Here is a 49481-nt window from a genome sequence, read left to right as displayed (position 1 = left end):
ACGACAAGGACGACGACGACAACGACAACGACTGACCGCGGTCGCCGCTCACCCCGGGTGCTTCCCTTGGGGTGAGCGGCGGCGCGCTGCGACGCGGTGGTCGGGCTGTCCCTCGTGAGCGGACCGACCACCGCGGGCGTCAGATGGCGACGCGTTGCTCCTGGACCGTCGGCTGGTCCTGGGCGAACTGGGTGCTGTACAACTCGTGATAGCGGCCACCAGCCGCGAGCAGGTCACTGTGTCGCCCGCGTTCGACGATGCGTCCTGCCTCCACGACGAGGATCTGGTCGGCCGCCCGGATGGTGGAGAGCCGGTGCGCGATGACCACGCTCGTCCGGCCGGTCAGCGCCTCGGCGAGGGCGTCCTGAACCGCCGCCTCCGAGGTGGAGTCGAGATGCGCTGTGGCTTCGTCGAGAATGACCACGCGCGGACGAGCCAGCAGCAGGCGCGCGATGGTGAGCCGTTGCCGTTCACCGCCGGACAGGCGGTATCCGCGCTCGCCCACGACGGTGTCGAGCCCATCGGGAAGTGAGCGGATCAGGTCGTCGAGGCGGGCCCGACTGAGCACCTCCCACATCTCGTCCTCGGTCGCGTCCGGCTGGGCGAACGCCAAGTTGGCGCGGATGCTCTCGTGGAAGAGGTGCCCGTCCTGGGTCACCACGCCCAACGCCGTTCGGATCGACTCGGCCGACAGTTCACGTACGTCGACGTCGGCCAGCTTCACCGCGCCGTCCTCGACGTCGTACAGGCGAGGCACGAGCTGCGCGATAGTCGACTTGCCCGCCCCGGAGGAGCCGACGAGCGCCACCATCTGCCCCGCTTCGGCGCGGAACGACACCCCGTGCAGCACTTCCTCACCGCCACGCGTGTCGAGCTTCGCCACGTCCTCAAGGGATGCGAGCGACACCTTGTCCGCTGAGGGGTAACCGAACCGGACCCCGTCGAACTCGACCGCGACCGGGCCTTCCGGAAGTGGCCGGGCGTCGGACCTGTCGAGGATCAGCGGCTTGAGGTCGAGGACCTCGAACACCCGCTCGAAGCTCACCAGCGCGCTCATCACCTCGACCCGGGCACTGGCCAGTGAGGTCAACGGTGCGTAGAGCCGCGACAGGAGCAGCGCGAGGGCGACCACCGTCCCGGCGTCGAGGCTGCCCCGTAGGGCGTAGAGACCACCCAGCCCGTAGACCAGGGCCAGTGCCAGCGAGCCGACGACGGTGAGCGCGGTGATGAAGACCCACTGGAGCATCGCGGCGCGGATGCCGATGTCCCGGACCCGACGGGCCCGCGCCGCGAACTCGGCGGACTCCTCGGCCGGCCGCCCGTACAGCTTGACCAGCGTGGCACCGGGTGCGGAAAAGCGTTCCGTCATCCGGGTGCTCATGGCCGCGTTGTGCTCGGCCGCTTCACGCTGCAACTGAGCGAGCCTCGAACCCATTCGGCGGGCCGGGAGAACGAAAATGGGCAGCAGGACGAGCGCCAACAGCGTGATCTGCCAGGAGAAGGTGAGCATCACGGCCAACGTCAGCATCAGCGTGACCCCGTTGCCGACCACACTCGACAGGGTGTCGCTGAAGGCCCGCTGCGCGCCGATCACGTCGTTGTTCAGGCGGCTGACCAGCGCACCCGTGCGGGTCCGCGTGAAGAACGCCACCGGCATGCGCTGAACGTGATCGAAGACAGCCGTCCGCAGTTGGACGATCAGCCCCTCACCGATGCTGGCGGAGAGAAATCGCGTCACCAGACCCAGCCCGGCCTCGGCGAGGGCGATCACGGCGATCAGTACGGCCAACCGGATCACCACGCCGCTGTCGGCGCCGTCGACGATCGCGTCGACCACCCGACCGGCGAGAACGGGTGCCGCCACCGTGAGGACCGCCGTCACCACACTCAACAGCAGGAACCTGACGATCAGGGCCCGGTGCGGCCGCGCGAACTGCGCGATCCGCTTCAAGGTGGCGCGGGACAGCGGTCGTTCTTCCTGCGCGTTCATCGCGTGGTGCAAAGACGTCCACGCCGTGAATTCCATGCTCATGCGTAACCTCCGATACCGGGAGGCTAGGACCTCACCCGAGCTTGAGGTCAAGTCGCCACGCAAGTTTGTGGCTACGGGTTGTTCACGGTGCTCGTAGCCAAGGACCGCGTCGATGCCGTCGACGGCATGCGGTACCGCGCTCAACGACGACGAGCTGGCGTCCGTGAAGCGTTGGCGCGTGGATGTTGGCCCACGAACCGTCGCTGCGGGTCGGTGCGGGTCGTCGTGGGCCGTCGCCGGCGGCGTAGGCAGTTGCATGCGTTGCGGGGTCGTGGTGGGCCGTCGCGGGCGGTCGTGAGCTGTTGCGGGTCGTCGGGCGCCTGCTGGCCTGCGACGGCGTCACCTGGCCCGCAGGCCGACGCGGCGTTGCGGCCCGTCGCAGGTGGTCGTGAGCTGCTGCGGGTCAGCGCGAGCCGTTGTGAGCAGCTCTCTTCTCGACCCAGCCGGCATGCGCCCGAGACGCGCCGCTCGACGCTTCGGCCTGCACAGTGGGTACCTGGCCAACCAGCCTCCTAGGATGCCTAAGGCGGTGTGCGGTGGGCGACGGTGTCGACCCGACATGGACGATCGTTCTCGGCTGCCTACCCCTACGTTCGTCGGTGGTAGTGGTTGCGGCGGGGGAGTTGTTCGGGGTCGAGTCAGGCGGGTGGAATGAACTCCGGATGTCCGTCGTCGCCGAGCCGGACGACCCAGTCGGCCTGGTGGACGTGCCGATGGTGGTGGCCGCAGAGCAGGACGGCATTGCCGAGGCTGGTTGGGCCGCCGTTGGCCCAGTGGTGGATGTGGTGGGCGTCGCACCAGCGGGGTGGGCGGTCGCAGCCGGGGAACGCGCAGCCGCGGTCGCGGAGCACCAGGGCGCGGCGCAGTGGCCCGGTGATGAGACGGCGTTGTCGGCCGACGTCGAGGACCTGGCCGGCGCCGCCGAGGACGGCGGGCAGGATGGTGGCGTCGCAGGCGAGTCGGCGCGCGGCCTCGGGTGTGAGGCTGAGGCCGGTGTCGAGGGTGCCACTGCTCAGCTGCCGGGTCAGCGCGTCGTAGCTGGTGGTGACGACGATCTGGGCGGGGTCGCCGCCGTGTTCGGGCAGTTCGGTGGTGCGCAGGGCGAGTCGGCAGATGTCGGCGAGGGCGTCGTGGCGGCGTTGCCCAGGGGGGCGGGTGTCGTCTGGTCCCGACGGGGCGGTCAGTGGGTCGATGGCGGCGCGGAACAGGGTGGCGGTTTCGGCGTCGAGGGTGCCGGTGAGTCGCAGTCGACCGTCGGTCTGTTCGGACAACGTGAGGTGCCGGTCGCGGGCGGCGCGGCGGGCTTCGGCGTCCAAGGCGGCTTGGGCGGCGGCGTCGGCGATGTCGGGGGCGACGTGGTCGAGGATGCGGGTGCCGAGTTTGCGCAGGTGGGTGGGGTCGAACTGGCTGGCCCAGTCGGTGAGCAGGCTGACGGCCTTGTCGGCGGCCTGCGTGCCGGCGGTGGCCTGGACGGTGGTGGCGGTGTCGGTGATGACCCGGGCCTGGTCGAGGCTGAGGTGCCCGTCGGCTAGGGCTTGCCGGATGCCGGGGTTGCCGGTGTCGAGGGCGGTGGCGAGGTCGACGAGGCGGCGGGCGGCGGGGATGGTGAGTCGCAAGCGTTCGCGCAGCCACACGGCGGTGGTGGAGGCGCCGTGGATGCGGGCGGTGCCGCGGCCGTCGACCTCACGGATCAGGGTGAGGGTGACGGCGGCGAGGCGTTGCTGGAGGCGGTGCGCGGCGTCGAGCGCGGCGATCAGGTCGTGCTCCGGCAGGGCCCAGGCGGCGGCATCGGCGCAGGCAGCGATCGCATCGTCTGCCTGCGCCAACTCCTCGACCATGGCCCGACACTAGAACAGGTGTACGACATTTTCAGTCACCAAGATCGATGTGCCGGCTGGTCATCAGGGACTCGTCGGTGCCGGACTCCTCCCAGGCGGCGGTTGGGGACTGTGGTACGGGTCGAGGACACCGTCGCAGCAGCAGGGGTCAGCTCACCCGCAGATCACGACGCCGATGTCGGCGCCATCGACAATCGTCTCCACCACCCGCCCGGCGGGGACCCGTGCCGCCACCGTGAGGACCACCGTCGCCACGCTCAACAGCAGGAGGCGGCACTCGACCGGCGGTGGCAGGTCACAGGCCGGCGTGCATGGTCAGGCTCTGCCGCAGATGGAGTTTCGGCCTGGACCCGACGACCGAGCCGACGACCTCGCCCCCACGGAACACCAGTAGCGTCGGAAGGGACATGACCGCGTAGCGCCGCGTGGCCTGCGGGTTGTCGTCGGAGTTGAGTTTGGCGATGGCCATCCGGTCGCCGAACTCCCCTGCCAGCTCGACGAGGCTCTTCTCGATCATCTTGCACGGCGGGCACCACTCCGCCCAGAAGTCGACGACCACGGGCCGGTTGCTGGCTAGCACCAGCTCGGCGAACGTGTCGTCGGTGACGGTGATCAGGGAGCTGACGCTCGTCTCCTGGGACATGGTTCCTCCCGGTGCGCAATTGCGTGGGTGAGCTGGCTGTGCAACTGCTGACGGACCGCTCCGAGCCGATCGAGGTAGTCGTCGACCTCGGCGAGCTTGCGTCGCAGCACCAGCACGGAATCCGGACAGACGTCGCCGGACGTGTTGCCCGCTCGCAAACAAGCGACGAACGGACGGACGTCGTCGAGGCCGAAGCCGACGTCGAGCAGCGCCCGGATCTCCCGGACGACCCGCAGCTCCGCCTCGTCGTAGACGCGGTAGCCGTTCGCCGAACGCTGCGGGTGTACCAACCCGTGGGCCTCGTAGTAGCGCAGCGTTCGAGTGCTCGTGCCTGCTCGTTCCGCCAGCTCGCCGATCAGCATCAGACCTCCTCGACCAGCCTGTCGCAACCAGGCTAAACCTTGTCGTCAGCGTCAAGGCAAGGCTGCTCCCGGTCCCGAGAACCGCTCAGGGCGCCGCCTCGCGGCGCCCTGAGCGTCTGCGGGCTCCGAACTAGCCGATGCGGAACTGGTCGCCGTAGACGGCGAACACCAGTGGCGTGTTCAGGTTGAAGTTGCCGTTGTTGAGGAACACCCGCTGGGCGGTGTCGACGCGGGAGGTGTCCGAGTGGGCCACCTCCTTCTTCATCTCGACGACCCGCTCGTCGAGGAACGCGTCGAGCCAGGTCCGCTCGTCGCCGCCCTGGGCTGGCGGCTTGGCCCGGTTCAGGGCGCGGTTGCGGATCTGGCGCATGCCCTCGTACCCGTGCATGACCGCCGCGTCGTAGTAGGCGAACTGGCCGAGTGCCCGGACCTGGTCGTTCTTGCCGTCGCGTACCGATGGGTTGAAGTAGACCCGGTCGCGTTCGGCCTCCTGGGCGGCCTGGAACACCGAGTCGGTGGCCGCGGTCCGCCAGTCGCGGGGGAAGTTGGGGTCGAGACCGGCGTGTGACGGGGTGCCGTTGACGTTGCGCAGCGCCGGCAGGTAGCCGGCGAGCACGTTGCCCGGCTTGGTGCGGGTGTACGCCTCGACCAGTTCGAGCATGTCGCCGGTGCCGGAGCAGAAGCCGATGATGCCGGCGGTGTAGCCGCGTCCGTCGCCGATGTCCTCGATGTAGGAGAACTGTGCGCGCCAGTCGAGCGAGGAGTTCTCCGCTGCCGAGACGAGTTGCATGGCGACGTTCTTCTTCGCCGGGTCGTCGAGGTTGGTCCCGCTCGGGGTGGTGGGCGTCGGGGTGCTGCCGCCGCCCGGCAGGGTCCACCGCTGGTTCGTGGTGCCGCCGCAGGTCCAGATCTGCAACCGGGCGCCGTTCGCGGTGCTGCGGTCGGTGACGTCGAGGCACTTGCCGGAGCCGGAGTTGACGAGCGTGCCGTTGCTGGCGGTCCACTTCTGCGCGCCGGTGTTGTTGCAGTCGTACAGCTGCACCTTGGCGCCGTTGGCGGTCGACGCGGCGGTGACGTCGAGGCACTTGCCGAGTGCCCGGATCGAGGTGTCGGTGTTGCCGACGGTCCACGTCTGGGCCGCGCTGCCGTTGCAGTCGTAGAGCTGGACGGGCGTGCCGTTGGCCGAGCTGGCGCCGGCCACGTCGATGCACTTACCGCCGAGGCCGGTGATCGGCCCGGCGGTCGCGGCGCTCGCCGCCGGCAGGCCGTAGCCGACGGCGGCGACGCCGATCAGCAGGGTGCCCACGACGTAGGCGGCTGTTCTCTTGTGAACCATGGGGTGTTCCTCGGGGAAGGGGCGGCGTGCCGCCAGCCGGTCGGTGGCCCGGCGCGACGGTTCGGCCTCGGCGGGCACCCGCGAGCATCTGGAAACTGTATTAACAGATACCAGTACGTCGATTCCTCGTCAATCGACGACCGCAAGGCGTGACGGGACGGCGACCGACGTCGCGCCCTCGCCGATCAAGGGCAAGCTGCGCGGGTACGCCACCATGCATGGCGCACATGTCGAAGCTCGAGGCCGGCCAGGTCGTGGTGCTCTACCTCGCCCGGGACCCGGCTGCCCCGACGTTCCGGACGCTCAGCGGCGACTTCGGCGTGTTCGACCTGAACGGGTCCGACGCGGAGGCCGTCGCCACGACCCGCTCGCAGACCATTGCCGTCAACGGCCTGAACGCCGAGGACCCGGCCGCGTCCGGCCACGGTTTCCGCACCACTCTCGGCCGGCTGCGGGCGGTCGCCGCCCCGGCCAGGTAGGACGAGTGGGCACGCGGACGGCACCCGCCGAGTGCCGTCCGCGTGGTCACTGTTCCCGGTAGGTGGCCAGGTCGAAGTCGGCGTGCACGCCGTCGCCGCCCAGGTCCTGCACCCACAGGCCGAGAAACGCACCGGTGAAGCCCCACGCCGCCGGCTCACCGTCGATGATCAGCGCGGCGTGCTCGTCGGACAGGATGGTCGCGTCCAGCTCGGCCGGTAGTCGCTGCCAACCGGCGCCGAGGTCGTAGTCGAAGCGCACCGCCGGCCCGTCGAAGACGGCCCGCAGGCCGACTCGGGTGACGCCGTCGACATCGACTGTCAGCTCCGGGTACGCGGTGCGCCGCCCGTTGTCGGAGCTGAGCAGCTCCAGCACCGTCCGGCCGTCGTCTGCCCGGGTCAGGTAGAGGTGGTGCCAGTTGAGCGTGTTGTAGTAGGCGGTGATCCCGGCGAGCTGACGGTGGTCGGCCGGTTCGAACTCCACAACGGTCTCCAGCGAGCACTCCCGTGCGCCGACGCGTCGCCCGACCAGGCTGGGTGCCCGTCGACCGACCGGCGACTGCCCGCCGTGGACCCGCAGGTACGACGGGCGGGTGTGCAGGTCGACCCAGTCCGGGGCTGCCGGCCGACGCAGCGTCGACCAGCACCGGCCCAGCTCGGGGGCGTCGAAGTGGTCCGTCTCGGGCTCCGCCGGCCAGGGGTGCGCGGGCAGGTCGGGTGCGACGACGTCGTCCGCGGGCACCCCTCCGGCGATTCGCGGCCAGCCGCCCGACGGCCACTCGACCCGCTGGATCGCTGTCTCCCGACCCAGCACGCAGTTGCCCAGCGGGGAGTACGGGCGGCCGACCAGATGGGCCAGGTACCACTCGCCGCTCTGCGTGTGGACCAGGCTGCCGTGACCCGCCTTCTGCAACCGCAGGTCGGGCCGCCCGAAGGAGGTGAGCAGTGGTCCGTCCGGGTCCACCTCGTACGGTCCGAACAGCTCCCGGGACCGCGCCACTGTGACCTGGTGCTCCCAGCTGGTGCCGCCCTCGGCGGTGATCAGCCAGTACCAGCCGTCGTGGCGGTACAGGTGCGGGCCCTCGGTGACCCCGACCGGGGAGCCGGTGAACAGGATGCGGGGGCTGCCGACCAGACGGCGTGCGGCCCGGTCGTACTGCTGGATCTCGATGCCACCGAAGCGGTCGCGGCCGGGCCGCCAGTCCGCGCTCATGCCCAGCAGCCAGGTCGTGCCGTCGTCGTCGTGGAACAGCGACGCGTCGAACCCGCGCCCGTGCAGCTTCACCGGATCGGACCAGGGGCCGGTGATGTCCTCGGCGGTGACCAGGAAGTTCTGCGGATCCCAGTAGCCGCTGGCGAAGCTGGCCACGTCGCTGTAGACGAGGTGGAACTGACCGTCGTGGTACGTCAGGTCTGGCGCCCACACCCCGTTGGAGTCACCGCAGCCGCGCAGATCGAGCAGGCGCCGGTCGGTGATGATCCCACCCAGGCTGCGCCAGTTCACCAGGTCACGCGAGTGGTGCACCAGCACTCCCGGATACCACTCGAAGGTCGAGGTGGCCAGGTAGTAGTCGTCGCCGACGCGCAGGATCGACGGGTCCGGGTGGAACCCGGCGAGGACGGGATTGCGGATCGACCGGGTAGCGGTCGCCACGTTAGCGATGTCGGTCGACACGAGCACTCCTCTGGACGGACTGTCTGGAACTTCCGGAAAATCGTGGTCCCGGATCACTGGAAGCCCTGCTTACGCTAGCTGGTCTCTTCGCAATAGGACAGAGGTCTTGACCGCTGGGACAACAGCTCGTAGCGTGCCGGCCATCGATCGACATTACCGGCGAAGCATTGAAAGTTTCGGAGATCCATAGCTCCGCAGGGGGGACCGTGGGCACGGAGAACGGCCGAAACGTCACCATCGCCATGATCGCGCGGTTGGCCGGAGTCTCCGTGCCCACCGTCTCCCGGGTCATCAACGGCCGCTCCGACGTCGCCCCCGACACCCGGGAACGCGTCGAGGCGCTACTGAACCGACACGGCTACCGCCGCCGCTCACCGTCACGGCGTACCGACGCCGCCCTCATCGACCTGGTCTTCAACGACCTGGACAGCCCGTGGGCCGTGGAGATCATCCGTGGGGTGGAGGACGTCGGCCAGACCAGCGGCGTCGGCACCGTCGTGTCGGCCATCCACTGGCGCATCTCCTCGGCCAAGCAGTGGCTCGACAACATGCGTACGCGCTCCACCGAGGGAATCATCTTCGTGACCTCGATGGTGAACCCACCGTTGCAGGCCGAGCTGCGCCGGCTCCACCTGCCGGTCGTCATCATCGACCCGGCCGGGGTCGACCCGCAGGAGTCACCCACCATCGGCGCCACCAACTGGGCGGGCAGTCTCAGCGCCAACCAGTACCTGATCAGCCTCGGCCACCGCCGCATCGGCTTCATCGCCGGCCCACCGCACCTGATGTGCAGCCGGGCCCGGATGGACGGCTATCGGGCCGCCCTCGGCGCCGCCGGGATCCCCATCGACGACGCCCTGATCCGCCCCGGCAACTTCTACCACGAGGCCGGCTTCACCGCGGGTACGCAACTGCTGACCCTGCCCGACCCTCCCACCGCCATCTGCGCCTCCAGCGATCAGATGGCGCTCGGCGTCTACGAGGCGGTCCGCAAACGGGGTCTGCGGGTGCCCGACGACGTCAGCGTGGTCGGCTTCGACGACCTGCCGGAGGTGCGCTGGTGCTCGCCACCGCTGACCACCGTCCGGCAACCCCTGGCCGAGATGGGCATGCTGGCCGCGCGGACCGTGCTACGCCTCGCCGGCGGCGAGAGGACCGAGAGCCCTCGGGTCGAACTCGCCACGGAACTCATCGTCCGCGACAGCGCCGCACCACCACGCTCGTGACCTCCCTCAGTCGACGCGCAACGCGTCGTCGACGCCCGTCTCCCGGCGGCCGAGGTGCGCCGGGTCCCGACCGGAGAGCAGCTCCAGCGCGGCCTTCAGGCACGCGCCGTTCTCCCGGGACGAACTGAACCACCACGTCTGGGCGTACCGCTTCGCGCTGTCGTCGCCCACACCGTTGGCGTCGATGCCGAGGCGCCGGCACAGCGCCACGGCGCGCGGCAGGTGGAAGGACTGGGTCACCACAGTGGCTCGCCGCACCCCGAAGATCCGCTCAGCGCGCGCACACGAGTCGTACGTGTCGAAGCCGGCGTAGTCCGGCACCACCTTGTGCGCTGGCACACCCCGCTGCACCAGCCAGTTCCGCATCGCGGCGGGCTCGTTGTAGTCGGCGTTCATGTTGTCGCCCGACACGAGGATCGCCCGCACCTTGCCGGCGTCGAACAGCCGCCGCGCGATCTCCAGCCGGGCGGTGAGGACGGGTGAGGGCGTGCCGTCGGCGTCCACCTTGGTGCCCAGGACCAGGGCGACCGGGGCGTCCGGCACCTCGGCCTCGCCGTAGAGGTGGCCCTCCGCGGTGTCGCGGATCCACGTCACGCTGGCCACCGTGCCGCCGGTCAGCACCACGACCCCCACCGTGAGTGCGAGGACCGTACGGCGGACCAACCCCCGGTGCTCCCCGTACCACCGTCTGGCCCCGCTGAATCGCCCCCGCATGCCGCAAGGCTATTCCGCCAGTGCACACGACTGTCGTCGGCGTAGCCGCGACCGTCCCGACCAGCGGACAAAGAACGTTGTCTATGGACAATCGCTCACTGTTAGCGCTAACGTGACGGACAGTCGTCGATCCTCGACCGACTTCGGGCCGCTGCGACGGGGCTGTCGCCATCGGCCCGATGCGTGACGGACGACGATCGTGGCGTGGGGCGGGTGGCACGTGGCCGGCGCGAGACGGCCCGAGACCACCACTGGGCGACCCGCGCGCCACGCGGCCGAGGCATGAACGGCCACCGCGATTCCAGGGCACCGCAGCAGCCGGAACAGTCGTGCGACGACAACCCGGTCCGCTCACCCTGCCCAGCGGACGCCGCTGGGCAGGAGCCCGCGCCTGGGCCGCCCTGATGGCGACCGTCGGCCCCAGCCCTGGCCGCCGGGTCGCGTCCCGCTGCTCGGAGTCCGGGCCCGAGCAGCGGGACGCACACCCGCCCGAGCAACCGACGGGGTACGCCGCCGTCGATCACCGCGTCAGCTTCGGGTCCACCGCTGGCTGTTCGAGCCGTTGCAGCTCGACAGGACCACAGGGGTGCCGTTGGCGGTTCCGGCGGCGTTGGGCGTCAGGCACAGGCCGGACTGCACACCGGCCACCGTGCCGTCGGTGTTGACGTTCCACTGCTGGTTGGTGCCGCCATTGCAGTCCCAGATGATCACCCGGGTGCCCGGCGAGGTTCCGGCGCCCTCGGCGTCCAGGCACTTCGTGCCGTACACCTGGAGTTGTTTCGCGGCGGTCGACGTCCACTGCTGGTTGGCGCCGCCGTTGCAGTCCCACAACGTCAGCTGCGTGCCGTTGGTCTGCGACCGCGACGGGACGTCGAGGCAGCGGTTGGCGCCGGTGTTGCGCAGCGGTGCCGACGTGCCGCCGGGTGGTGGGGTGGTGGGGCTCGTGGCGTCGAAGCCGAGGAACCGGATGGCCTGCGCGGCGTCGAACGGGATCGAGTGGCCGTACCCCTGGAAGCTGATCGCTTCGACGGGCGCCGTGCCGCCGGTGCCCCCGTACCGGGTACGGGTGGCGCTGGCCTGCGGGGAGTCGGTGAAGCTGGGGGTCTGCGACACGCCCTGCACGTTGGTCCACTGCTTGATCTGCTCGCCGAAGTTGACGTAGCTCAGCGTGGTGTCCGTGGTGCCGTGCCAGATCTGGAACCGGGGACGCTTGCCGGAGTAACCGGGGTAGGCGTTGCGGACCAGGTCACCCCACTGCTGCCCGGTCCTGACGATGCGTCCGCCGGAGCACTCGCTGTTCCACTCCGCGCCGTTGGTGGTGGCGAAGCACCCGAACGGGGCCCCGGAGGAGCTGAACCCGGCGTGGAACAGGTCCGGGTAGAGGCCGACCATGACGTTGGCCATCATGGCGCCGGAGGAGAACCCACCCACACCGATCCGGTTGGCGTCGACCGGGTAGCGGCTCCGAACGTGGTCGACCATGGACTTGAGGCCGACCGGGTCGCTGCCGCCGTCGCGCCGCAGGGCCTGCGGTGACGAGACGTCCCAACACTTGCTGCTCCGGGTCACCGACGGGTAGATCACGATGAAGCCGTAGTGGTCGGCGAGGGTACTCAGCCCGAAGCCGCTGTGCACCGCCGGACCGCTGCCGGTGCAGTAGTGCAGGGCGAGGAGCAGGGCCGGCTGGGCCGCGACCCGATCCGGCACGTACAGGTGCATCTGGAGGTTCGTCGGGTTGGTGCCGAAGCTGGTCACCTGGGTGAGCGCCGCGGCCGACGCCGGGGTGGCGACCGTGACCACGGCCGGCGGCAGCGCGGCGGTCCGGCGCAGGCGGTCGACGTTCGGCAAGCTGTAACGTATGACGTCTGTCGATCTCTTGTCGAGCGTCCGCTGACGCGACTTGAGATTGTCGAGCCGGCAGTGCCATTGTGATACGTCGATGAACAGCCGCGCGCGGGGCCGACCACCGTCCACTGGGCAACCGGGATCCAGATGTGATCTCCGGGGGACGGTGACACGAGCGATGGACCAACCAGAGTCCGCCGTCCACGAGATCGCCCGTCCCCGCGTCGCACCCTGACCGGTCGGGCGGCTCATCTGCGCGAAGGAACCCCGCCCATGCCTAAACCGAAGACCCGAACAGCACTCCTGACGGGCCTGCTGCTCGCCGCGAGCGCGCTCGCGGGCGTCAACCCACCAACCGCCAGCGCGGCTGTCGACCCGGTCACCGTGACCGTCAACACCCGCGCGGGACTGGCGACCGTGCCGGACACCGCTCTCGGCGTCAACCACGCCATCTGGGACTCGAACCTCGGCACCGCCGAGACATCGGACCTGCTCAGAGATGCCGGCGTGCAGATGATGCGCTACCCCGGCGGCTCGTACGCCGACATCTACCACTGGAAGGACCACACCGCGCCCGGCGGTTACGTCGCGCCGGGGACCGACTTCGACACCTTCATGGCGGCGGTCCGGCGCGTCGGCGCGCAGCCGATGATCATCGCGAACTACGGCACCGGCACGCCCGCCGAGGCCGCCGACTGGGTGCGGTACGCCAACGTGACGAAGGGCTACGACGCGCGGTACTGGACCGTCGGCAACGAGAACTACGGCAACGGCCACTACGGGTCCGCGTGGGAGGCCGACGACCACCCCGACAAGAGCGCGACACAGTACGCGAGGCTGGTCGTCGAGTACGCCGACGCGATGAAGGCGGTCGACCCGAGCATCAAGGTCGGAGCGGTGCTGACCATGCCGGGCAACTGGCCGGACGGGATCACCGCCGGCAGCGATCTGGGCCCGTGGAACCAGACAGTGCTCTCCATCGCCGGCCCGAAGATCGACTTCGTGGACGTGCACTGGTACCCGGGCGGCACCGCCGCCGAGTCGCTGACCCGCGTCAACCACCTCCCCGACGCCATCTACCTGCTGCGGCGGCAGCTCGCCCGGTACGCCGGCCCGAACGCCGACCGGATCGGCATCAGCTTCACCGAGCTGAACGTCGACGCCGGCCGGAACACCCAACCGGGCGCGCTGTTCCTGGCCGACGTCTACAGCGCTCTGCTGGAGAACGGCGTCTTCACCGCCCACTGGTGGAACGTGCACAACGGCATGGGCACCGTGACGCAGGTGGCCGGCCAGACCGACTACGGCGACTTCGGGATGCTCTCCAGCGGGGCCTGCGCCGAGGACGGCTCGGTCTGCCAACCACCGCTGAACACACCGTTCGCGCCGTACCACGGGCTGAGCATGATGAAGCTCTTCGCGAAGACCGGCGACCAGTTCGTTCGCGCCGGCACCGACGAGCCCCTGGTCACCGCCCACGCCGTTCGCCGGAGCAACGGTGACCTTGCCGTGCTGCTGGTGAACAAGGACCCGGACAACGACCACCCGGTCACCATCGACTACGCCGGGTTCACCCCGTCGGCCGTCGCGCCGACGGTGTCCACCCTCACCAACGGCGCCACCGGCATCGCCACCAGCCAGTCCGGCTCGGCGACCAGCCGGACGCTGCCGGCGTACTCGTTGACCACGCTGGTGCTGCGCGCGGCTGACGCGTCCGCCGGTCGGCCGGCCGCACCCGGCCAGCCGACCGCGAGCGGTGTCACCGACCGCGCCGCGACGATCACCTGGCCGACGGCCACCCCGGGCGCCAGCCCGATCGCCAAGTACGAGGTGCACCGGCAGCACGGCGCGGTCAGCGAGCAACTCGGTGAGACGGCTACCACCTCGTTCACTGTCGACAACCTCGTGCCGGGCAGCCGGTACACAGTCAACGTGCTGGCCCGCGACACCGCCGGGCGGGTCTCCTGGGCCTCACCGCCGCTCACCTTCGCCACCGGCAGCCCCGCCGCCAGTACGTGCACAGTCCGCTTCACCGCCAACAACGACTGGGGCAACGGTTACATCGGCGGCGTCGACATCACCAACAACGGGTCCAGCCCGATCGACGGCTGGACGCTCACCTGGGCGTGGCCCACCGGCTGGCAGCAGGTGAGCAGCGGGTGGAGCGCCACCTGGGAGCAGGTCGGCACCACGGTGCGGGTCACGCCCACCGCCGACAACCGGCAGATCGCCGCCGGCGGCACCGTGAGCGCCGGCTTCGTCGGCGCGTACGGAGGGCCGAACGTGCTGCCCACGGCGTTCAGCCTCAACGGCACCATCTGCGCCACCGGCTGACCGATCGGCCAGGGCGTCGATGGTCACGGCGGCTCGGGTTGGCCCCTGACGCACTCCCCGAAGTGTGTGATGCCTGTGAGTCATCAAGATGACTCACAGGCATCGCGCTCGTCCGGGAAAGGCCGGCCCCACAACAGCCGCCGCAGTCAGCGACCCTGACGCATGATGACCGTGCCTGAGCCGGTGTCGTCCGCCCACGGGTCCAGCACGAGGGTGTACGTGCCGCCCTTCGGCAGCGGGCCCGACTCGAACCGCCCCGTGCCGCCGATGACGCAGCCACTTCCACCGTGTCGCCGGCCGGGCCATTCAGGAGCAGAATTCCGCACCGGTCGGGCAGGCTGGCGGCGTCACCTCGACGGTGACGCGACGACCGGCGTCGGCGGGAAACCTCAGCCGGCTCACGGCACCGGGTCGGCTGACCGTCAGAGTGGCGGCCCGGCCGTCCGCGAAGGTGTCGGCCTCTTCGTCGTGCGCGTCGCGCAGCCGCACGTCCCGGTCGGTCGATCCGGCTTCGACGAAACCACATCGTGACCGTGAAGATCGTGTGGAAACATGCGCGACGTGGCTCACGAACACCTCTGGTACGCGCTGCCAGTCCTCACCGGTCGAAGAATCCGGCTGGAGCCATTGACGCTCGAACATGTCCCCGGCTACCTGGCGGCGGCAGGCACCGAACCCGACGACGCCGAAGTCTTCCGCTGGCAAAGTCCACCCGGCGGCGCGCTGCTCCAACCCGTCACCATCGAGGACGCGACCCGGCACATAACCACCGCGCTCGCCGCCAGAGCCACCGGCACCAGACTCCCCTACGCCCAGATCGACACGTGTAACGGTGAGTTCGTCGGAACCACATCGTTCGCCGACCCGCAGCCCAGCCTGTTGGCGCTGTCCATCGGCTACACCTGGCTCGGCCGGGCCTGGTGGCGATCAGGCCTGAACACGGATTCGAAGCTCACGATGATGACGTTCGCGTTCGAAACCCTCGGCGCGGTCCGGGTCGCGCTGCAGACCGACATCAACAATATTCGGTCTCAGCAGGCGATCGAGCGATTGGGAGCGTCCCGCGAAGGCGTACTGCGCAAGCACCGGCGCCGGGCGGACGGCACCTGGCGTGACACGGTGCTGTACGCAATCGTCGACGACGCCTGGCCAGCGGCAAAGGAGAAGTTGCTGGCACGGCAGGCGGCGCACGAGCAGAACTAGCGATCTATACCGCCGACAACTCATGACCTCGTTGTCCCCCCACCACCAGCCGCGTCGCTACTGACGCTCTGCTGTGGAGACAACTACGCTGAGGCAACGCTCGCCGGATCGGATCGAGCTGGCGAAGCGTTCCACGCCGGGATAGCGGTGTGAGTAGTTGTGGGGGAGTACCGAATGGCCGACTTGCCGCACCCGCTCGCCGCGTTCATCGTGGCCGAAATTCGCCGCGCCCGAGGGGCCTCCGGGATGACCCAGGACGCCTTCGGCCGGGGCGCCGGCTTCAGCGCCTCCCACGTCAGCGCGGTGGAGAGCGAGACGCGGGCGCTGACGTTGGACTTCATCAAGGGCGCCGACCGGGCGTTCAAGAACGGCGGGCTGTTCGAGCGCATGGTGGGCAAGCTCGGCGCCCCGTCCTGGTTTCTGCCGTGGCTGGACGCGGAGCGCACGGCGACGCAGCTCAGGTGTTTCCAGCCGAGCCTCGTTCCGGGCCTGCTCCAGACGGAGAGCTACGGCCGCGCCGTCATCCGCTGCAACGACACGCTGAGCGACGACGAGGTCGAGAAGCGGCTCGCCCACCGGATGGGCCGGCAGGAGACCCTCACGAAGGCGACTGCCCCGCACTTCGTCGCCGTCATCGCCGAGGCGGTGCTCCGCCGCGCCCGCACGGACTTTTGCGACATCATGGCGGGGCAGATCAAGCAGTTGACCACCCTCGCGGAGCGCCCGAACATCAGCATTCACCTGTTGCCGGACGAGGTCAGCATGCACGTCGGCCTGACCGGGCCGTTCAGCCTGGCCCGGCTGCCCGACCACAAGTGGGTGGCCGAGATGGAGAACCAACTCGGCGGCGTCGTCATCGACCGCGACGACGATGTGGATACCCTCATGTCGAGGTGGGAGATGGTTCGCAGCGAGGCGCTACCCCGCCAGCAGTCGCTGGATCTGATGAAGGAAGTGGTGACGTCATGGACCTGATCGACGCTACGTGGCGCAAGTCCACCCGCAGCGGCTCCGGCGGCGGCAACTGCGTCGAGGTCGCGGACAACCTGCCCGGCGTTGTGGGCGTGCGGGACTCAAAGGACCCCGATGGGCCGGCGCTGGTCTTCGGGCCGGTGGCCTGGCGGGCGTTCGTCACCGAAGTCCCCCGGCGGTCATAGCCCTAGCACGAACGGAAGCGCCCGCCCCAGCCGAGGGGACGGGCGCTTCGCTGTGCGGGCTCCGTCAGCCCACCACCGACCGCAGCGGCACCTTGGCGGCGTTCAGCGCGCGTACCAGATCTCTTGCGAACGGGTGTTCGTCCACCTGGAGCCCCTGCGGGTTTGGGATCACGACGTACGCCGAGCCGTTCTTCTCGGACGCCTGCGCGTCGGCGGTGAAGCGTTCGACGATCGCCCGGGTGCGGGCCAGGTCGCCGGCCGCCACCTGGATGGTGATCGGCCGCCAGCCGCCGCCCAGGTCCGGCGGCACCGGCGCTGCGGCGGCGCTGGCGCGTGCCGCGTCGACGCCGGCCGGGCGTCGCGCGTCGGGCGCGGCGGTCGCCGGGTAGAGCAGCGCGTTGGCGACCAGGTGCAGGCCATTTTCGTTGTACGCGCGAAAGAGCGGATTGAACGCGAACAGCACCGCCCGACCGGCGCCGGTCGGCTCGTCGACGACGGCCGCCGTGCCCTTCAACGTGTCCGCCCCGACTGTGTAGCCGTTGGCCCAGAAGGTGTCACCCGTCGGGTACGTGAGCACGTTCGTCCCGGTGGCGCTCGGGGTGAGGACCGGGTCGCTGTTGTTGAACTCGAAGTCCTCCGCCGGGCGACCCAGCGCCACCGGGCTGTCCTGGTCGACGTCGACACGCAGGTGCGAGCCGATCACCAGGTAGTCCGCCGGCTTGGTCTTCTCCGTGGTCGAGGTGAGCCCGGCGGCGCGGGCCACCCGGGTGCCCTCGTTGCGCAGCCCGAGGTAGGTGTGGCCCTGGCCGATCCAGTCACGTAGGTTGGCCTGCCCGGCTGCGGTCAGACCGCCGGTGGCGCTGCTGCCGTCCGGCACCAGCAGCACGGTACGCCCGGTGAACGCCTCGGTGTTGTCGTTGATGTCGGCGGTGGTGACCGGTGTGAGGTCGAGCCCCCACCGCTTGCCGAGCACGTAGCGGGCTTCGCCGTGCGAGCCGGAGGTGGTGGAGATGCCGGCGCCCTGGAACAACCCCACGTCGGGCAGGTCGAGGCGGGTGCCGGCGGGCCGACCGCCCGGGGTGAGGGTGACCCCGAGGGATTGGGCCAGCCCGTCCACGGTCCGGTTCACAGTGGCCGCCGGGATGGCGACCCGGCTGGTCGTGAGGTCACGGACCAGGGGTACGCCACGGCCGAGCAGGTTGAAGGTGAACTCCGCGGCGGCGGCCGAGTCGAGCGGGTACGTGTACGAGCCCCAGGGCCACGCCGCGCCGGTGCGACCGCCGGAGACCTTGCGCACCAGTTCGGCCCTCGGCCGGACGGTGTCTCCGGTGTAGATGGTGTTGACGCCCATCAGCAGCGGGTTGCTCCAGGACGACACGTCGTAGAAGTACGGGAACGGGACGTACGGGTCCTCGCCCATGACGGCCTGGATCCAGTGTTTCTGCGGCTGGTCCATCGGAATCCAGTACGCGCCCTTGGGCACCGTCACGTTGGTGGCGCTGCGCCCGCCGAAGACCCGCACGGTGGGCACCCGGGTCGCCTTCTGCACCTCGTACACCTCGACGTCCATCCGGCGCAGTCGCTCGACGAGTTGGCGGACGTCGGCGAGCTGCCGGTCGGGCAGCAGGAAGTACGAGCGGATGGTGAGGTCCGGCACCGGGAACTGCACCTCGTTTGTGGGCTGCACCACCTCGTTCGGTTCGAGGGTGCCCGCCCTGCCCTGGGCGAGCGCGTCGGTCCAGATGTCGAAGTAGCCGTCCAGCACCTCGCGCTTGTTCGCGGCGGCCCAGCCGAGCGTCGACCACTGGGTGTGGAACTGCTGCTGGACCCGGTCGGCCACCGCCGACGCGCTGCCCTTCTCGTACGTCATGCCGGCCGCGCCGAAGCCGGTGGTGGGCACCGTGTCGCCGTAGCCCATGAAGAACATGTCGTACGTGTCGTAGTTGAAGTAGCACTCGGTGAAGGCGGTGTCGTCGCAGGCGCCGTTGAAGCCGAAGCCGACCTTGTTGGCCTCGCCGATGCGGTTGATCCAGTCCACCGCCTCACCGGCGATCTCGTGGTGGATCGGGTCGGCGTTGGGCGGGAAGAAGTACTGCCGACCGCCCATCTCGTGTGCGTCGATGAACACCTGCGGCGGGTAGCGGCGCAGCAGTTCGAGCTTGCCGTCGGTCTCCTGCTGGGTGCGGGCGAACCAGTCCCGGTTCAAATCGAAGCCGAACTCGTTCTGCCGGCGGGTCGCGTCGCGGCCGTCCGGGTTCTGGGTGGGGACGACGATGGTGACCAGGTTGTCGTTGCGCTGGGCGACAGCGCAGGACAGGCCCGCTGCCAGCTCGTACAGCGTCTTGAGTGCCGCGTCGGCGCCGCTCTTCTCGCCGCCGTGCACGTTCGCGGTGACCCAGACGATGGCCGGGCTGTCCTTCGCCGTCCGGGCGGCCGTTCGCGCGCTGGTCCGGCGCGGGTCGCGCAGGTCCCGGACGTCGTCGGCGATCTCGCGTAGCGCGGCGGGCCGCACGTGGCGTTCGTTGGACACCACCGCGTACGGCAACGGCTGGCCGAGCACACTGGTGGTCATCACGCCGGTGACGACCCGGTTGGAGGCGCGATCGACGGCCCCGAGGTAGGTCCGGACCTCGTCGTTGGTGACGACCCGCTCCTGCCCGGCGCCGAGCGGGAAGCCGAGCACGGTCTCCGGGGCAGGCACCGTGCTCAACCGCGCCGTCGGGTCGTCACTGCACCGGGAGGGCTGGGCGGCGCTCGCGGCCGTTGTGCCGCCCAGCAGGGGAACCATGCCGAGCAGGAGCGCGATCGTGGCGGCACTCGCCAGCCGCCTGGCAGGCACGATCCGGAACTGACGCATCGATGGGGCCATGAGCCGTGTTTCCCTTCTCGGGAACAACCTCGCAGTGGCCGGAGCCTATGAACCGCCGATACGACGGTCAAGGGTAGATCGATATTGCTGACTACTCGGCGTGCCGGTCCCGACGCGGAATGGCAGGATGGTGGCGTGGGCTTGTCGTCGTCTGGGAGGAGGAGACGTGCCGGAGATGATCATGCTCTCGGTCCATCCGGATCTTCCGTCCGCCGATGCTCGGCGCTCGCTGGCGTCCTGGCTGCGCGCTGAGGATCGGCTGCGGGAGGGGGTGACCACGACGCCCCCCGACGGGATGTCGGCGGACACCACTGACGTCCTGCGGGTGGCGGTCAGCGACGCGGGCACCGCCATGGTGCTGGTGCAGGCGATCGCCAGCTGGCTGACCCACCGCCGCGACGATGTGACTGTGAAACTCACCCGGCCCGACGGATGGTCGGCCGAGGTGGACGTGCACCGGGCTCGGGACATGGACCAGGTGACAGCGCTCATCGAGGCCGCGGTGCGCGCGGTGACACCCGTGCAGCGGTAAACGGCCCGCCGCCGGCCGAGAGGTCGGCCGGCGACGGGCCGGGTGGATCGGGTACGGCTACCAGGTCGTCAGGCCGAGGCCGATCGTCTTGGTCAGCGTGGCGTTGTCGTCGTCGCCGTCGAGCGACCAGATCATGGCGCCGGCCAGGCCGGCCCGTCGGATGTAGAGCGTCTTCTGCAACACGACCGCCGGGTCGTCGTACGTCCACAACGTCGTACCGTCGAACAACCAGGCATGTCCGGCGCGCAGGTCGCGGTGCACTGTGTAGCCGTTACCGGCCAGGGTCTTCAGCTTCTTGTAGTCCTCGTACCCGGCCTCGAACGTCGCCGGAGCGGGTCCGGTGGCCGGCTGGAACAGGCCGTTGCCGCCGCCGGTGATGCCGGTCCAGCCGCGACCGTAGTAGGGGATGCCGAGCACCAGCTTGTCGCGCGGCGCGCCACGGGCGATCCATCCGTCGATGGCCACCTCGACGGAGAAGTCCGGGTTGTCCGGGGCGCCCGCCGGGACGCGAAGCGCCGACTGCTGGTTGGCCCGCGCGTCCCAGCCGCCGTGGAAGTCGTACCCCTGCACGGTGGCGAAGTCCAGGTACTTGAATATCTTGCGGCCCTCGTAGCCGGCGTCCATGGTGGCCGGGCTGGCCGGCAGGAACGCGGTCAGCGGGTGGTGCGCGCGGGTCGTGCGCCCGTACGCGTCGAGCTGCCGGCGGAACTCGGCGAGCAGCTTCGTGAAGTTCTCCCGGTCCTCCGGGCGGATGACGTTGCCAGGCTCACCCTCCGAGCCGGGCCACTCCCAGTCGAGGTCGATGCCGTCGAAGACGCCGGCCCCGGCACCCGGGGTGCTGCCCGGCAGGTTCCCCTTGAGGTAGAGGTCGATGCAGGACGTGACGAACGCCTTGCGGGAGGCGTCGGTGCGGGCCGCGTTCGAGAAGTACGTCGACCAGCTCCAGCCGCCCAACGAGATCAGCACCTTCAGTTTGGGGTGCTTGGCCTTGAGCTTGGCGAGCTGGCCGAAGTTGCCGCTGAGTGCCTGGCCCGGTGCGTCCGCGACGCCGTCGACGCTCTCCTCGGCCGGGACGGGACGCTGGTAGTCGGCCCAGGCGTCGCCCTCGCCCGGCCCACCGTCCACATAGCACCTGCCGTCCTCGCTGACGTTGCCGAAGGCGTAGTTGAGGTGGGTGAGGCGGCTCGCCGCCCCGGAGGTTTCGAGCTTCTTGACCGGGAAGGCCCGGCCGTAGATGCCCCACTGGGTGAAGTAGCCGACCCGGTGGTAGCCGGTCCGGCGCTGGTGGTTGTCACCGGCGCTGGCGGCGGTGGGCGGAGCGGCGGTGACCAGCACTGTCGCCAGGGCGACGACGGCGGTGAGACGGCGGTGGCGGAATGGTCGCATCGGCACACTCCCACGAGACATCAAGCAGAATTAGTAAAGACACTTATCTGATTGATGAAGTTAAGCCGATCACCCTCCGGGGTCAAGAGCCGTCCAGCCACATGGGGGATTGTGACGGCGTTACCGGGTGGTAACGATGTTGTGCCATGGACTCCGCCGTGACTCTGATCGGACTACCCGTCGCCCTCGGCATCATCATGCTCGGTCTGGGTCTCGGACTGACAATGGCGGACTTCCGCCGGGTGGCCGACCATCCACGAGCCGCCGTCATCGCCCTGGTCTGCCAGGTGCTGGTGCTGCCGGCGCTCTGCTTCTGCCTCGTCCTCGCGTTCGACCTGGCACCCGAGCTGGCCGTCGGCATGATGCTGCTGGCCGCGTCACCGGGCGGCACCACCGCCAACCTCTACAGCCACCTGTTCGGCGGGCACGTGGCCCTGAACATCACCCTGACCGCCATCAACTCGGTGCTCGCCGTGTTCACCCTGCCGATCCTGGTCAACCTGTCGGCGGCGTACTTCCTGCCCGACGGCAGGAGCATCGGCCTCCAGTTCGACAAGGTGCTCCAGGTCTTCGCCATCGTGCTCGTCCCGGTCGCGATCGGCATGCTCATCCGGGCGCGGATGCCGCACCTGGCCGAGCGGCTGAACCGTCCGGTCCGGATCCTCTCCATCGTCGTGCTCGTCGCGGTGATCGCCGGCGCGGTGCTCGGTGAGCGGGAGAACATCGCCGACTACTTCGTCTCGGTCGGCCTGGCCGTGCTCGCCTTCAACCTGCTCAGCCTCGCCATCGGGTACGGGGTGCCGCGCCTCGCCGGTGTCGACCGGAGCGCCGCGACTGCCGCCGGGTTCGAGATCGGCATCCACAACAGCGCCCTGGCCATCACCATCGCGCTCAGCCCGGCGCTGCTCAACAGCACCCAGATGGCGATCCCGGGTGCCGTCTACGGCATCGTCATGTTCTTCACCGCGGCGGCCTTCGGCTACCTGGTGACCCGCGTCGGCGCCCGGTCCGCCACCGCCCTGACGCCCTGACGGCCGGTGCCCTGTCGCCCCGACGGCAGCCGTCGAGGCGACAGGGCGGACGGCAAACGGTCAGCCGACCTGGTTGTTGTCCTTCTGCGCGCCCCAACCGTGCCAGCGGTCGATCTCGATCAGGGCACTGACCCGGGCACGTTCGCGACGTGGGTACGCGTTGCCCGTGTAGTGCTTCGACAACCGGTCGATGTCCGCCAGGCCCTCGTCGGGGCGCAGCTCGGCGACGTGCCCGATGATGCTGACGTGGGTGTACCAGCCAGCCTCGTCGAGCACCGTGAGGGACACCCGTGGGTCGTTGCGGACGTGCTCCAGTCGGCGGCGGCTCTCGTCCATGTTCACCAGGATCCGGCCGTCCTCCCACAGGTACCAGGTGGCGGCGGACACCGGCTGGCCACCGTTGCGAAGGGTGGTCATGACGGCGGGGTTCGGCTTCTGGAGCATGGCGACCGCGGCCTCGGGAAGCGGTGGCTTGGACATGAAGTCTCCTCGTCGCGACAACGTTTACCCCTGCACGTTACGCACCCGCAGGCCCCGATCATGGTGGTACGCGCGGGTCGGCGATGTCCACCGGCTCGGCGATGCCCTCGACGATGCTTCCTCCGGTCACATCGCGGTCGCCAGCGATGCGGCTTCCCAGGCGAACCCGTCCGGGTCGGTGAAATGCCCGGCGTCGCCGCCGATCGTGAGTCGGTGCGATCCGGTGCCGTCGGGGGCGACGCCGACGTCCCGGGCGAGGGCACGACGTCGGTACAGCGCCAGCTTCACGGGGCTGGACCCGGCTACGAACTCGACGTACATGCGGCCGAAGCTCTTCGCCACGGCGAGGCCGCGCTCGACGTAGAACCGTTTGCTCGCCGCCACGTCCGCGACTCCGAGCAGGAGCACGAAATGGTCGATCCGCCGGGTAGCGGGGCCGCTGTTCTTTTTCGCCGAGGTCGCGATCTTCCAGATCGTCCCGTCCGGGGCTTGCACGACACCGCCGTAGCCCCAGAGCGACTTCGCGGCGGGCTTCAGGGACGTGGCACCGGCGTCCAGTGCGGTGCCGATGAGGCCGTCGACGGTGACCGGCTGGGACACCGTGAGCGCCAGCGTGAACCCCCGGAAGCCGCTCGTCGGTGCGTCCGAGGCCCGCAGGCGAATCTGCTCGTCCAGACCGAAGGCGGCGCTGTAGAAGCGCTGGGCGGCCGCGGGGTCGGTCACGTCGAGGGTGACGGATGCGATGGATGTCATGGTGGTCACGCTAGGTGCGGCCCGACGACCGGTGCTTCTTGATTCCTGACCGGTCTCGTCAGCTGTCCCGAACGGCGCCCTCGAGGATCGGACGGCTCAGCGAAGCTCTTGGATGCGGACCAGGTTGCCGGCGGGATCGCGGAAGGCGCAGTCGCGGATGCCGTACGGCTGCTCGGTCGGCTCCTGGACGACCTCGGCGTCGCCGGCCTGCACCTTCTCGAAGGTGGTGTCGAGGTCCCGCGTGGCCAGCAGGATCCAGCCGTAGGTGCCCTTGGCCATCATCTCGGTGATGGTGCGGCGCTCGTCCTCGGTGGCCCCGGGATCCGCGGCCGGCGGCGCCAGGAGGATGGACGTGCCGGGCTGGTCGGCGGGGCCGACCGTGATCCAACGCATCGTGCCCTGACCGACGTCGCTACGGACCTCGAAGCCGAGGGCGTCGCGGTAGAAGGCCAGGGAGGCATCCGGGTCGGTGTGCGGCAGGGAGCACGTGTGAATCGTGATGTCCATGTCGATCATGTTAGGGGTAACGCCGCACCCCCGTGTGGGTCCTCGTTTGCCCCCGGCGAGGATGTGGTCATGACCAACCCCGCACTGCCCAGGCGTGTCGTCGTCACCGGCGCCACCGGCAAGCTCGGCCGAGCCGTGGTCGCCCACCTGCGCGCCGTCGGCGTCGACGTGCTGGCAGTGGACCGCGCCGGTGGCCGCGACCCGCGCGACGTGAACGGCGAGTTCCTGCTGGTCGACCTGACCGACTACGGGCAGGTGGTGGAGGCGTTCACCGGGGGCGCCGACGAGCACGCGGGCGGCGTCGACGCGATCGTGCACCTCGCGGCGGTGCCGGCCCCCGGGCTGATGTCGAACGCGACCACCTTCGCGAACAACTCCGCCGCGACGTACAACGTGTTCGCCGCGGCCCGGACGGCCGGCATCAAACGGGTCGTCTGGGCGTCGAGCGAGACGGTGCTCGGGCTGCCGTTCGACACCCCACCGCCGTACGCGCCGGTCGACGAGGAGTACGCGCCCCGGCCCGAGTCGACGTACTCGCTCAACAAGGCCCTCGAGGAGGAGATGGCCCGGCACTTCTGCCGGTGGGACCCGGAGCTGGTCATGGTGGGGCTGCGCTTCTCCAACGTGATGGACGTCGAGGACTACGCCCCGTTCCCGTCGTTCGACGCCGACCCGCGGCTGCGCCGGTGGAACCTGTGGGGCTACATCGACGCCCGCGACGGGGCCCAGGCGGTCGAGCGCGCGCTCGCGCACGACCAGCCCGGTGCCGACGTCTTCGTCATCGCCAACGCCGACACCGTCATGAGCAGGTCCAGCGCCAGCCTGATGGCCGAGGTCTACCCGGGTGTCGAGATCCGTAAGGAGCTGGGTGAGCACGAGACGCTGCTCAGCATCGACAAGGCCCGCCGGGTGCTGGGGTACGAGCCGCAGCACTCCTGGCGGGACCACGTCGACGTGCTGTAGGTCAGCGCGCCGCCTGGTAGGCGCGGCCGACGGCGGTCGCGGCGCTGCCGGTACGGAACAGGCCGGTCTGGTCCTTGTCGGTGGCGGGCAGGCCGAACCACGCGTACCGCTGTAGCCAGGACAGGCCACCCAGCATCCGGGTCGCCGCGGTGAGGAACGCGGCCTGCTGTGCCTGGGTGGGGAAGCGGACGCCGTTGGAGAAGTCGATCAGGGCGAACTCGGTGAGCCAGACCGGCAGCCCGTACCGGTCGTGCACCGCCTGCAGGTACGACCTGAGCTGGTTGACCGCGTTGGCGGTGGTGAAGTCCCCGCCGTACCAGTGCAGGGCGATGAAGTCGACGCGGTAGCCGCGCTGCTTCGCCCCGGCCATGAAGCGGTCGAGCCACTCGCCCGGCCGGTCGCCGCCCCAGGCCACCGCCGGGCTGCCCAGCGGAAGGCCGGTGGCCTGCAACTGCGGCCACAGCTCCAACGCCTGCTCGACTGTCATCTCCGCCTGACCCTTCAGGTCCGGTTCGTTAAACCCGAGCAGGTGGCGGCCGTTCTTCTTGGCCTGTTGCAGGTTGGTGGCGGTGACGCTCTTCGCCCCCCAGATCATCGGGACGAACTCGGCGCCCTTCGGGCTGGTGACGCCCGAGTGGGCCACGTCCCAGGTGTAGTACCAACTCGCCCCGGAGTTGGCCAGCGCCTGGCTGACGCCGTCGAAGGTCCACACCCCGACGCCCTTGCGCTTCGAGGTCGCCGCCGGGGCCGCCGGAGCGACCGGACGCCGCGATGTCGGCTTCGCCGTCGGCGTCGACGTCGGGGTCGTCCCCGCCGGGCTCGTCGTGGCGGCGGTCGTGGTCGCGGTGGGTGCGCCGGGTTGCGGGCTCGCGGGCGGCGGCGCGTCGAGCGCCTGCGTCGCCGCCGGGGCGGGCGTCGGCCCGGTGGGCTGCACCACGACGATCACACCCGTCACCAGTACGGCGACCACGGCGGCCACGAGGAGCGGCCACAGCAGCCGCCGCGCGCCGATCGGAAGGCGGCCGAGCATCCCGCGTCGGGGTTCCGCGTGGACGCCCCGGTTTCCCCTCGCGGCGTCCGCTTCACCCTGGCCGGTTGCGCGCATCGTCTCGACTCCCTCGTGTGTGGTCGCAGCACTGTTGCATGCTGCGGTGGCGGGGGAACCCCGCCAACGCCTCACCTCAGGAGACTCGCCGGCCGTACCCGGATAACAGTTTCGTCGGCCCGGAGCAGTGTCAGATGGATCATCCTTTCAGACCGGTGTGGGCGAGGCCCTCGATGAACTGCCGCTGCGCGATGACGAACACGACCAGGACGGGCAGCGCCGTCATCGAGGCCGCCGAGAGCTGTACGTCCCACATCGGTCCGCCGTACGCGTCGACGAACTGGGTCAGCGCCTGCGGCAGGGTGAACTTCTCCGGGGTGGACAGGAAGACGATCGGCTCCAGGTAAAGGTTCCAGCTGTGCAGGAAGGTGAAGATCGCCACCGCGCCGAGGGCTGGGCGGGCCAGCGGCAGCGCGATCCGCCAGAAGGTCGCCAGCCGGCCCAGCCCGTCCACCCGGGCGGCTTCCTCCAACTCGCCGGGCAGGGTGATGAAGAACTGCCGCATGATGAAGGTGGCCAGCACACTGGGCGCGCCGAGCGTCGGCACCAGGATCAGCGGCCAGTGGGTGTCGATCATCCCGACCGAGTTGAACATCTGGAACAGCGGCACGATGGTCACCTCGCTCGGGATCAGCAGGCCCACCAGCACCACCAGGAAGAGCGCGTGCTGACCACGGAACCGGATCCGGGCGAACGCGTATCCGGCCAGCGACGAGACGGCGAGGGTGCCGACGGTGACCACCGCGGCGATGTACGCGCTGTTGAGGTACTGCTGGGCGAACGGTTGCAGCTCGAACACCCGCCGGTACGCCGAGAAGCTCAGCTCGGTGGGGATCAGCGACGGAGGGAACGCGAAGATGTCGCTGACCGGCTTGAACGACGAGGTGACCATCCACCAGGTCGGGAAGACGAATGGGATGGCCAGCAGGCAGATCAGCCCATAGATCGCCACCCGGGCCCGCAAGGGGAGCCTATTGTTCATGGAAGACCCACTTCCTGCGCATCCGCCACTGCACGACGGTCAGCGTCAGCACGATCAGGAACAGCAGCACCGACAGCGTCGAGCCGTACCCGAACTGGTGGAACTGGAAGGCCTGCTGGTAGAGGTAGTAGACGAGCACTGTGGTCGAGGTGCCCGGGCCGCCCTGGGTGAGCACGGCGATCTGGGCGAAGACCTGTAGCGCGCCGACCACGGTGATGATCGAGGTCAGCAGGATGGTCGGGCTGATCAGCGGCACGGTGATCCGGCGGAACTGGGTCCACCGGCTCGCCCCCTCTACCCGGGCCGCCTCGTAGAGTTCGGCGGGCACGCCCTGCAACGCGGCGAGGAACAGCACCATGTTGAGGCCGACGTTCTTGACCACCTGGACGACGATCACCGACAGCAGCGCGGTCCATTCGCCGCGCAGCCAGTTCGGACCGTCCAGGCCGACCGCGCCGGCCACCCCGTTGACGCCGCCGTTGTCCTGGAGCAGGAAACCCCAGACGATCGTCCAGGCGACCAGCGAGACCACCACCGGTGAGAAGAACAGCGTCCGGAACACCACGGTGCCGCGCAGCCGCTGGTTGAGCAGGACGGCGAGCAGCAGGGCCAGGGCGAGGTTGAACACGACCAGGCCGACGGAGAAGAACAGCGTGCTCCGGAGTACGCCCGGCAGCTTCGGGTCGTCGACCAGCTCGCGGTAGTTGTCAGTGCCCACGAAGTCGAAGGTGTCCGCGAGCACGTTCCACTCGTGCAGGCTGTACCAGACCACCAGGCCGAGCGGCAGCAGCACGAAGAGGGCCGCACCCACCAGTTGTGGGGTCACGAAGAGCAGGCCGGCGAGCTGGTCACGTCGACGACTGGTCCACCACCCGCGTCGCGGCGACGCTGCCGTGCCGCCCGGGGCGGGCCGGGGCTCAGCCCGACCCGCCACGTTGTCCGTCAGGACCGGCATCGCTGATCCCCTACTTCGCCAACAGCGGGTTGATCGCCGAGCAGACCCCGTCGAGCACACCCCGCACGTCCGCGTCGGCCTTCCACATCGGGTCCAGCGCCGACCGCACGGCCTGGCTCAGCTCGGCCTGCCCGGTGTGGTTGGGCTTCACCACCCCGTTGGCGATCCCGTCGATCACGACGCTCTGCAACTGCTCCGGCTTGAGCAGGGGATTGGTCTTGGCCAGCGTCGCCGCGGTGAGCAGCGGGGTACGCGGCGGCGGGAAGAACTGCGCCAGCTTGGCGGAGTTGGCGGGGTTGGTGAGGAAGGCCAGGAAGTCCGCGGCGACGGCGGCGTGCTTGCCCTTCTTCAACACGCCCATGCCACCCTGACCGATCACCGAGTAGTTGCCCTTCGGCCCGGCCGGCAGCGGCACCAGGTCCCAGCCGAACTTCTGCTTCTCCAGCAGCGAGGCCCGGGAGATCTGGGTGATCGTCATGCCGGCCTCGCCGGCGAAGAAGTCGGCGGCGGTACCCGGGCCCGGCAGCGCCTTCGCGGTGAAGATCGCCTGGTGCAGGAAGGCCATCGCGTCGACCATCTCGGTGGCGTTGAAGCCGCAGGTCTTTCCGTCCGCGCTCCACGCCTGGGCGCCCCAGCCGGTCCAGATGGTGGAGAGGTTGTCCCAGCCCTTGTAGTCGAAGTCCCGTACCACCAGGCCCGCCTTGCCGGTCCGGGCGGCCACCGCCGAGGCGGTGGTCACCGCGTTCTCCCAGGTCCAGGCGTTGGCGGCGATCAGCTCGGCCGGGCTCTTCGCGCCGGCGGCCTTGACCAGGTCGGTGTTGACGAAGATGCCGAACGGTGAGGTGGAGAACGGGTAGCCGTAGAGCTTGCCGTCGGCCTGCCACAGCTTCGTCGCGGCCGGCGCCAGCTCGTCGAAGCCGTACCCGTCGGTCTTGCGCAGGGTTTCGTCCAGCGGCAGCAGCGCGCCCGAGGAGACGAAGTCGGGAGCCGCGTTCTCCAGGACCCAGGCCAGGTCGGGCGGGTTTCCACCGGCGATCTGGGTGGTCAACGTGGTGGTGTAGCTCTCGAACGGGATCGGGTCGAAGGTGATCTTCGCGACGTTGGGGTGGCTGCTCTGGTACTCCGCCGCGATGTCGTTGAACAGCTTCAGGTGTGCCTCGTTCGCCGACCAGGTGGTCATCCGCAGCGAGACCGGGCCGTCGGAGCCGGCGCTGTCGCCGCCGCCGCACGCGCTCAGGCCGAGCATCGCGGCGAGCGCGACGACGGCCGTCAACCGTTTCCTCATCAGGGTTCTCCCTCAGTAGCCGGCGATGTCGGGCCAGCGCAGCTCGACGCCCTCGTCGGCGAGGCGGTTCTGGAATTCGGCCAGCAGGCCGGGGGTGTGACGCACCGCGCGGGGAGTGACCCGGCGGGCCAGGCAGAAGTCCGCGAGCAGACCGGCGACCTCGCCGATGTTCCACTCCACGGGGTGCAGGCGGTACGAACCGTTGGTGATGTGGGTGGTGCCGATGTTCTTCCCGGCGGGCAGCAGGTTCTCCACCCGTCGGGGGATCAGGGCGCCGAGTGGGATCTCGAAGGGACACGAGGCCACGTCGACGTAGTTGTCCCCGCCGGTGGACGGGTGCAGGTCGATGCGGTACATGCCGACGCCGACCGCGTCCGGGTAGCTGACCGCGCCCTTGTCGCCGCGTACCGCCAGGGACAGGTCCTGCTCGACGACGGTGTACTCGGCGCGGATGCGCCGCGCCTCACGGATGTACGGGGCCTGGGCCAGACCGCTGTGCGCGACGTCGCCGCCGATGCTGATGCCACCGGTGCCGGTGACGTCGCCACGCAGCCGCAGCCCGGGGAAGCCGGTCCCGCCGTCGGCGCGCGGCGCCTCGGTCTGCAGCCAGTAGAGCACCGACAGGGAGAGCTCCCGGGCTGCCGCGATCTGGTGGGCGGGGTCGGGCACGTCGATCAGCGGCTGCTCGAAGTAGTCGATCATCGGCCAGTTGACCAGGCAGATGTCGCTGTCGTAGCTGCCCGGGACGAAGCTGCGCCGAGCGGCGATCCGCCGGAAGGTCCACAGGTTGCCGTCGCCCGGGCTCAGCCGTTGGTCGGCCATCACCAGCCACGGGTCGTCGTCCGGGTTGGGGGTGAAGCTGCGCTCGGAGATCTCCAACGTGCGCGGGTTGGGTGAGCGGAAGGAGAGCATCCGGTCGCCCCAGAACGGCGGCTGGTACGCCCGCCAGAAGTCGTACCGGGCCGGCCGGTCGATGGTGTGGTCGCCGTCGACGTGGTCGACCGCGAAGCAGACCGAGAACGCCTGCATGTTCTCCGGCTGCGCCTCGTCCGGCGCGCTCGGCTCCCCGGTCTCGCCCCGCGACTCGAAGCCGGTGACGTACTCGGTGCCGGTCAGCGGCAGCAGTTCGCCGGTCTCGGTGGCGTCCAGCACGTACGGCGCGACAACGTGCACCCGTTCGCCGCTGTCCCGGTGCGCCAGGGTCACCCCGGTCACCCGGTCGCCGTCGGTGTCGGCCCCCACCGGCAGGTACGGCTGGAGCAGCCGCAGCCGGCCGGCCCCCCGGTACGGCGCGAGCATCGCCTCCAGCACCGCCACCGCGACCCGTGGCTCGTGGCAGAGCCGGCTGACGTGCCCGGCCCCCGGGTTGAGCGCGGTGGCCTGGCGGGCCCGGTCGGTGAGCGGGTAGTAGGCGCGGTAGTAGTCCCGGATGCCGTCGCGCAGCTTGCGGTAGCTGGCGGTGACGCCGAACTGTTCGACCCAGGAGTGCTCGTCGGGCGGTACGGCCTGGCTGGTGAGTTGACCGCCGAGCCAGTCGTACTCCTCGCTGAGCACCACGGAACGGCCGGCGCGCAGCGCGGCGAGGGCCGCGGCGACGCCACCGAGTCCACCGCCGACGATCAGAACTTCGGCCTGCATCTCTGGCAAGAGCTGTCCTTTCACGGGGTCACCTTCGGCGGCGCGAGGGTGGCGCCGTCGACGGGCTGGCAGGGCACCAGCCGCTGCGGCACGGTTTCCGGGTCCGCCTCGAGCAGCCCGGTCAACACCTCGACGGACTGCCACCCCATCTCGCGGCGGGGGATGCGGAAGCCGGTGAAGTCGATGTCGGTGCTGGCCGGCCGGGTCGGGTCGCCGAGCGCCAGGATGGACAGGTCACCCGGGATGTCGAGGCCCCGTTCGCGGGCCAGCTGGGCGATGGCCACACCGTCGGCGTACTCCTCGACCACCGCCGCCGTGACGCCCGCCGCGAGCAGGGCGTCGAGCAGTTCCGCGGGGGAGCGGTCGGTGGTCGGCAGGTGCCGTGGCGTGCGTCCGGCCTCGTCGAGCGCGGCCCGGAAGCCGCGCATCCGGTCGGCGTGCGACTCGGGGCCGGAGCCCTGGCCCAGGTAGGCCAGCGCGGTGTGACCTGCGGCCAGTGCGCGGCGTACCACGGCGGCGGTGGCGGTCGGGTAGTCGGCGCCGACGTAGGGCACTGGCCCGCCCGCGTCGTCGCGGCGGCCGACCGAGACGAACGGTTGGCCCTCGGTGACCAGCCGGGTCAGCTCGTCATGGTCCAGCGATCGACCGAGCAGGACGCAGCCGTCGGCCAGGCGGAGCCGGTTGTCGTCGTGGAATATCCGCCGCCGGCCGCCCGCCACCGGCGCGCTGGTGAGCAGCAGCAGGTCACAGCCGAGCCGTTCGGCGCACTCCTCGATGCCGACCAGGAACGGGTGGTAGAAGTCGCCGGTGCCGGTGGGAAAGACCGGCTCGTAGGTGAAGACACCGAGGATGCGGTTGTGCCGCGCGGCGAGCCGGCGGGCGACCGGGTCGGCGACGTATCCGGTGGTGCGGATGGCGTGCAGGACCCGTTCCCGGGTTTCCGGGGCGATCCTGACGTTGCCGTCGTCGCGGCCGTTGAGCACCAGCGAGACGGTCGCCTGGCTGACGCCTGTCATCCGGGCGATGTCGTGCTGGGTGACTCGCCTGCGCGAACCAGTCACGTTCCGTGTCCAATCGTTACCGGGGTAATACGCATTAGCGTCGGTGAGGTGAAATGGTGCGGCGCATCCGGCGTCGCCGTCAAGACCCTCGGGCGGAGAAGTTCTGCCGACGAAAGCCGCTCGATAATTCGTATTAGCACCTTGACGGTCGACTGAGGACCCGGCCAGACTCGTCGATGACGACCCCGGGCCACCGGCCAGGCAGCCACATCACCGACAGTGACGCTGGTTGCGCTCTCGTCAGTGCCTTCCGGGCCGCCGTCGCGCCACCACTCACGCTCCGCGATCGACGAGCGTCCCCTCACGATCGGAGACACCAGATGGCACACCCGTACCCGAATCCGCCCTCCGGCCGACCCACCGAGCTGAGCCGGCGCGGGCTGTTGCGTGGCGCGGCGCTGCTCGGCGCCGCCTCCGCCGCCGGCGGTGCCGGCACCCTGCTCCAGGGCGCGCCGGCGCTGGCCGGGCCGGCCGGTTTCCCCAGCTACCGGTACGTCCGCGACGCGTTCGACCGCCCACTGGCCTACAACCCCACCGGCGAAACGATCTTTCCCTGTGTGCGCGGGGTCTACGACAAGATCACCGGCGCCAAGGGGCGGTACTACCTCTACTACGCCCCGCACGACGCGCCCGGCGGGATCTGCCTCGCCTACGCCGACCGGCTGGAAGGCCCCTACACCGAGCACCCCGGCAACCCCATCGTCGACCGGGTGCTACCGACCACGACGGTCAGCCACGTCTCGTCCCCGCACGTCGTCTGGAACGCCTCCAGCCGGGAGTTCTTCCTCTACTTCCACGGGGAGAACACCACTACCCGGGTGGCCCGGTCCCGAGACGGCATCACCTTCAGCGACGAGACGCCGATCCTGAGCACCAGGCTCGTGCCGAACACCACCGAGACGTCGTACGCCCGGGTCTTCGAGCACCGGGTGACCGGGCTCGCCAACAAGTACGTGATGCTCTACATGGGAGCGCACACCGTGCGGCCCGGCACCCGGAAGATCTTCTGGGGTTGGTCGCCGAACGGCTGGGACCAGTGGCAGTTCGCCCCGGAGCCGCTGATCTCGCCGGCCGGCGACGGCCTGAGCGACATCTCCGCACCACATCTGCTCACCCGCAACGGCACCGCGTACGTCGTCTACCACGGCGGTGACGGTCGAATGCACCTCACCGAGGTCGGCAACGGCTTCGACCGGGAGGTGCATCTCGGGGTGTTCCACAGCCCGATCGCCTCCGACAACGGTCGGGTCGCGTCACCGAGCTTCGGCACCGACGGCGGCGTGGGCTACCTGATCTACGAGGCGGGTCCACGCCTGGGCGCCCGGATCTGCGTGGCCCGGGCGGTCTGACCGGTCGTCACCGACGCAGGGTCGTGGACGGCGTCTCGCCGAAGCGGCTCCGGTACTCGGTAGCGAACCGGCCGAGGTGCACGAAGCCGTGTTGCAGGGCAACAGTCGTCACGGACGCCCCCGGCTCGGCCGACCGGAGCGTGCGGCGCGCCGCGTCGAGCCGGCAGGCCCGCAGGTACGCGGTAGGGGTGGTCTGCAACTCACGGCGGAAGCAGTCCTGCAGTGTTCGTACGCTCACCCGTAGCGCCTCGGCGACGTCGCCGACGGTCAGTGCCTCCCCGTGGTGTTCGGAGATCAGGGCGCAGGCCCGGCGGACGAGACGCCCGGGGTGGGCGTGCTGGCCCGGCTCGGCCAGCAGGTGGGAGTGGCTGTGCTGATGGGCCAGCAACAGCTTGCCGATGAGTCCCTGTTCGAAACGGGCGGCCACCTGTGGGTGGTCGAACAGGGACGCGTCCGCCGGCTGGGACAGCTCGTCGGCGAGGAACGCCACCCCGCGCGCCCACGCCCGCGCGGTCGGCGTGGTCATGAGCATGCCGACGTCGAGGCGGACCGGGTCGTCCACCGGGTGGCCCAGTAGGCGGGCGAGTTCCCGGTCGACGGCTCGCCGGTCGGCGTAGAAGATCCGGTGGGGCGATCCCTCGGACCACCGCATGTCCGAGGAGTCGTACGGGGACAGCACCGAGGCGACGTCGGGGGTCGAGGTCACTGTCTGACCGGCGTGCCGGACCATCGTGCTGCCGGCGCTGGGGATCTGGACGAGGTAGAAGGTCTCCAACGCGGGCGGTTGGATGCGCACCGCCTGCCCGTAGTCCAGGTCGATGACGCCCACACCGCCGGCCCGGCGAGCCGCCATCCGCAGTTGCACGCTGTGCACACCCGCCTGCGGGGTGAGCCGGTGGGGACAGAAGACCCGGCCCACCTCGGCGCGAGCCTGGTCGACGTCGTCCGTCCGGACCGTCATCGCATCCATCCGACACCTCCCGGGCGTCCCGTCGCGCTGACCGTAAGGCGTGACCGGGCCGGACCAGACCCGAAAGCCGTCGACCCGACAGGAAAAGGGTCCGGCCGCGTACTGCGGACAGCGCCCGCGTCGCGCGGATAGCGAACTTCCCGGCCTGCTCGCTAGCGTGCGAGCACCGCGGGCGGTCAGCGTCGGCACCGTTCGCACGTCCTTCGGAGGAGATCATGAGGATTGCCGTCGTTGGTGCCGGATTCGCCGGTGTGAGCGCAGCGAAGGTGCTGCGGCAGAGCGGATTCGACGTCACAGTGTTCGAGCGCGCGCCCGACGTCGGTGGGGTGTGGAGCCGTACCCGGCGTTACCCCGGCCTGCACACCCAGAACGACAAGGGCACCTACCACCTCTCCGACCTGCCGATGCCCGCCGACTACCCGCAGTGGCCGTCGGGTGAGCAGGTCCAGCGGTACCTGGAGAGCTACGTGGAGAAGTTCGGGCTGGCCAGCGCGCTGCGCCTGTCCACTGAGGTCGCCTCGGCCGAGTTGGTCAACGACGAGACCGGGTGGCTGGTCACCTCGCGGCCGGCGGGCGCCCAGGACCCGCTGACTGTGGAACGGTACGACCACCTGATCGTCGCCAACGGCATCTTCTCCGACCCGTTCGTCCCGTCCTTCGACGGGCACGCGAGCTTCGCCGCCGCCGGAGGGCGCGTACTGGCGACGGGGGAGTTCCACGACATCGAGGCGGCTCGAGGTAAGAACGTCCTCGTGGTCGGGTACGGCAAGTCGTCCTGCGACGTGGCGGTCCCGGTGAGCGAGGTAGCCGCCCAGACCCACGTGGTGGCGCGCGAGCTGCTCTGGAAGATGCCCCGCAAGCTCGGTGGTGCGCTCAACTACAAGTACCTGCTGCTCACCCGGATGGGTGAGGCGCTCTTCCGCTACCTGCACCTGAAGGGCTTCGAGCGGTTCCTGCACGGCCCGGGGAACGGTCTGCGCCGGCGCATGGTCGACAGTGTCGGCTCGGTCGCGACCCGGCAGTTCAACCTGCGCGAGCTGGGTCTCGTGCCCAACGGCAGCTTCGAGGACATCGCCCGCAGCACTGTCAGCCTCGCCACCGAGGGGTTCTTCGAGCGGGTCACCGACGGCCGCATCGCCGTGCACCGGGAGCAGGTGATCACCGAGTTGCTGGTCGACGGTGGGCGGCCCGCCGCCCGCCTGGCCGACGGCACGGTGCTCCCCGCCGACCTGGTGATCTGTGGCACCGGCTTCCGCCAGCACGTGCCGTTCTTCGACGACGCGTTGCACGCCCGGCTCCAGGACGACGCCGGCAACTTCATGCTCTACCGGCAGATCCTGCCGATCGGCGTGCCGCGGCTGACGTTCGCCGGCTACAACTCGTCGTTCTTCAGCCCGCTCAGCGCGGAGATGGCGGCGGTCTGGACGGCCGCGTACCTGCGGGGTGGGCTCACACTGCCGACCGAGGTCCGGATGCGTGACGAGGTGCGCGCCCGGCTGTTCTGGATGACGAAGCGCACCAACGGACGACACGCTCGCGGCACGAACATCATCCCGTTCTCGATGCACAACGTCGACGAGGTGCTCGACGAGTTGGGGCTCAACGTCGGCCCGCTGACCCGGGCCCGGCAGTGGCTGTTCCCGGTCGACCCGGGCTCGTACCGCAGGGTGACGGCACAGATGATCCGGCGTACCGACGACCCGGTATCCGCCATCAGCGACGGCGACCCGATGAAGATGGATAAAATACGCAGATAGGGATCAAGCGGGGCCGGTCGGCGAGGGAGGCTCGGGGGCGATGGCAGCGGAACAGGGTCACCACAGTGGTGTGCCCGTGCCGGCGGCCCTGGCCGGCTGAGCTGTCTCGCCGTCCGTGCTGACGCGCACCGAGTTCTTTCGTGGGCTCGGGGACAGTAGGAGCCCCCGCTCGGCGACCGTCCTGGAACTGCTCTTCGACATCGTCTACGTCTTCGCGCTGGCCCGCCTCGCCGGGCGGATCGCGGACGACCTGACCATCGTCCGGCATGCGTTGCTGTCCGAGGCCGGTCAGACCGTCCTGTTCTTCACGGCGATGTGGATGATCTGGTCGCTCAACGCCCTGCTGGCGAGCACCTACGACCCCCGGCGCCCCGACCTGCAGGCCGTCCTGCTGGCGACGATGTTCGGCACGCTGGTGCTGGCGGTCACCCTGCCGCAGGCATTCGGCCAACGCGGCGTGATATTCGCCTGCACCTACGTCGTCATCCAGGTCGGTCGACCGCTCTTCACGTCGCTCGCCCTGCGGGGTCACGCGGGCCAGGCGTTCGCGCTCCGGGTGCTGACCTGGCACCTGGCGTCCAGCGTGCTCTGGATCAGCGGCGGCATCAGTGGTGGCCTCGGTCGGGGCATCTTCTGGACCCTCGCCCTCGCCATCGAGCTGATCGGCGCCGCCACCACCTACCCCCTGCCCCGGATGGGAAGGAGACAGCTCACCAGCTCGGGGGTCACCGTCTCGCAGGAGCATCTCGCCGAGCGGTACAACCAGTTCTTCATGATCGCCCTCGCCGAGGTGGTGCTCGAAGCCGGCGCCGCGGTCAGCTTCCCGGGCTTCACCACCGAGGGAACCATCACCCTCGTCGCCTCGTTCGTGGCGGTCGTCTCGTTCTGGCGGATCTACTTCTACCACGTCAGATCCGGCCATGCCTCGACCCCGAGCGGGGAGGGGATCCAACTGTCGCGGTGGGCGAGCTACAGCCTGCTGTTGATCGTCGGTGGCATCATCTGCACCGCCGTCGGCTTCGGACAGGTCATCGAGGATCCGCACCCGCCGATCGACTGGGCTCTGGTGGCCATCATCTTCGGCGGCCCGGTGCTGTTCCTGATCGGGCGGAGCACCCTGGAGCGGGCCAACCGATCCGCCCCGCGGTGTCGGGCGCTGTACTTCGGCGTGGTGGCGCTCGTCCTGGCGGCCCCACCGATGGTGCTGCTCCCGCCGGTCGCCGTGGCGGCCGTCGCGGCGATCATCCTGGCCGGCATCACCGTGTACGACCAGCGTGCCCACAAGCGTGGGGCGGAAACCAACCCGACGCTGTGACGATCCGTTGCGTGCCGGCGACCCCGGCGCGTAAGGTCGTCGGGCACGCCGTCGAGCTGGAAGGAGGTCAGAACAATGTCCGATGTTCTGCGCCCCCTCCGCGCTCCGGCGTCCGCGCGGATCTGATCCGGGGCGCGCGCTTCCCGGAGGACCAACCCATGACTGATCTCGTCATCCGTCCGCTCGTCGCGGGCGAGGAAAACCTGTTCGACTCCATGCCTGATCCGCTGCCCCAACTGCGCCAGGTCGCGTACGCCGACGGGATCGCCGGCGGCGGCTACCGTCCCGAGCACACCTGGGTCGCCCTCCGTGCCGGCCGGGTGGTCGGTCGAGCGGCCTGGGTCCTCCCGCCACGTGCCATCGGTGCCCCATGGCTGGAACGGTTCGACCTGGACGCCGAGCCGGAGGTGGGCGCCGAGCTGCTGCGCGCCGCCCACGAGGCGCTGGGCGGTCCCGTGCTGTACTACGCCGCGCTGCCGGCGCACTGGCGGCGTCGACCCGAGGTGCTGGCAGTGGTCCGGGCACCCATGGAGGCCGCCCGGCTCGCCGGGCTGGTCGAGCGGGGGGAGCGGCTCCGCTGCTCCTGGACGGGCACCCCACTGCCGGCGTCCTCCGGGCGGTACGACTTCCGCGCGCCCGTCGACGCGGCGGAGATCAAAGCCCTGGTTGCCCGGATCGCCGAGCCGGACGTGCTGACCGGCGTCGAGAACGCACTAGCGGTCAGCGGTGTCGACCTGGCCACCGACCCGCTGGCCTGGCTGGGCGACGCCACCGAGGGGTGGCGCGTCGCGGTGGACGCCGGTAAACCGGTGGGCCTGGCCGGAACGGCCGGCGATGCCTGCTTCCCACTGCTCGCCTATCTCGGCCTGCTCGACGAGGCGGCCCGGCCCGAGCTGCTGGCCGAGGCGGTCCGGGTGCTGGCCGCCGGCGGTGCCCGCGAGGTCATCGCCGACGTGCAGTCGCACCGGGTGACCGTGCTGGCGGAGCTGGAGCGGACCGGCTTTCGGCAGTTGCGCTCCCGGGTCGTCTTCGCGCCCCCGAACAGCCAGGAATAGCTGACCGGGTGCGCCCGGTCACCCGGGTGCACCCCCTCAGCCGACGCCGAGCGCAGCCCCTGTCAGCATCTGACCATGCCGGAGATCATCGCGCTTCTCGTCGGCGGGTTGGCGCTCGTCGGGGCGGCGGTCGCCGGGCTCTACCTCTGGCCGGTGGGCCGCCGTGGGCTACGGGTCGCGCCGGCCCGACCGCTCGACTTCGACACCGCCACCCGGGCCGCCGCGGCCATCATCGCCGCCGAGGCGGCCGATCCGGCGGTGCGACCGGAGTCGCGCAGTCGCCTGCTGAGCCATGGCTCCCGTACCGGCCGGGCCGTGCTGCTGTTGCACGGGTACACCCTCGCGCCCGAGCAGTACGAAGGGCTGGCCGAGGAGTTCTTCGACAGCGGGTACAACGTCTGGGCTCCCCGGGCGCCCCAGCACGGGACCGTCGACCGGCGGGCCCACCACCGGGTCGAGGCCGGTGAGCTGACGACGTACGCCGCGCAGGGCTGGGCCGTCGCGGCGGCCCTGGGAGACGAGGTCGGTGTCGTGGGGATCTCCGGCGGCGCCGTGCTGGCCGCCTGGCTGGCCCAGGTGCCGGGCAACGTCGTACGGCATCTGCTGTTGCTGTCGCCGTTCTTCGGCCCGAATCCGCGACAGGCACCGGCCTACGCGGTGAGACCGCTCATCGTGCTGTACGGGCGCCGCGTTCTGCGGGATCGCGTCACGTCGCGCGGATACTCGCTCGCCGCCGTCACCCAGTACCTGACGATCGCCCGTAGCCTGCCGAAACCGCCCCGGCGGGTCGGTCTACGGTCCGCGGCGGTCGCGATCAGCCCGCTCGACGGCGTGGTGGACCTCAGGGCAGCGGTCGACGTGCCGCGCCGCATCGCCGACGCGAACGCGATACCGCTGCGGGTGTGCACCCTGCCGGCGGCGTTGGGCGTCGAACACAACACCCTCAACCTCGCCGCCCTCGGCGCCGACGGTGACGAGTGGCGTCGGCGGTACGTCGCCCTCTACGAGGGTGAGCCAGCGCCGACGAACGACGCCCCGACCCGTCGGTAACCCCGCCGCCCCGCCCCGCGCCCCGCCCCACCCCGCCGATCTTGCACTTTTGGTTGTCGACATGAGTGGGACGCCCCTTATGCCGGGACAGCAAGTGCAAGATCGCGGGCAGGGGGTTGGGGGCCGGCGGCGTGCTGCGCGCGAGGTTCTAGGCGGCGCTGTTGAAGACCGGTGGGGCGTAGCCGGCCGGCTTGTCGCCGATGCCGAGACCGGGGCTCACCACCCAGGACTGGTACTGCGGGGTGAACATCACGTAGGGCGCCCCGAGTTCCGGCGCGCTGGCCTCCTCGAGCCGGCGGCGGGCGTCGGCCGGGATCTCGAAGTCGAGCGCCTCGAAGTTGCTGCCGACCTGCTCGGCGCTGCTCGCCCCGATGATCACCGAGGCGACGGCGGGCTGGGTCGCGACCCAGTTGATCGCGACCTGGGCCATGCTGCGACCCAGGTCGGCGGCCACGCTCTCCAGTGCCTCGATGACCTGCCACTCGCTGGGGCTGACCTCGCGACCTCCGGCGTCGGGATTGGTCAGCCGACCGCTGCCGCTCAGACCGTCGCCGGTGCGCCGGTACTTGCCGCTGAGCAGGCCGCTGGCGATCGGGCTCCACGCGGTGAGCCCCATGCCCATGGTCTGGGCCATCGCCACATACTCCGCCTCGATGCCCCGGCTGACCAGGGAGTACGGGAGCTGCAGATTGATCATCGGGGCCAGCCCGTGCGCTTCGGCGTAGCTCTGCGCCCGGGCCGCGTACCAGGCCGGTACGTCGGAGAGACCGGCGTACCGGATCTTGCCGGCGCGCACCAGGTCGTCGAGGGTGTGCACGACCTCCTCGACCGGGGTGATCCGGTCCCAGGTGTGCAGCAGGTACAGGTCGATGTAGTCGGTGCCGAGCCGGCGCAGCGACGCCTCCACGGCCCGCATGATGTGCTTGCGGCCGTTGCCGCTGGCGTTCGGGTCGCTCGGGTCGACGGTGTTGGTGAACTTGCTGGTGAGCACGAGTCGTTCGCGGACGCCGGCCCGGTCGATCAAGCGGCCGAGGATCTTCTCGCTCTCGCCGGCGGTGTAGAAGTCCGCCGTGTCGATGAAGTTCCCGCCCGACTCCAGGTACTGCCGGAAGATCGGCTCGGCTTCCTCCTCGGTCTTGCCGTACGCGGCGTGGAACCCGTCGACGCCGAAGTTCATGGTGCCCAGCGCCAGCCGGCTCACCCGCAGACCGGACCGCCCGAGCAGGTAGTAGTGGTTCACGGTGGTGCCCTCCCGATCGTGGTGTCGGCCCGCTGCGGGCCGCGCGTTCCCGACCTTTGCTCGGCAAAAATGGACCTGCAAGTCCAGAAACCGAGATAGGTTGGACCCGCAGGTCCGAACCCAGGAGGTCGCATGACACGGGCGTTGACCCGCAAGGGCGAGGCGACCCGGGCGCGGATCGTCGCCGGCGCCGCCGCCGAGATCCGCGAGCGCGGCGTCGACGAGGTACGCCTCGAGGACGTGATGGCCCACACCGGCACCAGCAAGGGCCAGCTCTTCCACTACTTCCCCGACGGGAAGGAAGGGCTGCTGCTCGCGGTGGCCCAGCACGAGGCGGACCAGGTGCTCCTCGACCAGGAGCCGATGCTCAGCAACCTGACGTCCTGGCCGGCCTGGCTCGCCTGGCGCGACCGACTGATCGAGCGGTACCTCGCCCAGGGGGTGAAGTGCCCCCTCAACGGTCTGCTCGGCCAGACCGGCCGACGGGCGCCCGGCGCGCAGGCCATCGTGACCGGGCTCATGTGGCGCTGGCAGAAGGCGATCACCGAGGGGATCCGGCACATGCAGTCGACCGGCGACGTCGACCCGGACCTCGACGCCGACCGGGCCGCCGCGGCACTGCTCGCCGGCATCCAGGGCGGTGTGCTGCTGCTGCTCTCCACCGGAAAGATCGACCACCTCGAAGCCGTCCTCGACCTCACCATCGACTCGCTGCGCGCTGGTGCCCGCACTGGCGGGAGCTGAGCCGGGGCCAGCGACGCCGAGTTATCCTTGCGCCCGAGTTTTCGGAGATCGGAGCAGGCGTGGCAGGTGACGACGACATCTCCGGGTGAGCACCCGGACCGGCCGCCGACGGGCGCGTGATCGCGCCTCAGTCGCCGCGGCCACTGTCGTCATGTCCTGCTTCCGCCGGGGTGCCGGTGTGCGCCCCGGATAGTCGTTCTCCGAGGTTCCCCATGTCTGTTCGACCTGCTCTCATCGCCCATGACCTCGTGCGGGTCCGTGGCGACCGCCGGGTGCTCGACGGCGTCTCCCTGACCGCCACGCCCGGCCACCGGATCGGCCTGATCGGTGAGAACGGCACCGGCAAGACGACTCTGCTGCGGGTCCTGGCCGGCGTCGACCAACCCGACTCCGGCACCGTCACGCGCCCACCGGACGTCGGCTTCCTGCACCAGGAGTTGCCCTTCCGTCCATCCACCACCATCGCCGCGGTCCTCGACGACGCGCTGCGCGAGGCCCGCGCCGACCTCGCCGAACTGGACCGGATCGGCGTCGCGCTCGCCGACTCGCCGGAGGGCACCGAGCGGCACGACCGGCTGCTGGCCGCGTACGGCGAGGTGCTGGAACGGGCGCAGGACCGCGACGCCTGGGACGCCGACCGGCGTGCCCGCACCGTCCTCGACGGCCTCGGCCTCGGCGGGCTGCCCCACGACCGGATGGTAAGCGCGCTCTCCGGCGGGCAACGTGGCCGGCTCGCCCTCGCGGCGATGCTGGTCCGCCGGCCGAGCGCGCTGCTGCTCGACGAGCCCACCAACCACCTCGACGACGCGGCGGCGGCGTTCTGCGAGGACCAGCTTCGTGCCATGCCGGGGGTCGTCGTGGTGGCCAGTCACGACCGGGCCTTCCTGGACGCGGTCTGCACCGATCTCATCGACCTCGACCCGGCGGTCGACGGGCCGGTCCGCTTCGGCGGCGGCTACACCGCCTACCTGACGGCGAAGCGCGCCGAGGCGCAACGGTGGCGCCGGCGCTACGACGACGAGCAGGCGCTCCTCGCCGAGCTGCGCGAGGCCGCCGCCGTGACCGGGCACCAGGTCGCCCACGGCCGGGGCCCGCGCGACAGCGAGAAGATGGGGTACGGGCACACCGCCGGCCGCGTCCAGAACCAGATCTCCCGTCGCGTCCGCGACGCCGTCCGTCGACTGGAGACGATCGAGCGCGACCCCGTTCCGGTGCCGTCGGAGCCGTTGCGCTTCCACGCGCCGGCGCTCGCCGTCGGCGACAGCGACGGGGTCATCGTCACGGCGGACCGGCTGGAGGTTCGCGGCCGACTGCGGGTGGCGAACCTGGAGCTCAGGTCCCGCGACCGGCTGTTGGTGACCGGCCCCAACGGCACGGGCAAGTCGACTCTGCTCGCCGTGCTCGCCGGCCACCTGGCCGGTGCCGGAACGCTCTGGCGACGACCGGAGCTGCGGATCGGCCTGCTCGCCCAGGACACCGTCTTCGCGGATGCGCGGCGCACGGCCCGGCAGGTCTTCGACGCGGCCGTCGGCGTGCAGCGGGCCGCTGTCGTACCGCTGTCGTCCCTCGGGCTGCTCGCCCCGGCGGACCTCGGCCGCCCGGTGGCCGACCTGTCGGTGGGGCAGCGCCGTCGGCTCGCCCTGGCGGTGCTCGTCGCCGATCCGCCGGAGCTGCTCCTGCTCGACGAGCCCACCAACCACCTCTCGCCGACGCTCTGCGACGAGCTGGAGGACGCCCTGGGCACCGGCCCGGGTGCCATCGTCGTGGCCAGCCACGACCGCAGACTCCGCTCCCGCTGGCCAGCCCGAGAGCTGCCCCTGACGTTGCCTCGCCCTTAGGTCGGTGATCAAGAGGTTGGCGTCACGCCACGCCGGGCGGGATGACGAAAACCTCTTGATCAACGGCGGTCCGGTCTGCTGGTACGGGGGTTGGAAACGTTTTCGTAACGGGGGGTTGACCTCTCTGGCGCCTGCGGAGCAGACTCCCCGGAAACGTTTACAGCTATCGGGTGGAGGTGCCGGACGTGGGTCGTAAACGTTTACAGGAACCGGCGGACGGCCGGCCCACGGTGCACACCGTCGCCGCCCGCGCCGGCGTCTCCATCGCATCCGCCTCGCGGGTGCTCAACGGCGTCGGCGGCAGCCCCGAGACGATCCGCAAGGTTCGCGAGGCGGCGGCCGAGGTGGGCTACGTGCCCAACGCGATCGCCAGGTCGTTGCAGTCCCAGCGCACCGGCCTGATCGCACTCGCGGTGGAGGACATCGGCAACCCGGTCTACGTGGAGATGATGCGGGCCATCGAGGCAGTGGTCGCGTCCTCCGGGCGGCAACTGCTGGTGCACGCCACCGGCGGGCGGATCGACAACGAGACCGCCCTGCTGCGACGACTGGCCAACCGCTACGTGGACGGCATGATCGTCTCGCCGATCCGGGTCACCGACGATCACCTCACCGCGCTGGTGGACAGTCCGGTGCCGGTGGTGGTCGTCGGCCAACTCGGCGCGGACGCTCCGATCGACAACGTGCGTACCGACTCGCGGCACGGCGTGGCGCTGGCCGTGGACCATCTCGTCGCCACCGGCCGACGGCGGATCGGCTTCGTCAACGGCCCGCTCGACACCGTTCCGGGTGCCGCCCGCGACGCCGGGTTCCGGGCCGCCCTGGCCCGACACGGCATCGGGCTCGACGACGAGCTGATCGAGGTCGGTGACTTCCAGTACGCGGCCGGCCGCGCCGCCACCGAGCGACTGCTCGCCCGCGCCGACCCGGACGCCCTGGTCTGCGCCAACGACCTCATCGCGGTCGGCGCACTGCACGCCCTGCTGGTCGCCGGTCGCCGGGTGCCGCAGGACGTCGCCCTGGTCGGCATGGACGACACCGAACTAGCCCGGATGATGTTTCCCCAGCTCTCCAGCGTCTCGCTCGGCTCGGCCGAGCGTGGTCGCCGAGCCGCCGAACTGCTCCTGCAACGCATCGCCGACGCGACTCTGCCCCCGCGGCGCGAGCAGGTGCCGCCAAGTCTCGTCGTTCGCGCGTCCAGCGCCGCGACCCTGCCGGTCCCTCGACCCGCCACCGGGCCGGCCGGCCCACCGACCACCCACCCGTCCAGCGAAGGGGTGACCGCATGACCACCCTGGCCGAGCGGCCGGACGTCGAGCGGGCCGAGCCGGCCCGCCGGCCGAACCGGTTCCGCTCCGACCGCACCACCATCTACCTTCTGTTGCTGCCGTCGCTGCTGCCGATCCTGGTGCTGTCGGTGTTCCCGCTGCTGCGGGGCATCTACCTCGGCTTCACCGACGCCCGCGCCGGTCGCAACGTCGAGGTCAGCTTCACCGGCCTTGCCAACTACCGCGAACTCCTCGGCGACGAGCTGTTCTGGAGCTCGTTCAAGATCGGCCTGCTCTGGGCGGTCGGGGTGACGGTGTTGCAGTTCCTGCTCGCCCTCGGGCTGGCGCTGCTGCTCAACCAGCAACTGCGGTTCCGCGGTGTGGCGCGGGTGCTGGCCGTCGTGCCGTGGGCGATGCCGCCGGTCGTGGTCGGCATCCTGTGGAAGCTCGTCTACCACCCCGACGCCGGCCTGATCAACGAGTTCTTCCACCGCATCGGCGCCGACGGACTGCGGACGAACTGGCTGGGCGACTTCAGCACCGCCCTGCCCGCGGTGATCATCGTCGGGGTCTGGGCTGGTATGCCGCAGACCACAGTCGTCCTGCTCGCCGGTCTGCAGGGCGTGGGTCGCGAGCTGCACGAGGCGGCGGCGGTGGACGGGGCGAGCACCTGGCACCGGTTCCGGCACGTCACGTTGCCCGCGCTGGCGCCGGTGATCGTGGCGATCACCTCGCTGGACTTCATCTGGAACTTCAACTCGTTCGGCCTGGTCTACGTGCTCACCGCCGGTGGACCGGGCGGCAAGACGATGCTGCCGATGCTGTTCGCGTACGAGGAGGCGTTCCGCTACGGCAACTACGGCTACGCGGCGGCGCTCGGCAACGTCATGGTCGTGATCATCATCGCGCTGCTCGCTGTCTATCTCCGTCGCCGGCTCAGGGAGGCGAACTGACATGTTCGGAAAACCGAGCCGCACCAGCCGGACGCTGCAGTACCTGGCGCTCGCCGGTTACCTGATCTTCCTCGGGTTCCCGCTGGTCTGGCTGCTCTCCACGGCGTTCAAACCGCCGCGCGAACTGGTACGCCTGCACCCGACGTTGATCCCGGACAACCCGACACTGCAGAACTTCGTGCAGGCCTTCACCGAGCAGGAGCTGGGTCGGGCGGCGCTCAACAGCCTCCAGGTCTCCCTCGCCTCGGCGGTGCTGACCGTCCTGGTCGCCATGCCGGCGTCGTACGCCCTCGCCCGGTTCCGCTCCAAGCTCGGCACCGCCGCACTGGGCTGGGTGCTGCTGTCCCAGCTCTTCCCGTTCGTGCTGCTGATCATCCCGATCTTCCTGGTGCTGCGGCAGGTCGGCCTGGCCAACACGCACGCCGGGCTGGTGCTGATCTACGTGGTCTGGGCGCTGCCGTTCGCACTGTGGATGCTGCAGGGCTTCGTCCGCAACATCCCGAGGGAGCTTGAGGAGGCCGCATCGGTCGACGGCGCGACCCGGGTGCAGATCCTGCGGCGGGTGGTCTTTCCGCTGCTCGCCCCGGGCCTGGTCGCGACCGCGCTGTTCTCCTTCATCTCGGCCTGGAACGAGTTCTTCTTCGCACTGGTGCTGATCAAGACTCCGGAGCTGGCCACCCTGCCGGTGGCGCTGGCCCGGTTCGTCGGCATCGAGGGCACCGCCCGGCTGGGACCCCTGGCCGCCGGCTCACTGCTGGCCACGCTGCCCAGCCTGATCTTCTTCGCGTTCATGCAGCGCCGGCTCTCGTCCGGGTCGCTCGCGGGCGCGGTCAAGGGCTGAACCGTCCCCCCAACCACCACCACCAAGGAGGTAACCCCCCATGCTCCGTACCCGATTCCGTCGACTCGCGGCGGCCGCCGCGGTCACGGTCATCGGCCTCGGCGCGCTCACCGCGTGCGGTGCCGGCGGCGACGACGAGGCCACCGACGGCCCGGCCAAGCTGCGCTTCCTCAGCCTCGCCTGGCAGAAGGAGTCGCTGCAGGTCAACAAGGATCTGGTCGCCAAGTGGAACGCCGAGCACCCGGACATCCAGGTCGAGTACGTCCAGGGTGACTGGAACTCGGTGCACGACCAGCTGCTCACCTCGTTCGAGGGCGGCGACGCGCCGGACATCGTGCACTACGAGGCGTCCTCCATCGGCGAGTTCAGCAAGCAGGGCTACCTGGCCGACCTCTCCGACCTGGTCTCGGGCGACCTGAAGGGCCAGATCGACGAGGGCATCTGGGACACCGTCACCGTCGACGGCAAGGTCACCGGTGTGCCGTTCCTGCTGGAGTCGCAGGTCGTCATCGCCAACAAGAAGCTGCTCGACGCCGCCGGTGTCGCGGTGCCGCCGGCCGACGGCGGCTGGACCTGGGACGAGTTCCAGGCCAACGCGCAGAAGCTCACCAAGCCCGGTCAGTACGGCGCGGCCTGGGCGCTGAAGTCGCCGACCAACCGGGTGCTGAACCTGGCACTCAACTACGACGGCAAGTTCTTCTACGGCGACGGTGGCCGCGCCGAGGTCAAGGTCGGCGACGCGGAGAAGGAGATCCCGAAGCGGATCCACGACATGATCTACACCGCCAAGTCCGCCTCCCCGGAGGCGCTCGGCATGAGCGGCGCGGACACCCTGCCCGGCTTCTTCGGCGGCAAGTACGCGATGCTGCCCGGCTCGGTGTCGCTGCGCCAGCAGATGGTCGAGCAGGCGCCGGCCGGCTTCGAGTGGGTCACACTGCCCCCGATCAAGGGGCTCTCCACCAAGCAGGCCGCCAACCCGCAGACGCTGTCGATCTCCGAGGACAGCAAGCACAAGAAGCAGGCCGCGCAGTTCCTGGAGTACTTCCTGAACCCGACCAACATGGCAGCCCTGGCCAAGGGCGACTGGTTGGTGCCGACCGGCAAGCAGGCCAACGAGGAACTGGTCAAGCTCACCGCCGGCAAGCAGGGCTGGGACGTCGCCGCGGACAGCGCCACGGACCTGACCGTCGCCCCGTTCCAGCAGGCCGACGGCTACCCGGAGTGGAAGACCAAGTACGCCACCCCGGCCCTCCAGCAGTACTTCGCCAACAAGATCACCCTCGATCAGCTCGGCACGCAGCTGGTCGACGGTGGCAAGCAGGTTCTGAGGTAACGACATGTCACTCTTGCTCGACACATCGGTCGGTTGCCTGGTCGGCGCCGCTGTCGGAGACGCCCTGGGCGGCGCCACCGAGACGGCGCTGCCCGAGCAGATCCGTACTCGCTTCGGCGGCTGGGTCGAGGGCATCGTGCCCCCGTACCACGCCGACTGGGCCACCGCGCGACCCCTCGCGCCGTACCACAAGGGCGACGGGCACATCACCGACGACACGTTGATGACCCACGCCCTGGTCCGCGCGTACGCGGCCAAACGGGACCACCTCGACGCGTACGACGTGGTGGAGCTGCTGGTTCCCGACCTGATCGAGCGGGTGGTGTACATCCCCGACCTGGAGCGCGACGGGGTGACCTTCCACCGGCTCGCGGCCGCCGAGCGGTGGCTGGTCACCCGTCTGCACCACGCCCACGCGGACCCGCGCGAGGCCGGGGTCGGCAACATCGTCAACTGTGGCGCGGCCATGTACATGGCCCCGGTCGGCATCGTGAACGCGGGCGACCCGGCCGGGGCGTACGCCGAGGCGGTGGAGATCGCCGGCGCGCACCAGCACAGCTACGGGCGGGAGGCCGCCGCCGTGTTCGCGGCAGCGGTCGCGGCGGCCGCGACGCCCGGCGCGGGCGTCGAGGACGTCGTCGCGGCGGCGTTGGACCTGGCCCGCGACGGCACCCGCGCGGCAATCGACGCGGTGGTCAAGGAGGCCCGCGGCCACCACGACTGGAAGCAGGCCATCCCGGCGCTGCGGGCCGCGGTCGCCCCCTACGACACGGTGGGGGAGGAGTACCGCAGCCCCGGCCTCGGCGCGCGGCGGCCCAGTCGCCTGCACGCCATCGAGGAGCTGCCGGTGGCGCTCGGCATGCTCGTGGTGGCCGGCGGCGATTTCCGGGCCGCGGTGCTCGGCTCGGTCAACTACGGCCGGGACGCCGACTCCACAGCCACCATGGCCGCCGCCATCGCCGGGGCGCTCGGTGGCGCCGACGCGGTGCCGGCGGAGTGGTCCGAAGTGGTCGCCACCGCCTCCAGGACCGACCTGGTGGAGCCGGCCCGGGTCCTGGCGACGGTGGCCGGCGAGGTCTTCGAGCGCGACCAGGCCCGGTTCGCCCGCCGGGCGGAACGGTTCGCCGGGCTGGCCGCCGGTGCCACCCGGGGGGTTGGGGGCGAGACCCGGTGAGGATCACCTGGGTTCAGCCCGAGGACCTGCTGCCGCACGAGCTGGCGGCCAGCCGGGACGAGGGCCGCGACGTCACATCGATCGCCCAGCGGTGGACGGCGGCCGGCGGGGACCTGACCCCACCGGGCCGCGGGGCGTCGGTGACCCCGGCGTCGCGGGAGCTGCGGGCCCGCGCCACGGAGCTGCGGGACGCCGCCGCGGCGTTG

43 protein-coding genes and 1 pseudogene are annotated in these 49481 nt (G+C 70.3%); 22 read left to right on the top strand and 22 right to left on the bottom strand.

Features of this window, described 5'->3' with window-relative positions; genetic code table 11:
- Positions 1-139 precede the first annotated feature (139 nt).
- The 5 genes from KBX08_RS22015 to KBX08_RS34470 form a co-directional block, all read right to left on the bottom strand.
- Positions 140-2032 carry an ABC transporter ATP-binding protein gene (locus KBX08_RS22015; RefSeq protein ID WP_210785310.1) on the bottom strand — a complete coding sequence of 631 codons (1893 nt, stop codon included), beginning with the start codon at positions 2030-2032 and terminating at the stop codon, positions 140-142.
- A 638-nt stretch (positions 2033-2670) separates the two neighbouring features.
- Positions 2671-3870 carry an HNH endonuclease signature motif containing protein gene (locus tag KBX08_RS22010; protein ID WP_210785309.1) on the bottom strand — a complete coding sequence of 400 codons (1200 nt, stop codon included), beginning with the start codon at positions 3868-3870 and terminating at the stop codon, positions 2671-2673.
- Between the two features lie 295 nt (positions 3871-4165).
- Positions 4166-4513: a thioredoxin gene (gene trxA, locus KBX08_RS22005; RefSeq protein ID WP_282102856.1), complete on the bottom strand. Its 348-nt coding sequence runs from the start codon at positions 4511-4513 to the stop codon at positions 4166-4168.
- On the bottom strand, positions 4483-4875 hold the full coding sequence (locus tag KBX08_RS22000; protein ID WP_210785308.1) for a MerR family transcriptional regulator: 393 nt from the start codon (positions 4873-4875) through the stop codon (positions 4483-4485). The genes trxA and KBX08_RS22000 overlap by 31 nt, the downstream gene beginning before the upstream one ends.
- A 130-nt stretch (positions 4876-5005) precedes the next feature.
- Positions 5006-6211: a chitosanase gene (locus KBX08_RS34470; protein ID WP_210785307.1), complete on the bottom strand. Its 1206-nt coding sequence runs from the start codon at positions 6209-6211 to the stop codon at positions 5006-5008.
- 227 nt (positions 6212-6438) lie between these two features.
- On the opposite strand from KBX08_RS34470, the gene KBX08_RS21990 reads away from it, so the two are divergent.
- Positions 6439-6690 (top strand): hypothetical protein, encoded by a 252-nt coding sequence (locus KBX08_RS21990; protein ID WP_210785306.1) that lies wholly within the window; start codon positions 6439-6441, stop codon positions 6688-6690.
- 46 nt (positions 6691-6736) lie between these two features.
- Here KBX08_RS21990 and KBX08_RS21985 read toward each other — a convergent pair whose 3' ends face one another.
- Entirely contained in the window at positions 6737-8362 is a 1626-nt protein-coding gene (locus tag KBX08_RS21985; protein WP_210785305.1) for a glycoside hydrolase family 43 protein, read from the bottom strand.
- 242 nt (positions 8363-8604) lie between these two features.
- On the opposite strand from KBX08_RS21985, the gene KBX08_RS21980 reads away from it, so the two are divergent.
- A complete protein-coding gene (locus tag KBX08_RS21980; RefSeq protein WP_247669833.1) occupies positions 8605-9588 on the top strand; it encodes a LacI family DNA-binding transcriptional regulator in 984 nt (327 codons plus the stop codon).
- Between the two features lie 6 nt (positions 9589-9594).
- On the opposite strand, the gene KBX08_RS21975 is transcribed toward KBX08_RS21980, so the two are convergent.
- A complete protein-coding gene (locus KBX08_RS21975) occupies positions 9595-10302 on the bottom strand; it encodes a vancomycin high temperature exclusion protein (protein ID WP_210785303.1) in 708 nt (235 codons plus the stop codon).
- Positions 10303-10830: 528 nt separating this feature from the next.
- Positions 10831-12150, bottom strand: coding sequence for a PHB depolymerase family esterase (locus KBX08_RS21970; RefSeq protein ID WP_372494813.1), 1320 nt, complete (start codon positions 12148-12150; stop codon positions 10831-10833).
- A gap of 270 nt (positions 12151-12420) precedes the next feature.
- On the opposite strand from KBX08_RS21970, the gene KBX08_RS21965 reads away from it, so the two are divergent.
- Positions 12421-14481, top strand: coding sequence for a cellulose binding domain-containing protein (locus tag KBX08_RS21965; protein ID WP_210785302.1), 2061 nt, complete (start codon positions 12421-12423; stop codon positions 14479-14481).
- Positions 14482-14787: 306 nt separating this feature from the next.
- Here the strand turns inward: KBX08_RS21965 and KBX08_RS21960 are convergent, their stop codons facing one another.
- Positions 14788-15051 carry a hypothetical protein gene (locus KBX08_RS21960; RefSeq protein ID WP_210785301.1) on the bottom strand — a complete coding sequence of 88 codons (264 nt, stop codon included), beginning with the start codon at positions 15049-15051 and terminating at the stop codon, positions 14788-14790.
- Between KBX08_RS21960 and KBX08_RS21955 the strand changes: the two genes are divergently transcribed.
- The 3 genes from KBX08_RS21955 to KBX08_RS21945 all read left to right on the top strand — a co-directional run bounded on the left by KBX08_RS21955 (position 15034) and on the right by KBX08_RS21945 (position 16841).
- Entirely contained in the window at positions 15034-15684 is a 651-nt protein-coding gene (locus KBX08_RS21955; RefSeq protein ID WP_210785300.1) for a GNAT family N-acetyltransferase, read from the top strand. The genes KBX08_RS21960 and KBX08_RS21955 overlap by 18 nt on opposite strands.
- A 174-nt stretch (positions 15685-15858) precedes the next feature.
- Positions 15859-16659, top strand: a complete 801-nt coding sequence (locus KBX08_RS21950) for a helix-turn-helix transcriptional regulator (RefSeq protein ID WP_210785299.1) — start codon at positions 15859-15861, stop codon at positions 16657-16659.
- On the top strand, positions 16650-16841 hold the full coding sequence (locus KBX08_RS21945) for a DUF397 domain-containing protein (RefSeq protein ID WP_210785298.1): 192 nt from the start codon (positions 16650-16652) through the stop codon (positions 16839-16841). Before KBX08_RS21950 ends, KBX08_RS21945 begins: the two co-directional genes overlap by 10 nt.
- Positions 16842-16905: 64 nt before the next feature.
- Here KBX08_RS21945 and KBX08_RS21940 read toward each other — a convergent pair whose 3' ends face one another.
- Positions 16906-19698, bottom strand: coding sequence for a M14 family zinc carboxypeptidase (locus tag KBX08_RS21940; RefSeq protein WP_247669828.1), 2793 nt, complete (start codon positions 19696-19698; stop codon positions 16906-16908).
- 187 nt (positions 19699-19885) lie between these two features.
- On the opposite strand from KBX08_RS21940, the gene KBX08_RS21935 reads away from it, so the two are divergent.
- Positions 19886-20242, top strand: coding sequence for a hypothetical protein (locus KBX08_RS21935; RefSeq protein WP_247669832.1), 357 nt, complete (start codon positions 19886-19888; stop codon positions 20240-20242).
- A gap of 57 nt (positions 20243-20299) precedes the next feature.
- Here the strand turns inward: KBX08_RS21935 and KBX08_RS21930 are convergent, their stop codons facing one another.
- Positions 20300-21628 carry a glycoside hydrolase family 18 protein gene (locus KBX08_RS21930; protein ID WP_210785295.1) on the bottom strand — a complete coding sequence of 443 codons (1329 nt, stop codon included), beginning with the start codon at positions 21626-21628 and terminating at the stop codon, positions 20300-20302.
- 146 nt (positions 21629-21774) lie between these two features.
- On the opposite strand from KBX08_RS21930, the gene KBX08_RS21925 reads away from it, so the two are divergent.
- Entirely contained in the window at positions 21775-22659 is an 885-nt protein-coding gene (locus KBX08_RS21925) for a bile acid:sodium symporter family protein (protein WP_210785294.1), read from the top strand.
- 60 nt (positions 22660-22719) lie between these two features.
- Here KBX08_RS21925 and KBX08_RS21920 read toward each other — a convergent pair whose 3' ends face one another.
- From KBX08_RS21920 to KBX08_RS21910, 3 genes are all read right to left on the bottom strand, one after another.
- Complete coding sequence (locus KBX08_RS21920) at positions 22720-23139, bottom strand: PPOX class F420-dependent oxidoreductase (RefSeq protein WP_196926210.1); 420 nt, start codon at positions 23137-23139, stop codon at positions 22720-22722.
- A gap of 126 nt (positions 23140-23265) precedes the next feature.
- Entirely contained in the window at positions 23266-23892 is a 627-nt protein-coding gene (locus tag KBX08_RS21915; protein ID WP_210785293.1) for a glyoxalase, read from the bottom strand.
- Between the two features lie 96 nt (positions 23893-23988).
- The gene (locus KBX08_RS21910; RefSeq protein ID WP_091399534.1) at positions 23989-24399 is read right to left on the bottom strand and encodes a VOC family protein; all 411 of its coding nucleotides are present in this window, start codon (positions 24397-24399) and stop codon (positions 23989-23991) included.
- 69 nt (positions 24400-24468) lie between these two features.
- On the opposite strand from KBX08_RS21910, the gene KBX08_RS21905 reads away from it, so the two are divergent.
- Positions 24469-25362 carry an NAD(P)-dependent oxidoreductase gene (locus tag KBX08_RS21905; RefSeq protein WP_210785292.1) on the top strand — a complete coding sequence of 298 codons (894 nt, stop codon included), beginning with the start codon at positions 24469-24471 and terminating at the stop codon, positions 25360-25362.
- A gap of 1 nt (position 25363) precedes the next feature.
- Here the strand turns inward: KBX08_RS21905 and KBX08_RS21900 are convergent, their stop codons facing one another.
- From KBX08_RS21900 to KBX08_RS21875, 6 genes are all read right to left on the bottom strand, one after another.
- Positions 25364-26467, bottom strand: coding sequence for a glycoside hydrolase family protein (locus tag KBX08_RS21900; protein ID WP_210785291.1), 1104 nt, complete (start codon positions 26465-26467; stop codon positions 25364-25366).
- Positions 26468-26606: 139 nt separating this feature from the next.
- Complete coding sequence (locus KBX08_RS21895) at positions 26607-27449, bottom strand: carbohydrate ABC transporter permease (protein WP_112700239.1); 843 nt, start codon at positions 27447-27449, stop codon at positions 26607-26609.
- Positions 27439-28404 carry a carbohydrate ABC transporter permease gene (locus KBX08_RS21890; RefSeq protein ID WP_210785290.1) on the bottom strand — a complete coding sequence of 322 codons (966 nt, stop codon included), beginning with the start codon at positions 28402-28404 and terminating at the stop codon, positions 27439-27441. Before KBX08_RS21890 ends, KBX08_RS21895 begins: the two co-directional genes overlap by 11 nt.
- 10 nt (positions 28405-28414) lie before the next feature.
- Entirely contained in the window at positions 28415-29689 is a 1275-nt protein-coding gene (locus KBX08_RS21885; protein ID WP_210785289.1) for an ABC transporter substrate-binding protein, read from the bottom strand.
- A gap of 12 nt (positions 29690-29701) precedes the next feature.
- A complete protein-coding gene (locus KBX08_RS21880) occupies positions 29702-31351 on the bottom strand; it encodes an FAD-dependent oxidoreductase (protein ID WP_307850603.1) in 1650 nt (549 codons plus the stop codon).
- Positions 31348-32388: a LacI family DNA-binding transcriptional regulator gene (locus KBX08_RS21875; protein WP_210785288.1), complete on the bottom strand. Its 1041-nt coding sequence runs from the start codon at positions 32386-32388 to the stop codon at positions 31348-31350. Before KBX08_RS21875 ends, KBX08_RS21880 begins: the two co-directional genes overlap by 4 nt.
- A gap of 320 nt (positions 32389-32708) precedes the next feature.
- Here KBX08_RS21875 and KBX08_RS21870 point away from each other — a divergent pair, with 320 nt between their 5' ends.
- Entirely contained in the window at positions 32709-33737 is a 1029-nt protein-coding gene (locus KBX08_RS21870; RefSeq protein WP_210785287.1) for a hypothetical protein, read from the top strand.
- Positions 33738-33744: 7 nt separating this feature from the next.
- Here the strand turns inward: KBX08_RS21870 and KBX08_RS21865 are convergent, their stop codons facing one another.
- Entirely contained in the window at positions 33745-34698 is a 954-nt protein-coding gene (locus KBX08_RS21865; protein WP_210785286.1) for an AraC family transcriptional regulator, read from the bottom strand.
- Positions 34699-34922: 224 nt separating this feature from the next.
- Between KBX08_RS21865 and KBX08_RS21860 the strand changes: the two genes are divergently transcribed.
- The 4 genes from KBX08_RS21860 to KBX08_RS21845 all read left to right on the top strand — a co-directional run bounded on the left by KBX08_RS21860 (position 34923) and on the right by KBX08_RS21845 (position 39884).
- Positions 34923-36464 (top strand): NAD(P)/FAD-dependent oxidoreductase, encoded by a 1542-nt coding sequence (locus tag KBX08_RS21860; RefSeq protein WP_210785285.1) that lies wholly within the window; start codon positions 34923-34925, stop codon positions 36462-36464.
- Positions 36465-36579: 115 nt separating this feature from the next.
- Positions 36580-37779 carry a low temperature requirement protein A gene (locus tag KBX08_RS21855; protein WP_210785284.1) on the top strand — a complete coding sequence of 400 codons (1200 nt, stop codon included), beginning with the start codon at positions 36580-36582 and terminating at the stop codon, positions 37777-37779.
- Between the two features lie 158 nt (positions 37780-37937).
- Positions 37938-38834 (top strand): acetyltransferase, encoded by an 897-nt coding sequence (locus KBX08_RS21850; RefSeq protein WP_210785283.1) that lies wholly within the window; start codon positions 37938-37940, stop codon positions 38832-38834.
- A gap of 75 nt (positions 38835-38909) precedes the next feature.
- Complete coding sequence (locus KBX08_RS21845) at positions 38910-39884, top strand: carboxylesterase (protein ID WP_210785282.1); 975 nt, start codon at positions 38910-38912, stop codon at positions 39882-39884.
- A 148-nt stretch (positions 39885-40032) separates the two neighbouring features.
- Here the strand turns inward: KBX08_RS21845 and KBX08_RS21840 are convergent, their stop codons facing one another.
- The gene (locus KBX08_RS21840) at positions 40033-41124 is read right to left on the bottom strand and encodes an aldo/keto reductase (protein WP_210785281.1); all 1092 of its coding nucleotides are present in this window, start codon (positions 41122-41124) and stop codon (positions 40033-40035) included.
- Between the two features lie 132 nt (positions 41125-41256).
- On the opposite strand from KBX08_RS21840, the gene KBX08_RS21835 reads away from it, so the two are divergent.
- The 8 genes and pseudogenes from KBX08_RS21835 to KBX08_RS21800 all read left to right on the top strand — a co-directional run.
- Positions 41257-41868: a TetR/AcrR family transcriptional regulator gene (locus tag KBX08_RS21835; RefSeq protein ID WP_210785280.1), complete on the top strand. Its 612-nt coding sequence runs from the start codon at positions 41257-41259 to the stop codon at positions 41866-41868.
- Between the two features lie 212 nt (positions 41869-42080).
- Positions 42081-43706 carry an ABC-F family ATP-binding cassette domain-containing protein gene (locus KBX08_RS21830; RefSeq protein WP_210785279.1) on the top strand — a complete coding sequence of 542 codons (1626 nt, stop codon included), beginning with the start codon at positions 42081-42083 and terminating at the stop codon, positions 43704-43706.
- 185 nt (positions 43707-43891) lie between these two features.
- Positions 43892-44995 (top strand): LacI family DNA-binding transcriptional regulator, encoded by a 1104-nt coding sequence (locus KBX08_RS21825; protein ID WP_238690009.1) that lies wholly within the window; start codon positions 43892-43894, stop codon positions 44993-44995.
- A complete protein-coding gene (locus KBX08_RS21820; protein ID WP_210785278.1) occupies positions 44992-45927 on the top strand; it encodes a carbohydrate ABC transporter permease in 936 nt (311 codons plus the stop codon). The genes KBX08_RS21825 and KBX08_RS21820 overlap by 4 nt, the downstream gene beginning before the upstream one ends.
- 1 nt (position 45928) lies before the next feature.
- Positions 45929-46768 (top strand): carbohydrate ABC transporter permease, encoded by an 840-nt coding sequence (locus KBX08_RS21815; protein ID WP_210785277.1) that lies wholly within the window; start codon positions 45929-45931, stop codon positions 46766-46768.
- A gap of 40 nt (positions 46769-46808) precedes the next feature.
- A complete protein-coding gene (locus KBX08_RS21810; RefSeq protein ID WP_210785276.1) occupies positions 46809-48101 on the top strand; it encodes a sugar ABC transporter substrate-binding protein in 1293 nt (430 codons plus the stop codon).
- A 4-nt stretch (positions 48102-48105) separates the two neighbouring features.
- Complete coding sequence (locus KBX08_RS21805) at positions 48106-49275, top strand: ADP-ribosylglycohydrolase family protein (protein ID WP_210785275.1); 1170 nt, start codon at positions 48106-48108, stop codon at positions 49273-49275.
- Positions 49272-49481: pseudogene (locus KBX08_RS21800) on the top strand (ADP-ribosylglycohydrolase family protein); the annotation flags it as partial. The gene KBX08_RS21805 and the pseudogene KBX08_RS21800, both read left to right, overlap by 4 nt.

The organism is Micromonospora sp. H61, from assembly GCF_018070325.1.
Taxonomy (GTDB): Bacteria; Actinomycetota; Actinomycetes; order Mycobacteriales; family Micromonosporaceae; genus Micromonospora; species Micromonospora salmantinae.
Note: the sequence above shows the minus strand (reverse complement) of the source record. Positions and strands in the feature narration are given on the sequence as shown.

Excerpts from the sequence above, each read along its gene's own strand:
- KBX08_RS22015 (WP_210785310.1), bottom strand. The coding sequence starts at position 2,032 with ATGAGCATGGAATTCACGGCGTGGACGTCTTTGCACCACGCGATGAAC.
- KBX08_RS22010 (WP_210785309.1), bottom strand. The coding sequence starts at position 3,870 with ATGGTCGAGGAGTTGGCGCAGGCAGACGATGCGATCGCTGCCTGCGCC.
- trxA (WP_282102856.1), bottom strand. The coding sequence starts at position 4,513 with ATGTCCCAGGAGACGAGCGTCAGCTCCCTGATCACCGTCACCGACGAC.
- KBX08_RS22000 (WP_210785308.1), bottom strand. The coding sequence starts at position 4,875 with ATGCTGATCGGCGAGCTGGCGGAACGAGCAGGCACGAGCACTCGAACG.
- KBX08_RS34470 (WP_210785307.1), bottom strand. The coding sequence starts at position 6,211 with ATGGTTCACAAGAGAACAGCCGCCTACGTCGTGGGCACCCTGCTGATC.
- KBX08_RS21990 (WP_210785306.1), top strand. The coding sequence starts at position 6,439 with ATGTCGAAGCTCGAGGCCGGCCAGGTCGTGGTGCTCTACCTCGCCCGG.
- KBX08_RS21980 (WP_247669833.1), top strand. The coding sequence starts at position 8,605 with ATGATCGCGCGGTTGGCCGGAGTCTCCGTGCCCACCGTCTCCCGGGTC.
- KBX08_RS21975 (WP_210785303.1), bottom strand. The coding sequence starts at position 10,302 with ATGCGGGGGCGATTCAGCGGGGCCAGACGGTGGTACGGGGAGCACCGG.
- KBX08_RS21965 (WP_210785302.1), top strand. The coding sequence starts at position 12,421 with ATGCCTAAACCGAAGACCCGAACAGCACTCCTGACGGGCCTGCTGCTC.
- KBX08_RS21955 (WP_210785300.1), top strand. The coding sequence starts at position 15,034 with ATGCGCGACGTGGCTCACGAACACCTCTGGTACGCGCTGCCAGTCCTC.
- KBX08_RS21950 (WP_210785299.1), top strand. The coding sequence starts at position 15,859 with ATGGCCGACTTGCCGCACCCGCTCGCCGCGTTCATCGTGGCCGAAATT.
- KBX08_RS21945 (WP_210785298.1), top strand. The coding sequence starts at position 16,650 with ATGGACCTGATCGACGCTACGTGGCGCAAGTCCACCCGCAGCGGCTCC.
- KBX08_RS21940 (WP_247669828.1), bottom strand. The coding sequence starts at position 19,698 with ATGCGTCAGTTCCGGATCGTGCCTGCCAGGCGGCTGGCGAGTGCCGCC.
- KBX08_RS21935 (WP_247669832.1), top strand. The coding sequence starts at position 19,886 with ATGATCATGCTCTCGGTCCATCCGGATCTTCCGTCCGCCGATGCTCGG.
- KBX08_RS21930 (WP_210785295.1), bottom strand. The coding sequence starts at position 21,628 with ATGCGACCATTCCGCCACCGCCGTCTCACCGCCGTCGTCGCCCTGGCG.
- KBX08_RS21925 (WP_210785294.1), top strand. The coding sequence starts at position 21,775 with ATGGACTCCGCCGTGACTCTGATCGGACTACCCGTCGCCCTCGGCATC.
- KBX08_RS21920 (WP_196926210.1), bottom strand. The coding sequence starts at position 23,139 with ATGTCCAAGCCACCGCTTCCCGAGGCCGCGGTCGCCATGCTCCAGAAG.
- KBX08_RS21915 (WP_210785293.1), bottom strand. The coding sequence starts at position 23,892 with ATGACATCCATCGCATCCGTCACCCTCGACGTGACCGACCCCGCGGCC.
- KBX08_RS21910 (WP_091399534.1), bottom strand. The coding sequence starts at position 24,399 with ATGGACATCACGATTCACACGTGCTCCCTGCCGCACACCGACCCGGAT.
- KBX08_RS21905 (WP_210785292.1), top strand. The coding sequence starts at position 24,469 with ATGACCAACCCCGCACTGCCCAGGCGTGTCGTCGTCACCGGCGCCACC.
- KBX08_RS21900 (WP_210785291.1), bottom strand. The coding sequence starts at position 26,467 with ATGCGCGCAACCGGCCAGGGTGAAGCGGACGCCGCGAGGGGAAACCGG.
- KBX08_RS21895 (WP_112700239.1), bottom strand. The coding sequence starts at position 27,449 with ATGAACAATAGGCTCCCCTTGCGGGCCCGGGTGGCGATCTATGGGCTG.
- KBX08_RS21890 (WP_210785290.1), bottom strand. The coding sequence starts at position 28,404 with ATGCCGGTCCTGACGGACAACGTGGCGGGTCGGGCTGAGCCCCGGCCC.
- KBX08_RS21885 (WP_210785289.1), bottom strand. The coding sequence starts at position 29,689 with ATGAGGAAACGGTTGACGGCCGTCGTCGCGCTCGCCGCGATGCTCGGC.
- KBX08_RS21870 (WP_210785287.1), top strand. The coding sequence starts at position 32,709 with ATGGCACACCCGTACCCGAATCCGCCCTCCGGCCGACCCACCGAGCTG.
- KBX08_RS21865 (WP_210785286.1), bottom strand. The coding sequence starts at position 34,698 with ATGACGGTCCGGACGGACGACGTCGACCAGGCTCGCGCCGAGGTGGGC.
- KBX08_RS21860 (WP_210785285.1), top strand. The coding sequence starts at position 34,923 with ATGAGGATTGCCGTCGTTGGTGCCGGATTCGCCGGTGTGAGCGCAGCG.
- KBX08_RS21850 (WP_210785283.1), top strand. The coding sequence starts at position 37,938 with ATGACTGATCTCGTCATCCGTCCGCTCGTCGCGGGCGAGGAAAACCTG.
- KBX08_RS21845 (WP_210785282.1), top strand. The coding sequence starts at position 38,910 with ATGCCGGAGATCATCGCGCTTCTCGTCGGCGGGTTGGCGCTCGTCGGG.
- KBX08_RS21835 (WP_210785280.1), top strand. The coding sequence starts at position 41,257 with ATGACACGGGCGTTGACCCGCAAGGGCGAGGCGACCCGGGCGCGGATC.
- KBX08_RS21830 (WP_210785279.1), top strand. The coding sequence starts at position 42,081 with ATGTCTGTTCGACCTGCTCTCATCGCCCATGACCTCGTGCGGGTCCGT.
- KBX08_RS21820 (WP_210785278.1), top strand. The coding sequence starts at position 44,992 with ATGACCACCCTGGCCGAGCGGCCGGACGTCGAGCGGGCCGAGCCGGCC.
- KBX08_RS21815 (WP_210785277.1), top strand. The coding sequence starts at position 45,929 with ATGTTCGGAAAACCGAGCCGCACCAGCCGGACGCTGCAGTACCTGGCG.
- KBX08_RS21810 (WP_210785276.1), top strand. The coding sequence starts at position 46,809 with ATGCTCCGTACCCGATTCCGTCGACTCGCGGCGGCCGCCGCGGTCACG.
- KBX08_RS21805 (WP_210785275.1), top strand. The coding sequence starts at position 48,106 with ATGTCACTCTTGCTCGACACATCGGTCGGTTGCCTGGTCGGCGCCGCT.